This window comes from Chitinophagaceae bacterium (assembly GCA_016710165.1).
Classification (GTDB): domain Bacteria; phylum Bacteroidota; class Bacteroidia; order Chitinophagales; family Chitinophagaceae; genus Ferruginibacter.
On sequence record JADJLJ010000002.1, the window covers coordinates 1 to 57,234 of the forward strand.

The 57,234-nt window shown below is 44.3% G+C and carries 60 protein-coding genes, 1 tRNA gene and 2 pseudogenes (1 of these 63 only partly in view); 29 read left to right on the forward strand and 34 right to left on the reverse strand.

What is annotated here, in order from left to right:
* A partial coding sequence (locus IPJ02_10330; protein MBK7375931.1) for a hypothetical protein occupies positions 1-691 on the reverse strand: 691 nt, incomplete at its 3' end.
* 181 nt (positions 692-872) lie between these two features.
* Between IPJ02_10330 and IPJ02_10335 the strand changes: the two genes are divergently transcribed.
* The 4 genes from IPJ02_10335 to IPJ02_10350 all read left to right on the forward strand — a co-directional run bounded on the left by IPJ02_10335 (position 873) and on the right by IPJ02_10350 (position 4,330).
* Positions 873-1,175 (forward strand): hypothetical protein, encoded by a 303-nt coding sequence (locus tag IPJ02_10335; protein MBK7375932.1) that lies wholly within the window; start codon positions 873-875, stop codon positions 1,173-1,175.
* A gap of 54 nt (positions 1,176-1,229) precedes the next feature.
* Complete coding sequence (locus IPJ02_10340; GenBank protein ID MBK7375933.1) at positions 1,230-1,637, forward strand: hypothetical protein; 408 nt, start codon at positions 1,230-1,232, stop codon at positions 1,635-1,637.
* Positions 1,638-1,888: 251 nt separating this feature from the next.
* Entirely contained in the window at positions 1,889-3,436 is a 1,548-nt protein-coding gene (locus IPJ02_10345; GenBank protein MBK7375934.1) for a hypothetical protein, read from the forward strand.
* 153 nt (positions 3,437-3,589) lie between these two features.
* The gene (locus tag IPJ02_10350) at positions 3,590-4,330 is read left to right on the forward strand and encodes a DUF3575 domain-containing protein (GenBank protein MBK7375935.1); all 741 of its coding nucleotides are present in this window, start codon (positions 3,590-3,592) and stop codon (positions 4,328-4,330) included.
* Positions 4,331-4,375: 45 nt separating this feature from the next.
* On the opposite strand, the gene IPJ02_10355 is transcribed toward IPJ02_10350, so the two are convergent.
* Positions 4,376-5,047, reverse strand: coding sequence for a hypothetical protein (locus IPJ02_10355; protein MBK7375936.1), 672 nt, complete (start codon positions 5,045-5,047; stop codon positions 4,376-4,378).
* A 217-nt stretch (positions 5,048-5,264) separates the two neighbouring features.
* On the opposite strand from IPJ02_10355, the gene IPJ02_10360 reads away from it, so the two are divergent.
* The 7 genes from IPJ02_10360 to IPJ02_10390 all read left to right on the forward strand — a co-directional run bounded on the left by IPJ02_10360 (position 5,265) and on the right by IPJ02_10390 (position 11,225).
* Positions 5,265-5,471, forward strand: a complete 207-nt coding sequence (locus IPJ02_10360; protein MBK7375937.1) for a response regulator transcription factor — start codon at positions 5,265-5,267, stop codon at positions 5,469-5,471.
* A gap of 47 nt (positions 5,472-5,518) precedes the next feature.
* Positions 5,519-6,793 carry a T9SS type A sorting domain-containing protein gene (locus IPJ02_10365; protein MBK7375938.1) on the forward strand — a complete coding sequence of 425 codons (1,275 nt, stop codon included), beginning with the start codon at positions 5,519-5,521 and terminating at the stop codon, positions 6,791-6,793.
* A gap of 232 nt (positions 6,794-7,025) precedes the next feature.
* Entirely contained in the window at positions 7,026-8,207 is a 1,182-nt protein-coding gene (locus IPJ02_10370) for a hypothetical protein (GenBank protein MBK7375939.1), read from the forward strand.
* Positions 8,208-8,483: 276 nt separating this feature from the next.
* Positions 8,484-8,927 carry a 50S ribosomal protein L13 gene (gene rplM, locus IPJ02_10375; protein ID MBK7375940.1) on the forward strand — a complete coding sequence of 148 codons (444 nt, stop codon included), beginning with the start codon at positions 8,484-8,486 and terminating at the stop codon, positions 8,925-8,927.
* 61 nt (positions 8,928-8,988) lie between these two features.
* Positions 8,989-9,378: a 30S ribosomal protein S9 gene (gene rpsI / locus IPJ02_10380; protein MBK7375941.1), complete on the forward strand. Its 390-nt coding sequence runs from the start codon at positions 8,989-8,991 to the stop codon at positions 9,376-9,378.
* An 82-nt stretch (positions 9,379-9,460) separates the two neighbouring features.
* On the forward strand, positions 9,461-10,333 hold the full coding sequence (gene rpsB, locus IPJ02_10385) for a 30S ribosomal protein S2 (GenBank protein MBK7375942.1): 873 nt from the start codon (positions 9,461-9,463) through the stop codon (positions 10,331-10,333).
* Positions 10,334-10,400: 67 nt separating this feature from the next.
* Complete coding sequence (locus IPJ02_10390; protein MBK7375943.1) at positions 10,401-11,225, forward strand: elongation factor Ts; 825 nt, start codon at positions 10,401-10,403, stop codon at positions 11,223-11,225.
* A gap of 75 nt (positions 11,226-11,300) precedes the next feature.
* Here IPJ02_10390 and IPJ02_10395 read toward each other — a convergent pair whose 3' ends face one another.
* Positions 11,301-11,885 (reverse strand): hypothetical protein, encoded by a 585-nt coding sequence (locus IPJ02_10395; GenBank protein ID MBK7375944.1) that lies wholly within the window; start codon positions 11,883-11,885, stop codon positions 11,301-11,303.
* 172 nt (positions 11,886-12,057) lie between these two features.
* On the opposite strand from IPJ02_10395, the gene IPJ02_10400 reads away from it, so the two are divergent.
* A complete protein-coding gene (locus IPJ02_10400) occupies positions 12,058-12,864 on the forward strand; it encodes a class I SAM-dependent methyltransferase (protein MBK7375945.1) in 807 nt (268 codons plus the stop codon).
* Between the two features lie 42 nt (positions 12,865-12,906).
* Complete coding sequence (locus IPJ02_10405) at positions 12,907-13,617, forward strand: UMP kinase (protein ID MBK7375946.1); 711 nt, start codon at positions 12,907-12,909, stop codon at positions 13,615-13,617.
* Between the two features lie 74 nt (positions 13,618-13,691).
* Here the strand turns inward: IPJ02_10405 and IPJ02_10410 are convergent, their stop codons facing one another.
* The 3 genes from IPJ02_10410 to IPJ02_10420 form a co-directional block, all read right to left on the reverse strand.
* Positions 13,692-14,675, reverse strand: coding sequence for a hypothetical protein (locus IPJ02_10410; GenBank protein MBK7375947.1), 984 nt, complete (start codon positions 14,673-14,675; stop codon positions 13,692-13,694).
* A 66-nt stretch (positions 14,676-14,741) separates the two neighbouring features.
* Positions 14,742-16,151, reverse strand: coding sequence for a hypothetical protein (locus tag IPJ02_10415; GenBank protein MBK7375948.1), 1,410 nt, complete (start codon positions 16,149-16,151; stop codon positions 14,742-14,744).
* The gene (locus IPJ02_10420; protein MBK7375949.1) at positions 16,148-16,690 is read right to left on the reverse strand and encodes a sigma-70 family RNA polymerase sigma factor; all 543 of its coding nucleotides are present in this window, start codon (positions 16,688-16,690) and stop codon (positions 16,148-16,150) included. Before IPJ02_10420 ends, IPJ02_10415 begins: the two co-directional genes overlap by 4 nt.
* A gap of 207 nt (positions 16,691-16,897) precedes the next feature.
* On the opposite strand from IPJ02_10420, the gene IPJ02_10425 reads away from it, so the two are divergent.
* On the forward strand, positions 16,898-17,374 hold the full coding sequence (locus IPJ02_10425) for a hypothetical protein (GenBank protein MBK7375950.1): 477 nt from the start codon (positions 16,898-16,900) through the stop codon (positions 17,372-17,374).
* A gap of 92 nt (positions 17,375-17,466) precedes the next feature.
* Positions 17,467-18,108 (forward strand): pyridoxamine 5'-phosphate oxidase, encoded by a 642-nt coding sequence (gene pdxH, locus IPJ02_10430; protein ID MBK7375951.1) that lies wholly within the window; start codon positions 17,467-17,469, stop codon positions 18,106-18,108.
* A gap of 83 nt (positions 18,109-18,191) precedes the next feature.
* Here the strand turns inward: pdxH and IPJ02_10435 are convergent, their stop codons facing one another.
* The 5 genes from IPJ02_10435 to xth form a co-directional block, all read right to left on the reverse strand.
* On the reverse strand, positions 18,192-18,335 hold the full coding sequence (locus tag IPJ02_10435) for a 30S ribosomal protein THX (GenBank protein MBK7375952.1): 144 nt from the start codon (positions 18,333-18,335) through the stop codon (positions 18,192-18,194).
* 91 nt (positions 18,336-18,426) lie between these two features.
* On the reverse strand, positions 18,427-18,696 hold the full coding sequence (locus IPJ02_10440; GenBank protein MBK7375953.1) for an HU family DNA-binding protein: 270 nt from the start codon (positions 18,694-18,696) through the stop codon (positions 18,427-18,429).
* The gene (locus IPJ02_10445) at positions 18,683-18,988 is read right to left on the reverse strand and encodes a hypothetical protein (protein MBK7375954.1); all 306 of its coding nucleotides are present in this window, start codon (positions 18,986-18,988) and stop codon (positions 18,683-18,685) included. The genes IPJ02_10440 and IPJ02_10445 overlap by 14 nt, the downstream gene beginning before the upstream one ends.
* A 2-nt stretch (positions 18,989-18,990) precedes the next feature.
* Positions 18,991-19,296 carry a DUF4286 family protein gene (locus IPJ02_10450; GenBank protein MBK7375955.1) on the reverse strand — a complete coding sequence of 102 codons (306 nt, stop codon included), beginning with the start codon at positions 19,294-19,296 and terminating at the stop codon, positions 18,991-18,993.
* 7 nt (positions 19,297-19,303) lie between these two features.
* Positions 19,304-20,074 (reverse strand): exodeoxyribonuclease III, encoded by a 771-nt coding sequence (gene xth / locus IPJ02_10455; protein ID MBK7375956.1) that lies wholly within the window; start codon positions 20,072-20,074, stop codon positions 19,304-19,306.
* Positions 20,075-20,140: 66 nt separating this feature from the next.
* On the opposite strand from xth, the gene IPJ02_10460 reads away from it, so the two are divergent.
* Together IPJ02_10460 and IPJ02_10465 are read left to right on the forward strand one after the other, a co-directional pair.
* Positions 20,141-21,073, forward strand: a complete 933-nt coding sequence (locus IPJ02_10460; protein MBK7375957.1) for a DUF3137 domain-containing protein — start codon at positions 20,141-20,143, stop codon at positions 21,071-21,073.
* 71 nt (positions 21,074-21,144) lie between these two features.
* A complete protein-coding gene (locus IPJ02_10465; protein ID MBK7375958.1) occupies positions 21,145-21,618 on the forward strand; it encodes a hypothetical protein in 474 nt (157 codons plus the stop codon).
* Positions 21,619-21,620: 2 nt separating this feature from the next.
* Here IPJ02_10465 and metH read toward each other — a convergent pair.
* The 6 genes and pseudogenes from metH to IPJ02_10495 form a co-directional block, all read right to left on the reverse strand.
* A pseudogene (gene metH, locus IPJ02_10470) lies at positions 21,621-25,397 on the reverse strand (methionine synthase).
* A gap of 251 nt (positions 25,398-25,648) precedes the next feature.
* The gene (locus IPJ02_10475; GenBank protein MBK7375959.1) at positions 25,649-26,200 is read right to left on the reverse strand and encodes a YceI family protein; all 552 of its coding nucleotides are present in this window, start codon (positions 26,198-26,200) and stop codon (positions 25,649-25,651) included.
* 8 nt (positions 26,201-26,208) lie between these two features.
* On the reverse strand, positions 26,209-26,649 hold the full coding sequence (locus IPJ02_10480) for a hypothetical protein (GenBank protein MBK7375960.1): 441 nt from the start codon (positions 26,647-26,649) through the stop codon (positions 26,209-26,211).
* Between the two features lie 40 nt (positions 26,650-26,689).
* Positions 26,690-27,331 (reverse strand): recombination protein RecR, encoded by a 642-nt coding sequence (recR, locus tag IPJ02_10485; protein ID MBK7375961.1) that lies wholly within the window; start codon positions 27,329-27,331, stop codon positions 26,690-26,692.
* Positions 27,332-27,355: 24 nt separating this feature from the next.
* Positions 27,356-28,747 (reverse strand): Ig-like domain-containing protein, encoded by a 1,392-nt coding sequence (locus tag IPJ02_10490; GenBank protein MBK7375962.1) that lies wholly within the window; start codon positions 28,745-28,747, stop codon positions 27,356-27,358.
* A 59-nt stretch (positions 28,748-28,806) separates the two neighbouring features.
* Positions 28,807-31,992: an ATP-dependent helicase gene (locus tag IPJ02_10495; GenBank protein ID MBK7375963.1), complete on the reverse strand. Its 3,186-nt coding sequence runs from the start codon at positions 31,990-31,992 to the stop codon at positions 28,807-28,809.
* A 77-nt stretch (positions 31,993-32,069) separates the two neighbouring features.
* Here IPJ02_10495 and IPJ02_10500 point away from each other — a divergent pair, with 77 nt between their 5' ends.
* Positions 32,070-32,537: an SRPBCC family protein gene (locus tag IPJ02_10500; protein ID MBK7375964.1), complete on the forward strand. Its 468-nt coding sequence runs from the start codon at positions 32,070-32,072 to the stop codon at positions 32,535-32,537.
* Positions 32,538-32,640: 103 nt separating this feature from the next.
* On the opposite strand, the gene IPJ02_10505 is transcribed toward IPJ02_10500, so the two are convergent.
* Positions 32,641-33,297 carry a hypothetical protein gene (locus tag IPJ02_10505; GenBank protein MBK7375965.1) on the reverse strand — a complete coding sequence of 219 codons (657 nt, stop codon included), beginning with the start codon at positions 33,295-33,297 and terminating at the stop codon, positions 32,641-32,643.
* Positions 33,298-33,457: 160 nt separating this feature from the next.
* On the opposite strand from IPJ02_10505, the gene IPJ02_10510 reads away from it, so the two are divergent.
* From IPJ02_10510 to IPJ02_10520, 3 genes are all read left to right on the forward strand, one after another.
* Positions 33,458-33,532, forward strand: a tRNA-Arg gene (locus IPJ02_10510).
* 234 nt (positions 33,533-33,766) lie between these two features.
* Complete coding sequence (locus tag IPJ02_10515; GenBank protein MBK7375966.1) at positions 33,767-34,252, forward strand: sigma-70 family RNA polymerase sigma factor; 486 nt, start codon at positions 33,767-33,769, stop codon at positions 34,250-34,252.
* Between the two features lie 4 nt (positions 34,253-34,256).
* A complete protein-coding gene (locus tag IPJ02_10520; protein MBK7375967.1) occupies positions 34,257-35,624 on the forward strand; it encodes a hypothetical protein in 1,368 nt (455 codons plus the stop codon).
* A gap of 55 nt (positions 35,625-35,679) precedes the next feature.
* Here IPJ02_10520 and IPJ02_10525 read toward each other — a convergent pair whose 3' ends face one another.
* Together IPJ02_10525 and IPJ02_10530 are read right to left on the reverse strand one after the other, a co-directional pair.
* Positions 35,680-36,432 (reverse strand): hypothetical protein, encoded by a 753-nt coding sequence (locus tag IPJ02_10525; GenBank protein MBK7375968.1) that lies wholly within the window; start codon positions 36,430-36,432, stop codon positions 35,680-35,682.
* Positions 36,354-36,641 (reverse strand): hypothetical protein, encoded by a 288-nt coding sequence (locus IPJ02_10530; GenBank protein ID MBK7375969.1) that lies wholly within the window; start codon positions 36,639-36,641, stop codon positions 36,354-36,356. The genes IPJ02_10525 and IPJ02_10530 overlap by 79 nt, the downstream gene beginning before the upstream one ends.
* Before the next feature lie 250 nt (positions 36,642-36,891).
* On the opposite strand from IPJ02_10530, the gene IPJ02_10535 reads away from it, so the two are divergent.
* Positions 36,892-38,220 (forward strand): hypothetical protein, encoded by a 1,329-nt coding sequence (locus IPJ02_10535; GenBank protein ID MBK7375970.1) that lies wholly within the window; start codon positions 36,892-36,894, stop codon positions 38,218-38,220.
* A gap of 69 nt (positions 38,221-38,289) precedes the next feature.
* On the opposite strand, the gene IPJ02_10540 is transcribed toward IPJ02_10535, so the two are convergent.
* From IPJ02_10540 to IPJ02_10595, 12 genes and pseudogenes are all read right to left on the reverse strand, one after another.
* Positions 38,290-38,649 (reverse strand): nuclear transport factor 2 family protein, encoded by a 360-nt coding sequence (locus IPJ02_10540; GenBank protein MBK7375971.1) that lies wholly within the window; start codon positions 38,647-38,649, stop codon positions 38,290-38,292.
* Positions 38,650-38,721: 72 nt separating this feature from the next.
* Complete coding sequence (locus IPJ02_10545; GenBank protein ID MBK7375972.1) at positions 38,722-39,687, reverse strand: hypothetical protein; 966 nt, start codon at positions 39,685-39,687, stop codon at positions 38,722-38,724.
* A gap of 316 nt (positions 39,688-40,003) precedes the next feature.
* Entirely contained in the window at positions 40,004-40,453 is a 450-nt protein-coding gene (locus tag IPJ02_10550) for a nuclear transport factor 2 family protein (GenBank protein ID MBK7375973.1), read from the reverse strand.
* Positions 40,454-40,551: 98 nt separating this feature from the next.
* Positions 40,552-40,932 (reverse strand): hypothetical protein, encoded by a 381-nt coding sequence (locus tag IPJ02_10555; protein MBK7375974.1) that lies wholly within the window; start codon positions 40,930-40,932, stop codon positions 40,552-40,554.
* A 202-nt stretch (positions 40,933-41,134) separates the two neighbouring features.
* Positions 41,135-41,578 carry a VOC family protein gene (locus IPJ02_10560; GenBank protein MBK7375975.1) on the reverse strand — a complete coding sequence of 148 codons (444 nt, stop codon included), beginning with the start codon at positions 41,576-41,578 and terminating at the stop codon, positions 41,135-41,137.
* A gap of 70 nt (positions 41,579-41,648) precedes the next feature.
* Entirely contained in the window at positions 41,649-42,149 is a 501-nt protein-coding gene (locus IPJ02_10565; GenBank protein ID MBK7375976.1) for an SRPBCC domain-containing protein, read from the reverse strand.
* Positions 42,146-42,466 (reverse strand): winged helix-turn-helix transcriptional regulator, encoded by a 321-nt coding sequence (locus IPJ02_10570; GenBank protein MBK7375977.1) that lies wholly within the window; start codon positions 42,464-42,466, stop codon positions 42,146-42,148. The genes IPJ02_10565 and IPJ02_10570 overlap by 4 nt, the downstream gene beginning before the upstream one ends.
* A gap of 169 nt (positions 42,467-42,635) precedes the next feature.
* On the reverse strand, positions 42,636-43,154 hold the full coding sequence (locus tag IPJ02_10575) for a DinB family protein (GenBank protein ID MBK7375978.1): 519 nt from the start codon (positions 43,152-43,154) through the stop codon (positions 42,636-42,638).
* A 269-nt stretch (positions 43,155-43,423) separates the two neighbouring features.
* Positions 43,424-43,856: pseudogene (locus tag IPJ02_10580) on the reverse strand (DUF1801 domain-containing protein).
* Positions 43,857-44,209: 353 nt separating this feature from the next.
* Entirely contained in the window at positions 44,210-44,557 is a 348-nt protein-coding gene (locus IPJ02_10585; protein ID MBK7375979.1) for an alpha/beta hydrolase fold domain-containing protein, read from the reverse strand.
* Between the two features lie 64 nt (positions 44,558-44,621).
* Positions 44,622-45,218 (reverse strand): alpha/beta hydrolase fold domain-containing protein, encoded by a 597-nt coding sequence (locus tag IPJ02_10590; protein MBK7375980.1) that lies wholly within the window; start codon positions 45,216-45,218, stop codon positions 44,622-44,624.
* Between the two features lie 137 nt (positions 45,219-45,355).
* Positions 45,356-45,949 (reverse strand): dihydrofolate reductase family protein, encoded by a 594-nt coding sequence (locus IPJ02_10595; GenBank protein ID MBK7375981.1) that lies wholly within the window; start codon positions 45,947-45,949, stop codon positions 45,356-45,358.
* Positions 45,950-46,445: 496 nt separating this feature from the next.
* Here IPJ02_10595 and IPJ02_10600 point away from each other — a divergent pair, with 496 nt between their 5' ends.
* Positions 46,446-46,898 carry a hypothetical protein gene (locus IPJ02_10600; protein ID MBK7375982.1) on the forward strand — a complete coding sequence of 151 codons (453 nt, stop codon included), beginning with the start codon at positions 46,446-46,448 and terminating at the stop codon, positions 46,896-46,898.
* Positions 46,899-46,914: 16 nt separating this feature from the next.
* Here IPJ02_10600 and IPJ02_10605 read toward each other — a convergent pair whose 3' ends face one another.
* On the reverse strand, positions 46,915-49,044 hold the full coding sequence (locus IPJ02_10605; GenBank protein MBK7375983.1) for a CRTAC1 family protein: 2,130 nt from the start codon (positions 49,042-49,044) through the stop codon (positions 46,915-46,917).
* Positions 49,045-49,213: 169 nt separating this feature from the next.
* Complete coding sequence (gene acs, locus IPJ02_10610; protein ID MBK7375984.1) at positions 49,214-51,151, reverse strand: acetate--CoA ligase; 1,938 nt, start codon at positions 51,149-51,151, stop codon at positions 49,214-49,216.
* Between the two features lie 79 nt (positions 51,152-51,230).
* Here acs and IPJ02_10615 point away from each other — a divergent pair, with 79 nt between their 5' ends.
* The 6 genes from IPJ02_10615 to IPJ02_10640 all read left to right on the forward strand — a co-directional run.
* Positions 51,231-52,796, forward strand: a complete 1,566-nt coding sequence (locus IPJ02_10615; GenBank protein ID MBK7375985.1) for an MFS transporter — start codon at positions 51,231-51,233, stop codon at positions 52,794-52,796.
* A 64-nt stretch (positions 52,797-52,860) separates the two neighbouring features.
* On the forward strand, positions 52,861-53,103 hold the full coding sequence (locus IPJ02_10620) for a hypothetical protein (protein MBK7375986.1): 243 nt from the start codon (positions 52,861-52,863) through the stop codon (positions 53,101-53,103).
* 169 nt (positions 53,104-53,272) lie between these two features.
* Positions 53,273-53,461 (forward strand): hypothetical protein, encoded by a 189-nt coding sequence (locus IPJ02_10625; GenBank protein ID MBK7375987.1) that lies wholly within the window; start codon positions 53,273-53,275, stop codon positions 53,459-53,461.
* Positions 53,462-53,539: 78 nt separating this feature from the next.
* On the forward strand, positions 53,540-55,210 hold the full coding sequence (locus tag IPJ02_10630; protein ID MBK7375988.1) for an ATP-binding cassette domain-containing protein: 1,671 nt from the start codon (positions 53,540-53,542) through the stop codon (positions 55,208-55,210).
* 2 nt (positions 55,211-55,212) lie between these two features.
* Positions 55,213-56,526, forward strand: coding sequence for an HlyD family efflux transporter periplasmic adaptor subunit (locus IPJ02_10635; GenBank protein MBK7375989.1), 1,314 nt, complete (start codon positions 55,213-55,215; stop codon positions 56,524-56,526).
* A 38-nt stretch (positions 56,527-56,564) separates the two neighbouring features.
* A protein-coding gene (locus IPJ02_10640) for a TolC family protein (protein MBK7375990.1) crosses the window boundary here: on the forward strand, positions 56,565-57,234 show its 5' portion. Its footprint extends 698 nt past the window's final position; the window shows 670 of its 1,368 coding nt (coding positions 1-670); it begins with the start codon at positions 56,565-56,567; the stop codon falls past the right edge of the window.

Consider the following 57,234-nt stretch of genomic DNA (forward strand, 5'->3'; position numbering starts at 1 on the left):
CACAGGATTCAACCCATACTGATCTTGATAATGCATTTTTAACCTGAGGTGTTTGTTCTCTCCGGTATACCGATCTAAAAGCCTCTATTTTAGGACGGGCGACACTATTGTCCTGTAGAAGGGGAGAGGTACAACCTCCGGTAAGAGGGATTCTTATTCTATCATCTACATGCTCTGACTTATTTGGACCAGGGGCAACCCTATACATAGTTGGAAAAATAAAAGCAGATGATTGATTCTGATATTGCTGACCCGGGAAAGTGCCGGGGTTGGCATTAACCTCACAGGCTAAATGTATCCTGATGCCATCGTATTTTAAAGTACCATCTGGTTTTCTAGAGTTTCTGAGAAGAGTCTCAATTGCGTAAACAGCACAGGCACTCAACCAATAAGTGCTGTCCAAAGCTATTATGACCCGACCCTGATCATCCCTTCGGTAAATGGAGATGAAGTCTGCCATCATTGTTCGTCCCTCCGCCTCTTCTATAATAAAATTGTCAATTCCCTTGCTATTGGTACATATATCTATTTCGCCAATCCCCTCACAGGAATCAGGCTGAGCAGCTGCCATTGTCTGCCTGGTACCGGCCGCACTGTCTTTATGGACGTCGTTGTTCTGGTTGGCGCCGTTACAGGCAATGAAAAGAGTGCTGAACAATGCTCCTGTAAAAACAATTAGAAACTTTTTCATGTGAAAGTAGTTTTTGGTTTATGATTTTATCTGAACACTAAAATCAACAATCATTCCCACAAATGCAATAGCTTTTTCACTTTTTATTTACCGTGTTTACACCCTTTCCCGTTTTTGAGCAGTTATGTATTTTTAATTCTTCCAAATAAAAACTACATTTATTTTACCTAAACCCTGATTTATGAAGAATATACTGATTACCCTGTTAGTTTGTCTGGCTGTAACGGGATATGCCCAGGTTATTACAAAGACAGAAACTACTATGTTCGATGCCCAAGGGAAAAAGACCCAAACTGTCAAAAAGACAACTGAAGAGAACAGGACCGATAATTTAAACGGAGTTACTTTTGGTATTGGAATGGGCTGGAGTTATATGTTTAATAACCCAAAAGAATATTTTCTTACTACAGATGCAGGATATAAACTGCAGGTACAGGAATTGAGCAGGTCAAGCATTGTTTTGTCTTCTGTTATTTCTAATTAAGCTGGGGAAAATGGCAGTTCAGGAGCAAAGTGATGGCACGCATCGAAAAAGGCGTTGGTAAGTGCAAAGCGGACCAAGGTTGTAACCCGGCAGTTAAATACATTTTCCGCAACAGAAGACGGGCTTGTAAATGAACCTTTAAAGTGGTATGAACACTTTGCAGTTAACGTAAGCCTGAATCTTGCGGAGATGAATGGCGGTGATATTGCCTTTAATAAATCTATCGACGGCGGTATTGGCCTTGGGTATTATTTCAATGAGTTTACCCAGGTAGCCCTGTTTTTTGACATGCTCAGGGTAAGGCAGATGCGAAGTTATTTTGTTGACAATTTCCAGGGGCAATCCATACCAAACGGAACCGGTGTTTATAATGCGCTTGACCAGAACGACAATAACCTGTTTTATAACAAATACTATCCGGGTGTTTCTGTAAAAGTGGTTTTTTCACTGGGCAATAAATAAGTCCAAGGCCAGGTCGTACCTATAAAATTTCTGAGAGCAGCCAGCCGGCTGCTTTTTTTATTCCGTCATTTCACCGGGTCATTCTCCGTTTTAATACCCTTGCCCATGCTTCCGGGCTGTTGCACTTTTGTGTAAGCGGTTTTCTTATTACACAAATGTAAAACAGTAACAAATACCCACCAACCAATATGTACAGGGAAGCCAAATGTTCAGGGAGAAGTAAAAATTATTCAATCAATAAAACTACTGTTATGAAACAAGTTAAATCATTATTAATCGCAGCTGCATTTATTTGTTTAGCCAAAGCAGGCACCGCACAGGGCTGTAATTTTACGTGGGGCAGGTGGCAAACGGCCATGACCAGCCAATGGGGTAATGTAGAGTTCAAAGTGCAGTATTCAACCTGTAATAAAGCCGGTGGCATTTGTGGCTGGCCAAAGATTGCGCTGCTCCATACGATGGGTTATAACGCCAGCCTTGATGTGACGTTGAAAGGAGTTGATTGTGAAAACAAACCGGTAAGGGCAAGCTTTAGCACCGGGGGGAAATATATAGGAGGTAATCAGGAATATAATGAACCGGGTAACTGGCATTATTTTAAAACGGTGAATGAAGTGGCAAGGGTAGAGGTATGGATGGAGAAAGATGGTGATAAGTACAGGATGGTAATGGATAAAGAAAAGGGCATCAATAAAATTTATAAAAATGGCAGCCCCCTGCTTGCCAATGGAAAAACGGAAAACGAAGAAGAAAAGGAGGCGCAGCAAAAAAGGGAGTTAGCGGAACAGAAAAAGAAAGAAGAGGAGATCCTTAAGGAACAAAAAGAGGAGGAGGAAAAAACCAAAAAAGAAACGTCCGAAAAAGAAAAACAGGAAGCCGAAAAGGAAGAAACCGATAAAATGAATGCAGCTAAATTACGCCAAAAGCAATATGAAGACAGTGTGCGCCTGGCGGAAGAAGACAGGAGAAACAGGCTGGAGAATGCAAAGAAAAAAGACGATGTGGAAAATTTACAGGCCGCTGCTATTACCACTTCGGTAGCCGGAATAATGATGAGTGATAACCTGACCATTGAAAAAATTGAAGGTCGTAAGACCTATTTCCGGGCACAGGCTTATCTAGGCGGATATAATATTCCCCAGGTGGAAAATGTTTCTGATAAGGGTAATTTCCAATACTCTTCTCTTGGCAGCCAGTTTACCTATGGAGCCGGCGTAGCGTTAGATGGCTGGTTATATAAGACCAAGATTTTTGGTTTTTTGGTTCAGCCATACATTAATTATGGCATCGACCTGGGAAGCGGTTCTTCTGGCAGTTTTTTAAGTTATGGCGGTAATGTCAGGCTGCAGTTTGGAAAAGGGATCAAGTTGTTTGCAGAGGCAGGCTATAGTTCCCGCTCAGGCACTTATGAAAGCGATAATGATGCAGTTAACAACAGCCTGGGCATTTATACAAACAGTAACGTAACAACAATTGCAAGTTTTGATTATACCACCTACCGTTATGGAGGTGGTTTAATCGTAGATGCGATGAAGGAAGAGAACAAGAATATGGACCTGGGACTTAAACTAGGTGTTTATATAGACAATCCTAAAACAGCAGACTGGGATAAAAAATATAAAACGCCCCTGTTGTATGAAATGCAGTTCATAGCAAAAGGCGGATTTTTTATACGCGGTGAATATAGTACAGGCTACCCTTTTTCCGGTACAGCTTTGTACAAAATTGACGAACATCCCAAAGGACAATACTGGACCTTGCACCTGGGTAAAGTGTTCAATCTTACACGGTCAAAATGATACAAGGAATTAATTAAATTTCAGGCAGGAGCTGGCATCTTTTCAAAAGATGCCAGCTCTTTTAAGATTTGCGGCAACAGGGTATTTTATCGCCTTGTCACAAGGCATATATTTACTCATTCCTTTTCAGTTAACCTTTAAACCAAACTTGTCATGAGAAAATTATTTATTCTACTGGTTGCAGCCTTTAGTTGCACCACACTGCTGGCACAAAATGAAAAAAAGGAACCTGCCGCTGCAAAAAATATGGTGAAGCTGAACCTGACGGCGCTGGCATTAAAGAACTTCAGCCTGCAATACGAACGGGCTGTGGCAAAAAAAGTTACGGTGGCCGGTACCTTCCGTTATATGCCCACCGGGAGCATTCCTTTTAAAAGTTCATTTATAACGATCGCCGATGACCCGGATACAGAACGCCAGCTGAACAACCTGAAAGTGGGCAATATCGCCTTTATGCCTGAAGTGCGGTTTTACTTCAGCAAGAAAGGCGCTTACCGGGGATTTTACCTGGGCCTGTTTGGAAGCTTGGCGAGGTATAGCGCCGAAGTTCCTTTTGAATACGATGATGCCGGCCTTACCAAAACCATTCCCATGAGCGGGAACATTACCACGATCACCGGCGGACTGATGATCGGGTCACAGTTCAGGCTCGGCGGCCCGGTTTATTTAGACTGGTGGATACTGGGACCTAATTATGGTACTTCCAGCGGTAACCTGAGCGGGAAGAAATCAATGAGCCCATCTGAACAACAGTCTTTGCGGGATGAACTGACCGATGTGGATATTCCCATGACCAAATTCACCTATACCGTGGATGCAAACGGCGCTGCCATGGATATTAAAGGCCCGTGGGCAGGCATCCGGGCTGGTATAAATATCGGGTTCCGGTTCTGATCAGGCAGATATATAATTTAATTGATGACAGCTTTTAGAAAGCTGTCATTTCTTTTTTCTGTTCTCCTCATCCTTCAGGAACAAAAATTCTGCCTTGGTTATCCAGGAGATGCCGAAAGATATCAGTGCCAGCGATTCGAACCAGAAAACAAGCCGGTACTTAGTACTTAACTCATCCAGCCAGATCATGCATACAGCAATGGCTGCAATGCAGGCGATCATGATGATGCCGCAAACCAGGTAAACGATATTGCGTTCCTCTTTTTGCCGGGTAAGCTTTTTGGCGGGGTCTGTTTTCCGGAAGAGGTAAAGAGAGAAGAAGCTGAAGACCGAAAAAAGCAGTACGGCAAAAACAAAGTGCATGCTGTGTACCACCCGGTTGCAACTGGTGGTGGGGAACAGGGCCACTCCCAGGGCAAAAAGACAGCCCAGGTTTGCAGTTATGCTGTCGGTCCTGTCATAGCCTTTGTAGGTCATTAAAAAGAAACCGAGTACGAACAGTACGCCCACCAGTATATCACCGGCGGTTCCGTTATCATAATAATCGCTTACCGAGAATTCAATGTTCAGCGTGCGGTTGGCAATGAGGTTTCCAATGATCAGCAGCAGGGGCAATAATATTCCTGTGGCACCTATTAGTATGCGCAGGGCATAATAGGAAATGATCTGGTCATTTTTTTCGGGTGTTTTCACGTGGGGCATTATATCCTTTTGCATGAGAATAGTTTTTTGGGGTTGGGGATAAAGCTGCGGTACTAAAAATAAACATTATTCACAGAACCGGCATACCGTCTTTTCACTCCCCGTAATCTCCGTTAATATACCCTTGATAGGCTTTTGTGTCCGTTGCATATTTGTATGGTGATCGGGGATGGTACACAAAAGGGGTATTGATGGGGGCAGTTACTTATTTTATTTTTAATTCATAAAGCAAATGGGAAGATCAGCAAAGCCTCTCACCAGACGTGAACAGGAAGTATTGGCCGGATTGGCAAAAGGTCATTTGTACAAAGAGATCTCTCACTACCTGTCCATATCCCTCGATACGGTAAAGAAACACTGTAAGAACATTTACCAGAAACTGAACGTGCGTAACCGGACCGAAGCTGCCAATTATTTCAATTCCAGGAAAGCGGCATAACCCCCTATTATAGAAACTGTTTTATTAAATACCTAAAGCTTCTAAGCATGAAAAAAATCTTACTTACTCCGCTCATCGCCCTTTGCTGTATGTATGCTGCGGGGCAGCCCACCGCCGGGCTGGTGGCCTACTTTCCGTTGAATGGAAATTTTACATCCACAACGCCCACTACTATCACAGGTACTGTTAATGGAGCCACTGCTACCACTAATATGGCAGGTACGGCGAACAGTGCGATGAACTTTTTAAATCCAGAACCTTTGCTTGTTCCGCAGTTTGGAACCCATTCCATTAATGCTAACACAAGCTTTGGCGCCGCCCAGGACTTCTCGATTGTGTTTACTGCTTATGCCAATTCGCCTTTTGTACACACAGGTGGTTTTTATGATAACAATCTGAATAGTTCAGGTCCGGGTGTTTGGTTCTGGAATGCCAGCGGGTTTCCACAGGTTCAGTTCAACTTCAGGAATGCCTCGGTAGGAAGCACCAATGGCGCTTTTTCAGTTGGGGCATGGAAACATGTGTGTGTAGTAAGAAGCGGAGGCTCCCTGCTCTTATATATAAACGGAGTATTGAATGCTACGGGAGTTGTTGGTACAGGAACACCGGTTTATAATATACCCGCCAGGTTTGGTACGATGTCATTTTATCAATACTCACCACCTGAATACAACGGCTTTAATGGCAAACTGGATGAATTACGGATATACAACCGGGCGCTTACGCTTGCCGAAATACAGGGAATGAGCGGTGGGGCGTTGCCGGTAAAACTTACTTTATTTACTGCTTCAAAAAATAATAACAACGTTATACTAAAGTGGCAAACACAGTACGAGCAAAACAGCAGCCATTATAATATACAGCGCAGCAACGACGGACTGAACTTTACCAATGTGGCAAGAGTTAGCGCTGCAGGTAATTCGAACCTGCCGCTTAATTATTCTCATAACGATCTGCTGCCTGCCGCTGTACAATCTCAAAAAACTGTTTTTTACAGGCTGCAGTCTGTTGATGTGGATGGAAAATTTTCTTATAGCCAGGTAATCGCCCTCCAGCTGGATGCTAAAGACATGCAGTTATTTGTTTCTCCCAACCCCGCAAAAGATGTATTACAGGTGCAAACGGGCAACAGTAATGCAGGCAATGCAGTACTCATCATCTCGGATGCATCCGGAAGGCAGGTGGTCAGGAAAACTATTGAACTGCAGCAGGGGAATAACAGCATACCGGTAAATATCTCCATGCTTGGCAGGGGAACTTATTTTGTGCGGATCGTAAATGGCAAAGAATCGTTTACTAAACAATTTATAAAAGCAGATTAAGTACCCGGTAAAACCCAGTGAAACTTTAATTGTCAATAGCCTTTAACCAGGCGTCTGCCAAATGGTCAACAAACAGCCCCGCTCGGGGCTGTTTGTATTTGATCCGGTCCCCCGTATTATTCACCGTGAATAAACATAAAGTTTCCCGTCATTTCGCTCTTTCCCCGGGTTTTGTTTTTTTTAAAATTTACAGCACAATCAGAACCATTGATCACATGCTAAAAACACTATTATGAAAAAGATGATCCCGGCCGGAATAATGAACGGAAGTTTTGTACTTACTGGCCTGCTTTTTATGGCTGTTCTTTTTACCCGCTGTAAAAAGGAAGACCTGGTGCCAACCCCAAATCCAACACCTACTACGGGGCAGGGGATGTTCTGGACTGCCTCTGACCTGGGCTGCGGAAATATTACGGTTACCTTAGGTGGGGCTTCGGGAAGCATCAGCACTTATTACAATACCAGTATTCCATCCTGTGGCGCTGCTGGCTGTGCAACGTTTGACCTGGCCCCCGGCACCTATACTTATTTTGCCAGCTGTTCGGGTGGACAAACCTGGTCCGGTTCTATAACGATCGTGGCCGGAGGCTGCAGTAAAATACAGCTTACCGGCGGCGGCGGCGGTTCCACTACCGGCCAGGGAATGTTCTGGATAGCTTCGGATCTTGGCTGCGGAAATATAACCGTTATCTGCAACGGCATAAGCCGGACGATAACCGGTTTTTATGGCACGGCTCCATCTTGTGGGGCAAGCGGTTGTGCCACATTTGATCTGGGTCCGGGTACCTATTCTTTCTCGGCCAGTTGCACCGGTAAGACATGGACAGGTAATATAACCATCACTGCAGGTAATTGCAGCAAGTTTCAGCTTACCAGCAGTGGCGGCGGAGGCGGCGGTTCCACTACCGGCCAGGGTATGTTCTGGATAAATACCGACCAGGGTTGTGGAAATATCACGGTTGTCTGCAACGGCATCACCCGTACCATCAGTAGTTTTTATGCTTCTGCTCCCTCCTGCGGAGCAAGTGGCTGCGCTACTTTTGATCTGAGCCCCGGCACCTATTCTTATTCGGCAAGCTGCACCGGTAAAACCTGGAATGGAAATATAACCATTACAGCAGGCGGTTGCAGTAAAGTACAGCTCACCAGCAGCGGGGGTGGCTCTACCACCGGCCAGGGCATGTTTTGGACAGCAACGAATCATGGATGTGGCCCCATTAATGTGGTTTGCAACGGCATCACCCGTACCATCAGCAGTTATTATGCTTCCATGCCGGCATGTGGTGCAAGCGGCTGTGCCAATTTCAATCTCAGCCCCGGCACCTATTCTTATTCGGCCAGTTGTTCAGGCTATACCTGGAATGGTAATATAACGATCACGGCCGGCGGCTGCAGCAGGATACAGTTCCTGTAAAGTCCCATTACCGGTAACCTTTTATAGTGAACATGCCGGGCTGTTTTAAAACAGCCCGGCTTTGCATAAATAATCACAGATAAACCGGAATTACTCATCCTTTTTTACCAGTATTAAAAAATATGGGCAAAAATTTTACTGAAAATCAGCTGTTTATAAAAGTTCAATTAAAAATACTTCCTCTTTTCTTTGGATGGTAACCTTGGTTAGGCTTACCTTCGCCGTCCAAAATTTAAAGCCACGGGGATAGCCGTGGTAAAACCTAAAACAGAAAAGATGAGCAAATTACATTTCACTACCAAACATGCGAACGAGGCTACCGTTACACACAACTGGTACGTTGTGGATGGTACTAATCAAACCGTAGGCCGCATGTGTTCAAAGATCGCTGCAATACTTCGTGGTAAGAACAAAGCCTACTACACGCCACACGTTGATTGCGGCGACTACATCATTGTTACCAATTGCGAAAAGGTAAAACTTACGGGTAATAAGATGGATAATAAAGTATATGACACGTTCAGCGGTTACCCGGGCGGTCGTAAGGAAGAGGTTGCAAAAACGCTGCTGAAGCGCAGGCCGGAAGTGATCATTGAGCGGGCTGTTAAAGGCATGCTTCCAAAAAACCGGTTGGGCCGCAAAATGTACAAAAAACTTTTTGTGTACCAGGGTGATGTGCATCCGCATGGAGCACAACAACCAAAAGAACTGAAATTCTAACCCTTCGGCTTCGCCCAGGGTTATTAAAAACAAATAATTTTCATTCGAAACAAAACAATAAATGGAAAAGCAAAAAAATGCAGTCGGCCGGAGAAAAGAAGCGGTAACCCGTATCTTCCTTTCAAAAGGAGATGGGAAAATAACCGTTAACGGCAAAGATTATAAAACGTATTTTCCGCTGGTGTATTTACAGAACCAGGTGGAAGCGCCTTTAAAAACAGTTGAGTCTGCCGATAAATTTGATGTAGTGGTCAACGCTACAGGCGGCGGGGTAAAAGGACAGGCAGAAGCAGCCAAGCTGGGCATTGCCCGGGCGTTGATCGAGGTGAATGCTGAATACCGTCCGGCTTTAAAAGCTGCCGGTTTGCTGAAGCGTGACCCACGTTCTGTTGAGCGTAAAAAACCAGGTCGCAAAAAAGCAAGAAGGAGCTTCCAGTTCTCTAAACGTTAATCGTTATTGGTTAATCGTAATCCGGTTGGCCAGCTACCATTAACAGATAACATTTAACAAATAACAGTTAACATAACATACAATGGAAAATAATACTTCCTTACAACAGCAACTTTTAGAAGCCGGTGTTCATTTCGGTCACCTGAAGAAGAAATGGAACCCCAAAATGCTGCCTTATATCTTTGCAGAAAAGAAAGGCATTCACATCATCGACCTGAACAAGACCGTGGAAGGTTTGCAGGAATCTGCGGCAGCGCTTAAAGCGATCGCACGCAGCGGTAAAAAAGTAATGTTTGTGGCCACCAAAAAGCAGGCTAAAGAAATTACCAGCGATTGTGCAAAGCGGGTGAACATGCCATTTGTTACCGAGCGCTGGCTGGGTGGTATGCTGACCAACTTCAACACCGTTCGCAAGAGCGTTAAGAAGATGCAGAGCATTGAAAAGATGCTGGCAGACGGAAGCGCTGAAAGCCTGACCAAGAAAGAACGCCTCACCCTGAGCCGGGATAAGGAAAAAATGGAAAAAGTGCTTGGCGGTATCTCCCAGATAAGCCGTGTACCTGCTGCCCTGTTCCTGGTGGATATCGGTCATGAGCACATTGCCCTTGCCGAAGCAAAGAAATTAGGCATCACCACGTTTGGTATGGTGGATACGAACTGTGATCCGAACAGGGTTGATTTTGCCATTCCGGCCAATGACGATGCTACCAAATCAATTGCCATTGTTGTTAATTACCTGACCGCTGCCATTGCCGAAGGTTTACAGGAGCGCCAGGCTGATAAAGACGAAGAAGACAGCCACGATGTGGAGGAAAGCGCCGAAGCCAAAGCAGCCCGTTTTGAAGAAAAAGTGGAGGGAAGTGAAGAAAGAGCGAAACGTGGAAGGGGTACTTCTGCTCCAAAACGCCGCATACCGGGTCCGGGTGCAGGCGGCAGAAAGCCGGCAACTAAATAATTGCCGGTACCAAAACAGCACTGCGGGGAGGAGCATTTAATTTTTTAATTTTTAATTTTTAATTCAAATGAGTGTTACAATAACAGCAGCAGATATAAATAAATTACGCCAGACAACCGGCGCCGGTATGATGGATTGCCGCAAAGCATTGACAGAAAGCAACGGCGATTTTGAAGCAGCCATTGACTGGTTACGCAAACAGGGCCAGAAAGTAGCCGCCAAGCGCAGCGACCGGGAGGCCAAAGAAGGGGTGGTGATCGCTCAAACAACAGCCGACCATAAAAGCGGTATCGTTCTTTGCATCAGCTGCGAAACAGACTTCGTAAGCAAGAATGCTGAATTTGTGGCCTTTGCACAAAGCATTGCCGATGCAGCCATCGCCAACAATGTTAAAACAGCAGAAGAATTAAATGCTGTTTCTGTAAATGGTTCAACGGTTACAGAACTGATCAATGATAAACTGGCAGCCATCGGGGAAAAAATTGCCCTCACAAAATTTGAAAGGATCGATGCTCCTTACGTGGCTTCTTATATACACGGTGCCAACCGCATGGGTGTATTGGTGGCCATGACCAAAGAAGCAGCCGAAGCAGGTAAAGACGTGGCCATGCAGATCGCAGCCATGAACCCGCTGGCTGTTGATGAAACTTCCATCGCCCCGGAAACGGTTGCGCGGGAAAAGGAGATCGCTATTGAGCAGATCAAGGCCGAAGGCAAACCGGCTGAAATGGCTGAAAAGATCGCCATGGGTAAAGTGAACAAGTTCTTTAAAGAAAATACCTTGCTGGCCCAGGCTTTTGTAAAAGATAACAGCAAATCCGTAGCGGATTATTTGAAGAGTGTGGATGGGGATTTGAAAGTTACAGATTTTAAGCGGGTGGCATTGGGATGATTTCAAAATACAGAAATAGTAAAAAGAGCGAAACATTTTGTTTCGCTCTTTTTTGTTCCGGCAAGATGCGGGTAATTAATTTTCTTCATTCGCCGGGTAAATATTGTCTGCCATTTTCCACTTCCCGTTTTCTTTAACGAAAGGTACAATGCTCCAGGTACGGTCTTTTTCCTGTGCACCTTCCATAAGTTCGCTGCCGATCCTTAAAAGAGCGGTATTGCCGGTAATGGTAACCACGTATTTATTTTTTGGTGACGTATACCATTTGTACGTATACTGAATGGATTCCTGTCCGCCTGCCCAGCGGTCATAATCAAAACCTGCTGCAATTTCTTCAACCGGATCGGCTTTAAAGCAGCTATCCGAATATTTAAAATGTGCTCTTTCGGCTTCTATATAGGCTTCACCCACGTAAGGCACATTACTGCGCAGGTATGAAAAATACTTTTCCGCTTCCTTCCATTGAACACGATAAGGTGGTGCATTATCTTTTCCCTTGCCTTTATACAAAATAAATGAATTGAATTTCACCTCATGCTTCCGGTAAAAATCCAGGAAGTTGAAAAAGGTTTGCCTGATCTGTTTTTGCTCCGTGGTCAACTGGGCAAAAGAATGAATGGCAATGCATGCTGTTACCAGCAGGAGGATTACTTTTTTCATGATCAGTATTTTACAAAAATATAGAAACCTGCAATGATTTGATTGCTAAAAATAGGATGTGGGTATCTTCTGCACATACCCTTCAATGGGTATTTTTTTAATGGTTGAAACCGGTTGATCATTAAAAATACCCGGGTTTTACTACGTACCAAATAACCTGTAATTTTAATGAATGGAAACCTATCAATCTTATTTTGAAGAAAACAGACAGTCATGGAACAAGCGCACCGGCGTTCATAAGGACTCTGCTTTTTATGACCTGGCAGGATTTAAAAAAGGAGCCTCCTCCCTTAGCCCCATTGAACTGGGCGAACTGGGCGATGTGAAAGGGAAAACCCTGCTGCACCTGCAATGCCATTTTGGGATGGATACCATGAGCTGGGAAAGGGAAGGGGCAACCGTTACGGGTGTTGACCTGAGTGATGAAGCGATAAAACTGGCCAATGAAACAAGAACGGAACTTAACCTGGGTGCCGAATTCATTTGCTGCAACGTGTATGACCTGAAAGATCATCTGGATAAAAAGTTCGATATTGTTTTCACTTCCTATGGCACCATTGGCTGGTTGCCTGACCTTGACAGGTGGGCGGAGATCGTTTCTTATTTCTTAAAACCCGGGGGCACATTTTACATCGCCGATTTTCACCCGGCCTTGTGGATGATGGATGATAATTTTGAATACATTAAATACAGTTACTTCAATACCCAGGTGATCACGGAAGAGATATCCGGTTCTTATTCCGACCGGAATGCCCCGATAAGATCCACGGAGCATGGCTGGAACCATCCGTTTACCGAGATCTTTAATTCGCTGCTGAAGTATGATCTGCAGATCATACAGTTCAATGAATTTCCGTATTCAACCTACAATTGTTTTAATAACCTGGAACAGGGTGAAGATGGCATGTGGCGCATAAAGGGAATGAATGAAAAACTACCTATGATGTATTCCATAAAAGCAAGGAAAGAAACCCGTTAGCTATCGGGATAAAAATATATCTTCGCAAAAATTAACATGCCGATGCTTCCTAAGTACAAAAGAATCCTGCTTAAACTTTCCGGCGAATCCTTAATGGGGGATAAGAATTTCGGTATCGACAGCGAAGTGATCGCCCGGTATGCGCAGGACATAAAATCGATCATTGAACTGGGTGTGCAGGTGGCCATTGTGATCGGGGGAGGGAATATCTACCGGGGTACCAATGAGGCGGAAAGCGGTATTGAAAGGGCCCAGGGAGATTATATGGGTATGCTGGCAACGGTCATCAATGGTATGGCCGTGCAGAGTGGCCTGGAGAAGGCCGGCATTTATACCCGTTTGCAAAGTGCCATAAAAATGGAGCAGATCGCAGAACCATACATACGCAGAAGGGCCATGCGTCACCTGGAAAAAGGAAGGGTGGTGATCTTTGGAGCCGGTACCGGTAACCCTTATTTTACGACCGATACAGCCGGTTCATTACGGGCCATTGAGATCAAAGCCGATGTCATCTTAAAGGGTACCCGGGTGAATGGCATTTATACGGCCGATCCTGAAAAAGATCCGACCGCAACAAAATATGAGACCATCTCTTTTGCCGATTGCATACAAAAGAACCTGAAGGTGATGGATATGACGGCTTTCACTTTATGCATGGAAAATAATTTACCCATCGTGGTATTCGATATGAATACAGAGGGCAATCTTCTGAAAGTGGTGACCGGCGAAAAAGTGGGCACGCTTGTGACTTAAAAACCGAAAAGGCTATAAAGCAAAAGGGCTGCATGATTTCATGCAGCCCTTTTCATTCTTGTTTGGTTTGAGGGTTAAAGGGTACTTAGATAGGCTAATATTTCGGGTAAAGATCTTTTAACGGGCCTGACAGAAACAACCTGGGTATTTGTACCATTTGTTGGGGTCATGGTAACGGCACTCTCGTAACCTAAATAATAATCGTTCGCCTGTTTGGAAATGACCACAACCGTGATCACTTTACCAACGGGCAGTTTCGGGCTGATGAATTTTTTTGCGCTCAGTTCCGGATGCATACCGGCTACCGAACGGAAATCTTTCAGTACGGTAAACGCCATCGTGTTGGTATTGGTAAAATAATTTGCAATTTCTGCCGATACCGATACCGTAGCAGAACTTGCCACATTGTAATTATAAGCCACGTTTATCCAGCGCAGGTGATTGGTATAAATTTCATAGACCTGGGAGCCGGCATTAATAAAGTTATTTGCCAGGTCATTGTTCGGAAGCCAGTTGAAATGCTGCGGATTTGATTCGTCACCAAAGAACAACTTCATCTGCTGGTTGACGGGAAGATCGGTATACCGGATATTTATTTTTGCATTGGGCGCCAGCAAGACCGGAACACCATCCTTTTTCAACCGTACAAAAAGTTCACCGGCACTGACCTGCAAACTGTCGTTGCTGGTGGTAGGCCTGTTCATGCGGATCATATCTCCTTTCTTTCTCAATACAAGGATCTCTACCTGTACCTTGCCGGTAAGGGGCTGGCCGGTGGTGCTTACGCAGCAGTTGGGAGGGAAGTTGACCTGCACACCAAACGGAGTGGATACCGTGGCAATATTAGCGTTGACTTCAATGCTGTCGTTATACGGAGCAAGGAGTAAACTGTTCTTCAGTATTGAAACCGGCATGGACGCAGTAACAGCAGGTTGCCAGGTGGTATCGGGACCATTCACCTGTCCCGGGTCAGGTACAAAAATATCCGTATTCTTCTGGCAGGAATTCAACAGGAATATTCCCGCTGCTAAAAATGATCTGATTATTTTTTTGTTCATTGATCTTATAGTTTTAATAGGCCCGCATTATTCAGATACTTCATTTTCATTTTGTGCTGCCTGGTATTATTTCAGGTCAAGCCGTACGCCTAAGCGAAGGCCCGCTGTTTGGTATTTTTGTTTTAATGTGGTATTGTCTTTATTCATCGGTGAAAAATTATACCTGAAATAAGGCTCTGCCAGCAGGTGAAGCTTCTCATTCAGTTTATAATAAACAGCCACCCCGCCGGTAAAGCCAAGGCCTGCATTTGTTTTGAACTGGTATGGCGAGGAACTTTTCCCGGTGGTGATGCTGACCGGCTGGTAGGATGCATCAAGCACGTCTCCCTTTTGCCAGCTGTAGATATTCACGATCACCCCCGCATTGATGTTTGCATGCCATTTGCCATTTCCTAATTCATACCCCACTACCAGCGGAACGTCAATGCTCCGGTATTTATTAATGGTTGTTTTATAGCGGGTGCCGGTAGTGGTATAGGTTCCCAGTGTATCACCGTTGGCATCAATGATATACGTTACATGCACAATATTGCCCTGGCTGAACGTGAACTTTTCATTTATCTGGCTGTAATTAACTCCGGCACGTACACTCATGGAGTTATTAAAGACCCTTGTGTAGCGGATGCCGGCGCTGTATGCCGAACTGAATTTTGTACTTTCTTTTCTCTTCTTCAGGTATTCGGAATTTCCGGTATCACTTAAACTACGGAAAGCGTAATCGGGGCCGGCATATATTTCCAGGTATTTTTTATTCCCGGAGGCATTCTTTTCAATACCGGGACAATCAGGAAGAAAGGATACCTGGTTAAAAGAAAGAAGTAATTGTCTTTTATTTTTTTGCCCCGCAGCCATTTTTTCAGCATCAAACGTCAGGCGTCCCAGTAAACTACCCCCGGTTAAATATTCATCTTTCTCCTCTTCAGGACCGGGAGCGGTCATATTCATGTTCAATAAGCTGCCGGTGCCCTTTTGTTTTTTCCTCGCAGTTCCGGAATTCTCCGTTACTGAAATCTCATCATCATTCTGTGATGAAGGGGCGCTTATAAGAATATTGTTTTTCCCGGTGGTTGAAAGAGAAGAATTGTTGCCTGCTGATGTGTTGCCTGGATCGGCTCCCCCTTTTTCTGTATTTAAGCCGGTGGAAGGATTTTCCTGTGCGGCGGAATTGTTATTGCCCGGTATCTGATCCTTGCCAGTTGTTATTTGCGGGTTGCCCGGAACACTGTTTTTTCCGGAAGCAGTTTCTGTATTGACAGGCACAGCCGTTTTATTGAAATACCACCAGGCCGTTCCGGTACTTATTGCCAGGAACAGGCCAGCCAGCAGCAGCCTGGTTTTATTGCTGTTCCAGAAACCAACCGGTTTTCTCCGTTCGTTCCGGGCGGCAATATTCTCCCAGATGCGTGGGTGCACATCGGGAGCGTAACTGCTGAACTGCTCTTTTATATAGTTATCAAATTGCTGGCTGTTGTTCATACTGCCACTTTTTGTAATTGTAAAATTTGTTTTTGCAGCATATTACGGGCTTTTACCAGTTGGCTTCGGCTGGTGCCCGGCTGTATGCCCAGCATTTCGGCTATCTCATCATGTTGAAATCCTTCTACCACGTATAAATTAAAAATGATCCGGTAACCGTCGGGCAGGCTGTTGATCAGGTCCAGTAATTCCTTCTCGGTCAGGTGGCTGTAGGCCGATGGTTCCATACCACTTTCATCCCGGTCCTTCACCTCGTATCCCACCACTTCTTTTTCATATCTCCGTAAGGAGTATTTTTTCAAAGCCGTATTAACTACGATCCTTCTTATCCATCCTTCAAAAGAACCTTCAAATTTAAACTGCTGCAACTTGTCAAAAACCTTGATAAATGCATCCTGTAAAATGTCCTCCGCATCGGCCCCGTTGCGGGCATAACGATGACAAACGCCAAGCATACGGCTGGCGAAGCGGTGAAAAATTTCCTTTTGGCAGGAAGGTTCCCCCCTTAAACATCCTCGTATGAGTTGGTCTTCCGTCAATTATTGTTAAGTTTACACCGGGCATTTACTGTTGAAGATACCCGGACACTTCAATACGCTGCCCCAAAGGGGTTTATTGCTTAAAAGGTACAAAAAAGGGCTGATTTCCTTGTTTTTAGGGGGTAAACCGGCTAATTTGAAAAAGAACCGTATTTAAAATAAAAAAATACCATGTTTTCAGAATAACAGGTAAAACAACTGGTTTCCATGAACGACAGTCTGCAGGTGCAGATTGCTGATATAAATACGGTGCTTTCTGAACGGGAAAAGGAACTGGAGATACTCCGGGCCGAACTCTTTGAGGCGACAACCTTACGTAGTAAACTGGAAGGCCAGTCGGCCGAAATTGAAAGCATACAGGATAAACTTGGAATAAAGCAGCAGCAGGCAGAGGGTGCCGAAGAAAGGGCGTTGGAACTGAAACAGGAACTGGGTGAAGCAAAAAGACTGCAGGTAAAATACGATGACCTGGCGCAACAATATGCCTACCTGCAAACTCAATATGAAGACATTAAGCTGCAACTGGCAGAGGTAACTGAAAGAAATTTTCAGCTGCAGCAGGTTGCCGGACGGATAGGTGAACTGGAAAGCAGGCTGGAAAACATGGCCATCGAACGGGATGATCTGAAAGAAAGAATAAAAACGATGGAATCACTGAAACACCTGCGGGAATTCAACGTATAATATTTGCGTGTTGACCTTTAAAAAGGACTGTTGTAAAGCAGCCCTTTTTTATTTGTACCAATTAGATGAACTTTACCGTATAATAGTTATCCATGCAAAATATAGCCGACCTGCGAACAGAATATAAAATGCAAACCCTGCTGGAGGCCGATGTGGATGCCGATCCTGTTAAGCAGTTTGAAAAATGGTGGGATGATGCGCTGAAAAGTGAGATATATGAGGCAAATGCCATGACCCTGGCAACCGTTGATGCCGATATGGTTCCTTCGGCCCGGATCGTATTGCTGAAGGGATTTGATGAAAAGGGCTTTGTCTTTTTTACCAATTACAACAGCCAGAAGGGGAGTGAACTGGCCAGGAACGACCGGGCCTGCCTGGTCTTTTTCTGGAAAGAACTGGAGCGCCAGGTACGGATAACCGGTATTGCAGAAAAAATAAGTGCAGAAGAGAGCATTGCTTATTTCAACAGCCGGCCGGATGGCAGTAAAATAGGAGCGTGGGCCTCCCCCCAAAGCCTGGTAGTGGCCGGAAAGGCCTGGCTTAAAGAAACATTTGATTATTATATGGAACGTTTCAAACACGGCGAGATCCCCAGGCCGCCGCATTGGGGCGGGTACCGGGTAAAGCCGTTCCGGGTCGAATTCTGGCAGGGCCGCCCAAACCGCCTGCACGACCGCATATTATATACATCAGCAGAAGATAATTCCTGGAAGATCGAGCGCCTGGCTCCTTAGTGGGGGAACAGGAATTGGGAATTTGTAATTGGGCTTCAGGACAGAACATCCCATGTATTGATTACAAATTCCCAATCACACATTTATGCCTTCTTTTTGGCAGCCGCTTTCTTTTTTGGGGCAGTCGCAGCAGTGGCTGCTTTTTTTACCCGCTTTGACGGCCTTGATTTACCAAAAGATCCTTTGGTAATCTTACCTTTTTTGGTTTTGATATCACCACGTCCCATAAAAATGAATTTAGTTTAAATGAAAGATAAACATTGTACAAAAAAAGCAAGGTGCCATGGCGCCTTGCTTTTTAATGTGGTAGATACACCATTACAGTTTAGCTGATAATTCCTTACCGGCTTTAAACTTGGCAACTTTCTTTGCTTTGATTTTGATAACAGCACCCGTTTGTGGGTTGCGGCCGTTACGGGCAGCTCTTTTTGATACAGAGAATGTACCAAATCCAACCAACGTTACTTTACCGCCACCTTTTAAAGTTTTAGTAACTGCTTCTACAAAAGAATCTAAAGCATCGTTTGCCTGAGTTTTTGTAATACCTGCATCATCAGCAAGTTTTGAAATCAATTCAGCTTTGTTCATGATAATTTTTTTTGAATTTTAATGTGCAACAAATATATACGGTTTTTGATTGCAACAAAATTTTTTTTGTGATTTTTCTTTTTGTAAATAACTGCTGAAATCCAGATTTGACAAGGATTTTACCCCATCGCATATTTTTAAAATCCAGGGCAGGGAGGCGAAGGAAACCGTAAAACGCTTTGCTGTAAAGGGTTTTAGCGTATTGCCCCCTGAAATCCTTTGCCCATGCGGTTTTTAGGCGATTAAAAAAAGCAGCGGGAATTAAAAAAAACGGGAAATAATTGTTTTGCACATTTAGTTAACAACCTGCATTACGGAGCGGAAGGCAATGAATTTATCGCCCCATTTATCAAAACTTTTCCGGCGCATAAGGGCTGCATGGTTCTCAATATAATTGTTGTACAGGCCCTTGCTTTCTGCATGGTATTGTATGGCATAGGTAGGTCCTTCTGAAGTATCCACTTCCAGCAACTGTAAAATAACAGCATGGGTGAAACAGCCGGTGTTTATCACTTCCGGAATGTGTTCTTCCTTGAGCCAGGTAAGCCATTGTTCTTTGATCGCTTCCTGCACTTTGATGGTAACGTTGTAGATGATCATCCGGAAATCATTTTTCTTTTATTTCAACATACACCGGGCAATGGTCGCTGTGCTTTACATCCGGGAAGATATCGGCATCCTTCAATTGCTTTTTAAGCGCTTCGGTAACAGTGATGTAATCAATGCGCCAGCCTTTATTATTCAATCTTACCGAAGGGAAACGCTGGCTCCACCAGCTGTACCGGTGCGGCTCCGGGTGAAACTCCCGGAATGTATCGATCCAGCCGCTGTCTAAGAATTTCGTAAGCCATTCCCGCTCCTGCGGTAAAAAACCGCTGCTGTTCTTATTGCCCCTGGGGTCGTGTATGTCAATTTCATGATGCGCTATGTTGTAATCTCCCACCAGGATTATTTTCGGGTATTTCTTTTTCAGTTTGTTCAGGTAGGAATGAAATTCATCCAGCCAGCCATATTTGAACTGCTGTCTTTCATCACCACTGGTGCCGCTGGGGAAATAAGCATTGATGAGGCGGATGTCGCCAAAGTCCAGTTGTATCACCCGCCCTTCATCATCGCTGGGGGCATGGCCATTGCCATACTCAACATGATCCGGCTTCTTTTTGGAGAAAACCGCCACACCGCTGTATCCTTTTTTTTGTGCGCTGTACCAGTAATGATGAAAACCCAGCGCTTCCAGTTGTTTGATGTCCACATCGTCTTTGGTGGCCTTGGTTTCCTGCAAACAGATGATATCTGCCGGGTTGGTCTTAAGCCAGTCTATGAATCCTTTCTTCAGGGCGGCACGTATGCCGTTTACATTGTACGAGATGATACGCATAAGCGGAGTGGTTGTGAATATTAACAATGCATAGTTACAAAAAAGAAATAAATTCAGTGTACGATTATGGAAGACATAAAGAATTTCGAGGATTTCTATAAACGGAAGATCCAGCCAAGCCTGGATGAACTGGACAATGACAAATCTGCCGCGGCTAACTGGAAAAGGTTCACCTGGTTCACCGGGGCCGGCACCTTCACCAGTTTCCTGCTGTATTATAACAGGTTGCTGCCCATCGGACACATACTGGCCATTGCCATGCTCATCATGTGCATCATCGGCGTTTATTTTTCAGCCAGATACTCCGACCGGTATATCGACGATTTTAAAGAAAAGATCATTGGCCCCATCATCACGTATATCTATCCTTCGGCAGTGTATAAACCCATGGGTTTTATTTCAAAGAAGGAATATAAGGCAAGCGGTCTGTACCGCCGCCGCTTTACGCATTTTGACGGCGATGATTACTGGGAGACCGTTTACAACGGGCTGGCATTTCATTGCTCGGAGATCAAATCATGGATCGATGATTCAACCAGCAAAACATACATCTTTAAAGGATTGTTCTTTTGTGCCCGGATAAACAGGTCATTCTCCGGGGGAACGTATCTATGGACGAAAGGTAATTCCCAGTTGCCTGCAAGCATGGCAGATGAGCACTACCGGATGTATCCCTTGCCGCATGTACAGAAAGTGAATACGGGCCATGAAGCATTCAGCAAACACTATACGGTTTACACCAGCAATGCAGATGAGGCCTCGCTGATCCTTTCCTATAATATGATGGACCACATATTGCTCATCAAAGAGAGACTGGGAAAAGACATTGTCCTTTCTTTTGTGGCGGGAAAATGTTACATCGCTGTGCCATTCGAGGAGAATCTCCTGGAACCACCCAAAAATGGCCTGCGGGATAAAGAGGAAATAAAAAACTATTTCCTGACGATCCTGCTCGTCTTCAATATCATAAACAGGCTGGAACTGAATCGCCTTGCCTGAACCTTAATAAATCATTGCGGAAAGGAGTTTAGAAATAAAATATTTTAAATTATCATTGTTAAAAATAAATTATGGAAAACAGCAACGAACTTTCTCCTAAAGGCAACCAGCAAGACCCCGCATCTGCGAATCCTGCAGAAACAATTTTTTCAAAAGAAGAATTTTCAATAGAGGGGTACGACAAGCATATCCGCCAGGCAAGAAATATGCTTTTTATTGCTGCAGGCATTTTGTTATTAAATGCCCTGGTGTTGTTTTCTAAATACCCTTTTGATATAGAGATCATGTGGCTGGACTATATGCTCTGGACGGGTTACATCGGTGGCTTTATTGCGCTGGGGTTCTGGACAAAGAAAAAACCTTATTATGCAATCATCGGCGGATTGATATTGTTTGGTGTTTTTATCCTGGTGAATGCCATTAATGCACCCACCACCATCTTTGGCGGCCTGATCTTTAAAATAGCGGTGATCGTGTTTTTAATAAAAGGACTAAACGATGCCAAAAATGCACAGGAAATGAAAGAGCAGTTTGAAAAAGAATAGCGCTACTCTAAGACCGGCTTCAGCCACCTGGAAGCTTCATCCAGGCCCATTCCTTTTCTTCCGGCATAATCTTTCAGCTGGTCGTTATTTATTTTGCCCACACCAAAATATTTGCTTTCGGGATGAGCAAAATACCATCCGCATACAGAGGATGCCGGGTACATGGCCAGCGATCCGGTAAGATGAATGCCGGTGGCTTCTTCGCCGCCCAGTAATTCAAAAAGCTTGTACTTTTCTGTATGGTCCGGGCAGGCAGGATAACCCGGTGCAGGCCGTATGCCGGAATATTCTTCTTTGATCAGTTGTTCATTGGTCAGGGCTTCATTCTTCTCATAGCCCCATAATTCTTTCCTTGTTTTTTGATGCAGGCACTCCGCAAATGCTTCTGCCAGCCGGTCGGCCAATGCCTGCAGTATTATTTTATTATAATCGTCATGCTGTGATTCAAAGCGCCTGATGTGTTCTTCAATTCCTTTAATGGTCACCGAAAAGGCACCGATATGGTCCTGCTGCTTTTCTTCTGCCGGGGCAATAAAATCTGCCAGGGATAAATTGGGCTGGCCATCTGCCTTTTTGATCTGCTGGCGCAGGAATTCCAGCTTCACCACACCACCCGGCGATAACACATCCACCGTATCGGGCGCTGTTTTGGATGCAGGCCAGAAGCCCGTAACGCCTTTTGCCGTCAGCCATTTTTCTGCAATGATCTTGTCCAGCAATGCATTGGCATCATTATACAGTTTTGTTGCTTCCGTTCCTACCTTATCATCACTCAGTATCTGCGGAAACTTTCCGTGCAATTCCCAGGCGATGAAGAAGGGCTGCCAGTCGATGTATTTCCTTAATTCATTCAGATCGTGGTTGTCAAATTGCTTTGTCCCGGTAAAGGCAGGGGTAACCGGCTGGTAAGACGCCCAGTTGATCTTTGTTGCATTCTTTTGTGCATCCGCAAAGGATAAGAACTGTTTGATCGGTTTCTTATTTTCAAAATCCGTTTTCAGCTTTTGATACTCGGTCCTGATATCACCCAGGAAATCCTCTTTCTGTTCATTATTCAATAAGCTGCCTGCCACGGTCACGCTCCGGGAAGCATCCAGTACATGCACCACGCCTTTGTCATATTGCGGAGCAATTTTAACTGCTGTATGCATACGGCTTGTGGTGGCCCCGCCAATGAGCAATGGCTGCTTCATGTTCCTTCTTTTCATTTCATGCGCTACATGCACCATTTCGTCGAGCGACGGCGTGATCAATCCGGACAGGCCGATGATATCAGCACCAAACCTTTCTGCTTCATCCAGTATTTTATCGGCAGGTACCATCACACCCAGGTCTTTTATTTCATACCCGTTACAACCCAGTACCACGCCCACAATATTCTTCCCGATATCATGTACATCGCCTTTTACAGTGGCCAGTAAGATCTTTGCTGCCCCGGCAGATTCCTCATTCACCGTTCCTGCAGCAAGGTGTGCCTGCTTGCGGTCTTCTTTTTCCTGTTCAATGAAGGGGGTTAAAACCGCCACCGATTTTTTCATGACCCGTGCACTTTTTACCACCTGGGGCAGGAACATCTTACCACTGCCGAACAGGTCACCCACCACATCCATACCTGCCATCAGCGGGCCTTCGATCACATCAAGCGGCCGGGGATATTTTTTCCTTGCTTCTTCGGTATCTGCATCAATAAAATCGGTGATGCCGTTCACCAATGCATGTTTTAAACGTTCTTCAACCGGAGTATTCCGCCAGGCATCCGTTTTTTTCTCTTCTTTGTCGCCTGCTTTTACCGTTTCTGCAAAAGCGATCAGTTTTTCTGTGGCTTCGTTGTTATCATTATTGCGGTTCAGGATCACGTCTTCACATAGTTCCCGCAATGCCGGTTCGATCTCATCATACACGACCAATTGGCCGGCATTAACAATGCCCATATCCATGCCGGCTTTGATGGCATGGTATAAGAATACGCTGTGCATGGCCTCCCGCACGGGTTCGTTCCCCCGGAAAGAAAAGGAAAGGTTGCTCACCCCGCCGCTCACTTTCGTCAGCGGCATCAATTCTTTTATTTCCCGGGTGGCCTCAATAAAGTCAACGCCGTAATTATTGTGTTCTTCCAGTCCCGTGGCTATTGCAAAGATGTTGGGGTCGAAAATAATATCCTGCGGATCAAAGCCAACGGTTCCTGTAAGAATCTTATAAGCCCGGTGACATATCTCCACTTTCCGGTCTTTGGTATCTGCCTGTCCTTTTTCATCAAAGGCCATTACAATAACGGCTGCCCCGTACATTTTACAGGTAATGGCCTGTTCAATGAACTTCTTTTCCCCCTCTTTCATGGAGATGGAGTTTACGATGCACTTGCCCTGCACACATTTCAACCCTGCTTCGATGATCTCGAATTTGGATGAGTCCAGCATCACCGGGATCCTGGCGATATCCGGTTCGCTTTGTAATAAATTGATGAATGTGGTCATGGCCTGCACACCATCCAGCAGGGCGTCATCCATGTTCACATCAATGACCTGTGCGCCGTTCTCCACCTGTTGCCTGGCAACACCCAGCGCTTCTTCATATTTGTTTTCCCTGATGAGGCGTGCAAATTTCTTGCTGCCGGTCACATTGGTGCGTTCACCAACATTCAGAAAGTTTGTTTCCGGCCGGACGATCAGTGGCTCCAGTCCGCTGAATCTGCTGTATGGTTTAATGGTTGACATTTTTTATTTTTTACCGCAAAGGCGCCAACGCTAAGCAATCAGTTTTGCGCCTCTGCGTCTTAGCGGTTATAATACTTCTTCTAAAACCGGTAATGCTCTTGGTTTTATTTTTCTTACATGATCTGCAATGTGCTTGATATGCTCCGGGGTGGTACCGCAGCAGCCACCCACAATATTCACCCAGCCTTCCCGTGCCCATTCTTCCAGGTAATGCCCGGTGTCTTCCGGTTGCTCATCATATTCTCCCATGGCATTGGGGAGGCCGGCATTGGGATATGCAGAAACATAGCAATTGGCCAGCTGCGACAGTTCTTCAATATGCGGCCTCATTTCTTTTGCACCCAATGCACAGTTCAATCCAACACTTAAGGGCCTGGCATGCATTACGGAAATGTAAAAGGCTTCTAAGGTCTGCCCGCTTAATGTTCTTCCGCTGGCATCGGTGATGGTACCAGAAATAGAGATGGGCAATTCCGGCTTCCCGGTATCCTGGAAATATTTTTTAATGGCAAAGATGGCAGCCTTTGCATTCAGGGTATCAAAGATGGTTTCGATCAGCAGCAGGTCAACGCCGCCTTCCACCAGTCCTTTTACCTGTTCGTAATAGGCGTTTACCACCTGGTCAAAGGTAACGGCACGGAAACCCGGGTTGTTTACATCCGGGGAAAGGGATAATGTTTTGCTCATTGGACCGATGGCGCCTGCCACCCACGCAGTCTTGCCGCTTTCTGCCACAGCTTCTTTTGCACATCTGGCGGCGGCCAGATTTAATTCATAGGCAAGGCTTTCCATTTCATAATCGGCCAATGAAATGGCCTGGCTGTTGAAGGTATTGGTTTCAATGATATCCGCCCCGGCATCCAGGTATTGTTTATGAATGCCTTTAATGATGTGCGGCTGTGTGATACAAAGCAGATCATTGTTTCCTTTTACATCAATATGCCAGTTCTTAAAACGTTCGCCGCGGTAATCGGCTTCTGTAAGTTTGTGCCGCTGGATCATGGTGCCCATGGCCCCATCAATGATGAGGATGCGTTCTTTTAAACTGTCTTGCAGTGTTTTCATCAATAAATAATTTACTTCCGGTAATGAAACCGGGTCAAGTGATCACCACAAACTTTTAAACGAGAATCAATCCGGGAAAGGTATTGCAGAATTGCTTTCGTTTATTAGTTCAGTTGGTGGAACGATCAACAGGCCGAACAATAAACAAATCTGCCTGTTTGCAGTGGCAAAAATATGACATGTGGATGATACAGCAAAAACTGATATATCACCGGCAGGGGTAAGCCAGGGGCGGGTGTGCCGGGAATCGCTTAGTTCTTTTTTTCGTAATTACAGGTCACGGTCAGTTCAACCGTCTCGGCAATATTGTTCTTTACAGTTGCCGGGATCTTTATGTTATAATCTTTCGGCTTTATTTTAAATACGGAACCGGCACGGATGCTCCCCGACCGTATGGTCAGCTTGCCGGGGGCTGAGATCGTTTTTGTTACCCCATGGATATTCAGGCTGCCGGAGACGGTCACGTTGTAAATGCCGTCATTGTCCAGGTTAATATCCTTCAGGTTGTCGATAGTTCCCTTGAACGTTGATTTGGGATACCGGGTACTTTCAATATAGTCTTCATTGAAATGTTCTTCCATGAGCGCTTTTTTAAAATGAAAGGCATTGTTCAGCACGGAAAACTGTATCTCACCGGTAGAGGTATTGATGATGCTTATCACCTGGTTGTTATCTGCCTTTATATCTTCCAGCAGGGTTGAAGAGAAAAAGGATATGTGACCGTTCTTTGTAAAATACAACTGGGCCGTGCAATCCAGGTAAACCGAAACCAGCAGTAAGGCAATTGCTGTAATTTTTTTCATGGAGCGTTTTATTTTATGATCGGGTAAGCCCTGGTTAAAAAAACATCCCCGGGCAGTCCCATGTCTGCATCACCCCCGATATACCCGCTGCATATTCCTTTCACGGTAACAGCGCCACCCTCTTTAAGGATTTCAGAACTTTTCTCCATGCTGCAATTGATAAATGCCCCTGGTACCGGGGTCTTAATAAGAATTATCTGCTGCTCCTGCTGGTTAAGGGCCAGTTTTGAGATCTCGCCGGAAACTTCCAGCACTTGATCGGTGTATCTTTTCCGGGCTGCTGCTGAATCGGTGATGTAGCTGTTGTACAACGCTGCTGCGGTTACTTTTACAGCATCGGTATCCATCACATCTTTATGCGGCTTGTTCCAAAACAGGTAACCGGCGGTGGCAGCCGCCAGCAAAACAAGGATGGTCGCCAAAAGGATGGTTCGCTTTCTTTTATTCATACAGGGTATGAATCGGAAACAGGGAGAAAAAGGTTGCTAATTAATTACCGGAAAGGATAAAATTCTCAACGGGGATGCGGTTGCTGATACTTTTGGCAAGGGTCATTTCGTCGGCATACTCCAGTTCTCCGCCAAAGGAAACGCCCCGGGCGATCGTGGTGACCTTTACGGCCCGGGGCTGTGTGCCGGGCATGGCAGCCAGTTTTTTACTGATGTAGTAGATGGTGGTATCGCCCTGGATGGTTGGGCTGAGTGCAAATATGATCTCGGTTGTTTCTTCCGTTTCGATGCGTCCGATCAATGCATCAATGGTAAGTTCAGCAGGACCGATGCCGTCAAGCGGGGAGATGATTCCACCCAGCACATGGTAAATGCCATTGAACTGCTGGGTGCTTTCTATCGCGATCACATCCCGGATATTTTCCACCACGCAAAGCATATCCTGCCTGCGCATTGTATTGCTGCAGATATTGCAAAGTGCTTTATCGGAAATATTCTGACAACGGCGGCAGAATTTTATCTCGTTCCGCATTTTTGCGATCACCGCACTGAACTGGTTCACCTCACCGGTATCCTGTTTAATAAGATGAAGCACCAGCCGTAATGCCGTCTTTTTGCCTATGCCGGGTAATTTGGCAAATTCATTCACTGCATTTTCTAAAAGGGAAGACGAGAAAATCATTCAGCAAAAATACGTGTTACAGGATTACTCCTGAAGTTTTATATCCCGTTCATTATCCCAATTGGCCCGGATGCCTAATTTTTGAGGAAGGGTGATCACTTTTTCGGGCTGTAGTTTTTTTGGGTAATTGCCGGGATCCCATTTGCCGTTCTGGTTTGCATCGAATAATATCCGTAGCTCATATTCTCCCGGTACCATCATTTTATTGCTCCATTCCATAGCGGTTACCGGGTAACTTAGTTTCACTTCCTCCCCGGATACAAATTGCAATACCGGGTGCCTGTCCAGATCTAAATTCGTAAAACGGAGCACTACGTTGCCGTATTCCGATTGGCTTTTTGTGGTAAAGCGCAGGGTATCCAGCCGGGTAAGGCGGTTATCGGCCGAATCGGAAAAAGCCGTGGTATCCATGATCAGCCGGTACGGCATCTCCTCCTGCCATTTAACCGCCATGCTGAGCTTTGTCCGGCTGCTGTCAATGCTCCAGGCTACCGGAACGGGTTTGTGATTGGTGTCGGTCAGGACCAGTTTTGCAGTATCAAATTTTTTCAAGGGTTTATTAAAACTGATCTCAAAGGAGTTCAGCAGGTCCTGCGACTGGTAGGCGGGGGCCAGGGTGTACCTTAATCTTTTTTCTGCCGCAGGTTTGGGCGCTGTTGCCTGGCGGCTTTCTTTTTCAATGGCTGATGCATATAACAATACCGGCGTGGTATTTTGATCAACATTAACCTCTGCATCCGCAAAGGCAAAAAGTTCCTTCTTCGAGTTATAGGTCTTTCCACCATCCCCGTCTTTGAGGGCATATACTTTGAAATTACCCGCCGGCAGGTTTACAAAACGGAAACTGCCGTCTCCGGTAAGGGTTGCCATGTAATCCGGCTTTCTTTTTTGTACGGAAGAATCATCGGCATTGCGGTAAAGCAGGGCAATCAATGTGCTGTCGGCCTTGCCGGTTTCCCCGATCAGCACTTTTCCTTTCAGTGTCAGTGAATCAATGACAGCGCCGGTTGAAAAGACATACACAAAATCATCCAGGGGGTTCCCCTCATTATTATCAACAATGGCCTTGCCGAAATTGATGCTGTATGTGGTGTTGGGCAAAAGCGTGTCCTTCAGTTTTACTGTTACCGTCTTTAGTTTATAGTCAACCTGGGGTTGTCTTTTAGGAAAGGGGGATATCAGTACATTGGTTTGTGGTTCTTTCAGGTTCACGTATTCATTAAAGGTCAGCGTGATCTTATTGCCGGTAACGTTTATGCTGTTTGGTTTGGGAGATGCGTTCACAAGCCTTGGCGGAATGGTATCCCTGGGCCCGCCGGTGGGGGCGCCTATCTGTGCGCAACCCCCGCTGCCAACTGCAATAACATAAATTAAAGAAACTGCTGAAAGAAAATAAAGTAACCTGTTTAATTTCATCCACTGAATTTGAACTGCAAACTTAACCTGTTTGATCTGTTTAAAAGTCATAAAAATCCTTAAATCTGTTCATTGACCGGGTTTGCAGGTTCTTCTTCTTCATGAAGTACCACTGCCAGTTTATTGTCTTTTATGAAATTGCACCATTCACAGTCAGGTTTGCCACAGCCGGTATAAAAATCATGCTGTTTTATTTTTTGCCAGGCAGAAGTTATTTGTTGTTTTACTATGTCAATAGCTTCACTGTCAACATCCACTCTCAATAGGTCAAATTCATTTTTGCTGTTTGGCTCCACAAAGTCAAACTGGGTATATTGTACTTTCCAGTTTTTACCCGGCAGGTTATCTGCCAGGAGTTTATAAAATACTGCCTGTCTCCAGTAATTGCCACCCTGCGGTTTTTTTTCTGTGCCGGGCAGATCAAAATCCCCGCGGGCTTTTGCTTTTACCAGGTTACCTGTTTTAAAATCGGTGATAACTATGTCATTGCCCCAGAACTGTATCTTGTCTGTAAAGCCTTTCAGCGGTACTTCATTTATCACCACTTTTGTCAATGGGTATTCAGTTAAGATGAATTCACCTTTTGGAGCCGGGTTATAATATTTATCAAAATATTTATCTAAAATTTCTTCTCCGTATTCCGAAAAGCGTTGCAGGGTTTCTTTTGTAAACACTTCTCTTCCCGAATTGATATGAACGTGATAACGGTCTAATAAAAACTCTTTGCCTGGATAAATTTTTCCATTGTTCATCATATGATTGATGAAATCATTTAATGCGGCGTGAACAGCCGTGCCAAATTCTGCTGCTTCGCTTTTTGCCATGGGAACCCGAACGAGGCTGCTGTAATAAAACCGGATTGGACAGTCCAGGTAATTGTTGAGTGCAGTTACATTCATTACAAATTTTTCAAGAAGGCGGTCAATATATTCTTTCTCTGCTTTCTCAAGTTCAGGTTTTTGTATCAATCCAAAACGCAGCGATGCAAACAATGTTCTATCTTCTTCACTCAATCTTATCTTCTTCGGTTCCAGTTGCAGAGGTTGCCTGGTCTCTTCCACAAACTGAGATGGCTCCAGCAGTTTGCCATCATTCTTCATCTGCGGATAAGAAATGTAGAGGTATTTTTCTGCCCTTGTGATTGCCACAAAAAATAATCGTCGTAGTTCCTCGGTTGTTTCTGCTTCGCTTTCCTGCTCCAGTACATTATGTGGTAGTCGGAAACCCCGGTTGGTTTTTCTTTTACCTTCCCATACATCGTTTCTGGCTGCCAGTAAAAAAACATATTCATATTCCAGACCTTTGCTGCCGTGGGCTGTGAGAAGGTTAACTCCAGTTTCGGTTCCGGTGGTCTGTATCAATGGTAGGGATAAGCCATTGTCCTTCAGTAGATCGAGTTGAGCTACCAGTTGCTTTAAACTGAGATCCGGTTTACGGTGAGTACTTTCTTTAATATAATCAAACAGGCAGGTGAGTTTACTCATAAGCCACGCTTTGTCATCATGCTTCATGATATACGAGAGGATACCGCTTTCATTGATTAAATATTCAAACCATTGCTGAATGTTCTTATTATATAATTCCTTTTGTAGGTTTTCAATAAGGGTACCCACACGAATCAGTTCTGTAGTTTGTTCATCGGCTGCAAAAAGGGTTCCGTTTGTTTCAGTTCTTAGCCTGTCGAGATAGCCACGAAAGGTTGTTTCCGGATGCGGTTTGCCCCTTAATGAAGCCAGTTCATTGCTTATGGCAGCTATTTTAAAAGGCTTAATCCTGAAAAAGGAATAATGTAATATTTCAAATAATAAAGGATCTCCGCTCCAGGGAGTATCTGATTCCGAAACAGTGTAACGGAAGAAGTTGAGTACCTGGTTGATGAAAACGTCATTCAGCAGATTAATGGAACGCTTTATAAAGAAGGGTATTTGCTGCAGGTGAAGAAATTTCATCAGCTCATCACCAAATTTATGCTCCCGGTAAATGATAGCAATATTACCTGGTTCCACACCTGAATCAATCAATTGCCTTATTGATTTAGTGACATGAATATTTTCCGCAAATTCATTTTCATAAACCCGTATTTCCGGTACTATATTCAATAATGCAATGGTCTGGTTTGAGGCAATGAGTTCTTTGCTTAGGTCACTGTATTGTTTCACCAGCCTTTGCTGGTTGTTTTCAATCAATCCTTTAGCGCCATCCAGTATGGGTTGAACGCTGCGGTAGTTTTGAGTAAGCACCACTTTCACAAGGTCTTTTTCAAACTTATCAGCCAGGTTCATCATATTTTTCAGGTTTGCCCCTTGGAACCGGTAGATACTCTGATCATCATCACCAACAACAAATATGTTTGGCTTCTCAAATTCCCAATAACTGATCAGCAGTTCAACGATTTTATTCTGTGATCCGCTGGTATCTTGGTATTCATCCACCAGTATGTATTGGTATTGTTCCTGGTAATTGCGTAATACTTCTTCGTGGGTCTCAAAAATATTGATCACCCAGTTTATCATATCGTCAAAATCATATCGATGATTTTTATGCAGTATTTGCTGATAATTATCAAATGCACTGATTGCAGCTTTCAATTTTTCCATCCGCTCTACTTCATCTTTTCCTTTTTGTGTCAGAGCAAAATTTCCTTTTGCTTTTTCCCGCTTACTGTAAAATCCATCTGTTTGAGGGATGATATTATTTATGTATTCTCCGATCTGCTGTATCAGCCATTCTTCTTTCCATCCTTCCCGTTTGATCGCTGAGAACAGTGCAGCAAGATTTGGCAGGTCGTAATATATCTCTCCCTTGTATCGTTTCAAAGGATTGTCTTTGGTAAAACCGTCAATCAATTCTTTTAAAAACTGCACCCTTTCCAAGTCGCTTAATGATTCGAGCTCTTTCTTGTTGAAGTGGCGGATGTTTTCCTGGATGACCGTATTACAGAATGAATGGAAAGTGTGGATGTTCACTTTATATGCGTCACTGCCAATAAAATTAAGCAGGCGCTTGCGCATGGCCACTACCCCAGCATCTGTATAGGTAAGGCAAAGGATATTCTGCGAAAGGGCATCCGTTTCAAGCAGGATCTTACCGATACGGGCTGCCAGTATCTGTGTCTTGCCCGTTCCCGGTCCGGCGATCACCATTACGGGGCCTTCAATGGTATCCACGGCTTTGCGTTGCTCGGGGTTGAGTTTCTGGTATTCCTCATCAAATTTTTTCTGTAATATTTCCCGGTAATGCGGCATGTATCAAAGATACTGGATAGCGGATACTTGGTACAGGATTTACCGAACAAAATAGTGTTGTATTTGTTAGGAAGGCGATGAGCAAGGTATATTCGTTTAAAACAGTACAAAAGATCCCCATTGGTCTTGACAAAGCCTGGGATTTTTTCAGCAGTCCTGCCAATTTACAGGAGATCACACCGGGTAACCTCGGGTTTAAGATCATTTCCAAATATCATGGTGATAAAATGTACGCCGGGCAGGTCATCGAATACCAGGTAAGCCCTGTTTTGGGCATTCCTTTATACTGGATGACAGAGATAACCCATGTAGAAGACAGGAAATATTTTGTGGACGAGCAGCGCTATGGGCCTTACAGTATGTGGCATCACCAGCATCATTTTAAGATGATTGAAGGGGGAGTGGAGATGACAGACATTGTTCACTACAAACTGCCGCTTTGGTTTTTGGGAGATATGGCAAACAGCCTCTTTGTGAAAAAACAACTTCAGCAGATTTTTGATCACCGGTTTAAGAAGGTGGAAGAGTTGTTTGGAAATGTTTGAGTCGTTGCAAATCGTTTCAATCGTTTAACACGTTTAAGCCGTTTTAAAACAGCAACCCCTAACGGGTGAAACGACTGAAACCCTGTAACGGCTTCAACGATTACTACCCCGGCATCCGGGTGATGTACTTCTCGATCTGCTTTATCTGGTCAACGATCTGCGGAGTGGTTGGCTTAAAGCTTTTTGCTTTGCGGAAATATTCCTTTGCCGCCCTGAATTCCCGCTTGTTCATCATGATGGAACAAAGTTGCAGGTAAGCGGCTGCATTGTTTTCATTATCGGGTAAACCAGCCCTGATGGCCTGGCGTATATAGCTTTCTGCCTGTTTGATATCGCCCTTCTGCATACTCAGCATGCCCAGTTGGAGTTTGTTAGGTCCTTCGGCCTGCTTGGTTAAAGATCCGCCACCCAGGGCCAGGCTTTTCTTCATGTTCTTTTCAGCGCTGTCAAAATTCTGGTCCACCATATCCAGGTTGCCCTTGATGGTATAATACACCGAGCGGACGGGTTTTATAAGCAATGCCGGGAACCAGATGGAATTCACCACTTTTTTGGCGCCATCCATGTCCCCTTCTTCCATATAGGTCTGTATCAGCCGCATGGGGCCAAATAGAAAATGCCCTACGATGGCCACCGCAGCGATCAGGTACAGTACAAAAGATGGCCAGAAACTGGTTTGTATATGGGTAAAAATTGCCAGGCCCAGAAAAGCGATGCCCAGCCACAAACGGTATTTTATAAGCAGGTTCAGCCACTTCATGATCTTTAAATTTAGGATGGCAAAGATAAGGTTTGATCTATGATTTAAGAATGATGGTAAAAGATTGGCATAATAGCTTTATTTTTGCCGTCCTGAAAATCAATATGCAACATTCCTTGCCTGCCTGCCGGTAGGCAGGTTCCTTGTTCGATATTCAGATGGCCCTGTAGTTCAATGGATAGAATAGAAGTTTCCTAAACTTTAGATACAGGTTCGATTCCTGTCGGGGCTACCACATTACTTCTTTTACAGATATTTCATATCTAACCCATCTATCTGTAGTTATTGCATAATACTGCGAAAAGCCGTAACTTTTATAAAAGCAACCTTACAACCGATTTTTACGATTGAGATAACAAAATACGAACCTTTGCTTTCGGCAGATGAACTTAACCAGTCTATCAGGGGCTGCGCCCTGAACGAAAGGGAGAGCCAAAAAAAGATATATAACTCTTTCTATGGCTATGCCATGGCTATCTGTGACTGTTATGCCAATAATGAAGATGATGCGGTGGAGATACTGAACGATGGGTTTCTTAAAATATTCAGGGAGGTACACCGTTATAAACCTGCTTATGCCAATGAGATAAATTCCTTTAAGGGATGGCTGCGTAAGATCATGGTTTGTACGGCGATCGACCATTTCAGGAAGAACAAAAAGCACCGGCTGGTGGGCGAACTGGATATTTCGGTTTTACAAACATCGGTTCATGAAGCGGATGGGCTTGATAAGATCTCTTACGATGAGATCATCCGGTTCATACAAAAGCTGTCACCGGCATACCGTACCGTCCTCTGCCTGTTCATAATTGAAGGGTACAGCCATGAAGAGATCGCCGACCAGTTAGGAATTTCGGTAGGTACGTCCAAATCGAACCTGGCAAAAGCAAGAAAACAGTTACAGAAAATATTATTCAGTCAAAATCAAACAGCCCCGATAAAAAATGTTGGATGAGGAAATGGACCATATGATCAGGGATGCAGCAGAAAATCATCACCCGGCTTACAACGATAAGGCCTGGGACAAGATGGAAAAATTGCTGGATAAACACCTGCCGGAGGAAAAGGACAGGAAAAGACCGCTTTTCTTCCTGCTGCTGTTCTTATTGCTGGGTGGCGCAGCATTCTTTGCTGTTTACCAGTTCACCGGTAATAACCGTATGGAGGGGATCGCTGAAAAAAAGGTCGGCGAACAGCCTGCCTATGCGCCGGTTGATAAACAATCCGATCTGCAAAGGCCCGGTGTGAAAAATAACCCGGATGATCCGGGAAATACGGCGGCTGTTCAGGATGCTAATTTAACCGGGGAACCGGAAGAAGAAACCTTGAATACATCCGGCGAACAAGGGTCACGGCCAGGCAGCGACAGCAATAAAAACATTGATGTAAATGTTGTAAAAAATAAAAAGCAGGGGCCAGGCACTAAGTCAAGATCAAAGATGAAGATAACAGGCGCTGAACCTTCATTAGCAATAGCAGGTAATGAGGAAGAAGAGCCGGGTAATGCTGTTAATATGAAACAGGGTAACAGGAAGAAAAGCGATGGCAAAAGGAATGTGGTTATTACAGCAGCAGCGCCCGAACAGGAAGAAAACAAGGAACCGGTAACTGGAGCAGTTCCCCCAGCAGCGATCAATAAAGAGACTTCGGTAAAAGAGGAGCAGAATAAACCGGAGCCACAGAAAGAGGAGGTAAAGAAAACCGGAGAGGAAAAAGATAAGAAACTGGTTGCATCAAAAGAAAAGCCTTCCGCAACTCCCGAAAAAAAGAAGTCAAAAAAGAACCCGGCCGGTAATTTCGGGATAACGGTTTCTGCCGGGCCCGACCTGAGCTTTATTTCATTAAGTGAACCGGGTACGGTTACCATGATGTACGGGGCCGGGCTCAGTTACAGTTTTGCCAAACAAAGGGTCACTGTTCGTACCGGTTTTTATACTTCCAGGAAAATATACAGCGCTACGCCCGAACAGTACCATACCCCGGGCGGGAACTATCCGTACCTGTATGAAGTGGCGGCAAACTGCAACGTGTATGAGATACCGGTGAGCGTGAGTTATCATTTTGGCAACCGGAAAAATCATAACTGGTTTGGCAGTGCAGGCCTTTCCTCTTACCTGATGAAGACTGAGTATTATGATTACCGGTATAAGAGACCAACCGGGCAGACCTATAACTACGAAAGGACCATCAAGGATGAGAACAGGCATTATTTTTCTGTACTTACTCTTTCCGGGGGTTACCAGCATAAGTTTAACGGCTGGCTTTCCCTGCAGGCAGAACCATTTGTAAAACTGCCGTTGGGTGGCGTTGGATTCGGAATACCATGAAAGATAAATAAAGGCTTCCCCGGGGAAGCCTTTATGATTAGTTCTCAATAGAGTATTATTTTTTCCTTTTGTTTTTAAAAAGAATAAAATCCCTTGATACGGTAAATCCCCAGCGGTACTCACCCTTGCCCCACGAAGTGGTAGTGCGTGGAATAAAACGGTTTTCCAGGATGCTGGTGGTATTGGTAAAGTTCACATGAAATACATGCCCGGGAGTCACCAACTCCAGGCCCACACCCAATGCGTCGTATAAACGGATGCCCTGCGATCTTAAAGCATCTGTACTGTTTTGCGAACGGAATGAATGAAAATAATCGGCAATGAATACGAATTTCTTATAGATCGGTACACGAAGGGCAAGCCCAAGCGCCAGAATATTTTTCACATCCCCGGGTACAACATGATTGGTGTGAACATACGTTGGACTTAGTTGAAAACTAAACAGGTTGCCGAATTTACGGGCAACCATTAATTGTATTACGTGGCTTTGGCGGTCTGAAAAAGCAGTGTAAAAATTTTCCCGGACCGGGTCGGTACTTGCTTTCTGTGATGAGACAACAGCATTTGCAAATACAGCAAGCGACAAAGGATGAGCCGGGTCGTTTTCCATTTGCTGAAGGATCTTATACTTGAATCCCAGTTCCCACAATTGAAGCACGCTGCCGTTGCCTTTATTTCGGGATACGATCAGGTTAAGGTTTTTTGTAAGCCCCAGCAGGAAGGCGATCTTTATATCAGTGGAATTATCCAGTCCAAAGGCATTTTTGATTCCGCCAAAGTCCCCGGCCACATCCCCAAATAGATGCACCACTTTAAATTCAGGCGCCCCGTTGGTAATACTTCTACGGTATTTGCATTGATCAGCCGCTGGGCGTAAAAAACGGGTGAAGACTTTTTCACTTCCGGCACAATGACTTTCTTGTCCAGCTCATTCATCAGTATAGTTGACGTGCTGTCAACCTGTGAAACAGCTTTCAACCCCACCAGGATAAAAAAAAAGAATAACGTTTTTCTCATAAAAGACAATTGTGTATAAAAACAGGATATATATCGCAGGAGAACAATAAAAGGTTGCCGGGCTGTTTTAAAAAATTTATCTGCTGATACAACTTGTCTGCTCCGGATCAATAATATTTAACATGAAGCAACCTACACCTAAATGTTTCCGATAGAAGTAAAGCAGGTTGGTATGCCATACCTGTACCCCGTTCCATGAACCTCCACTGATTAATCAGGGGGTTATTTAAAAAATATAAAATCAGCTTTTATGAACCTGTTTAAACACATCCGGTTTTTGCCATCCGCCATTTTGCTTTTTGCTTTTTTACTCATTAACAGTTGCAGTAAAGACAAAAGTGATCCGCCTCCGCCACCCAATCCCTGTTCGGGTGTTACCATCACCGTTACTGCTTCGGTCACCAATACTACAACCGGGCAATCGACGGGAGCGATCAATGCAACGGCATCCGGCAGTACAGGTTTTACGTATAGTCTGAATGGCGGTGCTTTCCAGGCTTCCGGAAATTTTACCGGCTTGCCTGTGGGAACGTATACAATTACAGCCAAAAATGCAGATGGCTGTACCGGGTCAAACACATTCACTGTGAATGATCCCTGTACCATAAAAAATATAACCATCACCGGAACGGTTGTGAATACCACGGTGGGAGGATCAACCGGGTCTATAACGGCTACCGCTTCCGGCAGTACTGGTTTTACCTATAGCCTGAATGGCGGCGCTTTCCAGGCTTCCGGCATATTTGCCGGTTTGGCGATCGGTGCATATACAGTTGCTGCAAGGGATTTTGAAGGATGCCTGAAAACCCAGACCTTTAATGTTGCTGATATTTGTGCCGTAAAAACAATTACTGTTACCGGTACGGTCATTCACGCAGGCCCTGCTGCCGGTTCATCAAACGGATCAATAACTGCTACCGCATCCGGCAGTACAGGTTTTACGTATAGCCTGAATGGCGGCGCATTCCAGGCTTCCGGAATATTTACCGGCCTGGCTGCTGCTGCATATACCATAACCGCCAAAGACCTGGATGGTTGTACAAAATCTCAAGGTTTTACCGTAAACCTGGATCCGTGTATAGGTAAAACACTCACCATCAATGCAGCCACCACCGGGCATGATATATGCTCTGTTTCGGGTACAGGCACCATTACCATTACGGCAACAGGAGGTGTTGGTTTTACCTATAGTTTGAATGCTGGTGCATACCAGGCATCCAATATATTCACCGGGCTTACATCAAATACGTATTCCATTTCTGCGCGGGATGCTGATGGTTGTGTTAAAACGGGTTCAGCCACTGTTTCCAATGCACTGCCCGGCTCTACTTTCTCTGCCGTGAAGGCCGTATTACAGGCTAATTGTGCTTTAAGCGGCTGTCACAGCGGATCCAGCCCTACGGGTGGATTAAACTTTACCCAGGATTGCACCATTGTTGGCAGTTGGGACCGCATTAAGGCAAGAGCGGTTGATGGAAACCCGTCTTTTATGCCGCCGCCGCCCAATCCGCAGTTATCAGCAGGAGATAAACAAAAAATACTGGACTGGATCAGTGCAGGACATAGATATACTGACTAAATTCCTGTATACCCCATGTAAAAGCTGCTGCAGATCTGCAGCAGCTTTTCTTTTATACCGAACCGGCTTTTATTCTGCAGGTAATGGCAGGTGCTGCTGCCGTAAAAAGGTCAGCAGGTCCCAATAACCCCGCTGAAAGATGATCTGATCGTTTTGTATGTGAAAGAAACCACAGCCCCTTAGCCCTTTCGGATCTTTCCATTCCAGCATGGCCCATTCGCCGTCTTCAAAGATATTTTCAATGAGGCAGACCATCTCCGCCCGGGCAAATTCACCGGCAAACATTTTACGAATGGCTTCTTTTCCAACAAGGGGTTCATTGTTCACCTGGTGATTGGTGGCATCGGGGGCATAAAATTCAGCAAGGGCATTGGCATCTGCCGTATTAAAGACGGCTACCCAGTTTTTTACAATTTCTTTTGGCCGCATAAAATAGATCGTTGAATGAATTAAAGTATGGAATATTTATTTTGATGGCAAAGCCGGATGCACTACCGTATTCTATTGTTTTTTTGATCTCCCGGCATTCGGTAATACGTATTCGATCCCGAAATGCTTTGCATACTCTTCTAATGGGTCAAGTCCTGCGGATGCCCTTCTTTTGTTTACATTTTCTTCGTCACGGATGGGATAGAACTCATTTTTACCTGCCTGTTCATTCCATCGTACCTGGCTGCCATAGATCTGTTCCTTTCCCTGGTTGATGAGTATCCTGTCTTCCAGCAGAGCGAGGCTTTCAGGCCTTGCCTTTCCTTGTTTTACCGCCTCCCGCATTTTAGGGGCGTAGGTCACCTGTGTTAAAGAGTCGGCATGCTGGATCACCAGGAATATGGTTTGAGCGCCTGCCTCGCCCACCACATCGGGGCCTAACCAGCCATAACTGTCAATGATGTTCTTTACTTTGATCAGGTTCACTGAATCCAGGTAGCTTATCTTTTTCCATAAAGAATCCATCTGTTTCGACTGCCATCCAAACGCTTTCTGAACAGATTCAATTTTCCTTCTGTCAGCCTGGTCTTCGTTGAAAATGCTGTCGAGCAATGTTACCAGGGGTTTATTAAAGTTTACTTCTGCCTTTTCTTTGTTCGCCCGGACCGTGTCGATGAGTGCTTTCCAGCGTTTGTCGGCATGAAGGGCATCCAGGTCTGCATCGGAAAGTATATGGGAGAGGTTGGTCCATCTGCCCGTGACAATTGCCTGGTTTAAATAGAAAAAGGCTTTTTCGGTATTTCCTGCCAATGCCCAGGAACAGGCTGCGTTGTACCGGTCGCCTCTTGAGCCCTTTCCTTTGTACTGTTTGAACAACGTGTCATAAGATAAAGCAGACCGCATGTATTGCTTTTCCTCGTAAAGACCGTAGGCCCTTGCGGAATGCCTTGTATATTTCTCATCCGGGATGAATTTATTTTGTCCATACACGGCAGCAGTGAACAGTGTAAGTGAAAATAAAGAAATGAGTTTTAGCATGTATTAAAGTTAAGAACTGTTTTGTAGAAATTGCTACAAATACATACACGTCGCAGCCCGCTCAGTGTTATCCTCCGGATACACGCAGGATAAAATAACCGCAAAGCGCAATGATTTTCGCAAAAGCGCAAAGGAGCTGGAGGCTTCCAATACCGGGTTTCAGGTCAAACAACCGGGGCGATTAAGATATCAGCATCTCTTTGATTTCTTTGCATGCATTTCCTTTGCGCCCTTAGCGGTTACCCTTCAAATACACCAGGGCCTGTGAATAACTAAGCAGGGAAGATGGCGGGTGACGTTTTTGTAAGTTCGTGCGTCAACTACGTTTTAAAAGTGTGGAATGCAATACTTTGATCTTCCATCTTTTGTTCTCTTTTACTGTTATAACTGTTTCCATCCATTGTACGGTTGCCTGTTTTCCGTTTGTTGTTATTTCCGAATGGAGATAATACGTTGTCCAGGCTGTATTTTCAGTAACGGTTGTCCGGATGAAATCAAACCGGTTAAGTCGCTTGAAATCAGCAGCCGTATTTGACCGTATTGCTTTGCGGATAAGGGTATCTGCATTCCAGGTACCCCCGTATTCAAATAATACAATATCAGGAGTACAGTGATTTTTTAAGCTGACAGAATCCCTGTTTGATAATGCCTCAAAAAAATTAATGACCGTTTGCTGCACTTCCTGCTGGTCTTTTGTAGATGGCTGTTGTGCATGCAGCAATACTGAAACAGCTATTGCAATGGAAAAAAGGGCTGTTTTCTTCATGGTATAGAACTTTTCCCGGGTATGTAAGATTTTGAAGTGACCGGATTGCAGTCTGCGATAAGTTGCTTTTCGAAAAATGCTGCTGATATGCTCAACTATTATTTTCTCTTGTTTATTACAAATAGCAATGCAGAAGAAATGCTGCACATCACTAAAGCGCCAATAATAAGGGAATTGTCTTTTTGTGAAATTCCAATAAAGAGGTCGCCAACCATCATTACTAAAAAGAAAATATATGCGATTGTCAGCATAGGGATTGATTTTTTAAATGTCGCAAAGCCAAAGATAAAACCAAGGGCAAATTGCCGGGCAGCCCACATATAAATCAAGTAATCCACGCCTTTTGCACTAAGGTCAACAGTCTCCAGAACCGATTGCGGTGAAAAGCATAATGCTAAACTCACCATAAGTTCAAGTAGTGCAAAAACTCCTGATACTATAAGTATCCATTTTGATAATGATTTTTGTCCTTCTTTCATAAGTTAAGTTTTCATTTTATTTTTTTTTTGCCGGCTGTTTGATGTTTGCACTGATGGCCGGTACAATGATTGCTAACGGCCATGTAGAGGCAAGAAACTTCGTATAAAATGATCAACCCGATTACTGTTCAGCAAGATCGTAAAAAAGACCGGATTTTGTCTGGGTTTTTACCAGTTCGTGTTAGGCGTTCGTTGTTTTTCTTCAGTTACTTTTGCCCGTTATATCCTGGGTAAAGTCCACCATCCACTGCACACCAAATTTGTCGGCAAACATTCCAAAGTATGAACCCCATGGGCCGTCGGCAATTGGCATTTCAATTTTACCACCTGCTGAAAGTCCGTTGAATAACTTATCCGCTTCTTCACGACTTTCTGCACTGATTGATATAGTATTTCTGTTGTCATTTTCCGTTACTTGTCCCATACTTTCCATCGTGTCACTAGCCATTAACACATTACTTTTGCCGACAGGCAAAGCAATGTGCATGATTCTGTTTGCATCATTTTCTGGTATTTGGTATTCAGGGCTTGATATGTCTTTGTAACGGGCAATCTTTGCAAACGCTCCGCCAAATACTGATTTGTAAAATGTAAATGCTTCTTCGGCATTTCCGTTGAAGTGAATGTAAGGATTGATAAGTGCCATAATTTATATTTTTAGATTATTAAATTGTTTACTTTTTTAAAATTTTGGCAAACGTTTTTGAAAACGCAAATCATTTTTTCGATAAAGTTGTTAGTAATTTTTCTAAGTTATCAATAGCCATTTTAAAGCCTTCTGTAAAGCCCATTTCAATCATCTTCTCCATACGGGCAAGCGATTCATTTTTAATAATAATACTCACTTTTGTAATGCCGTTTTGTTCACTGAAATTATACTCCCATTCAGAACCCGGCAATTCGGGATTTTCATCTTTGTCTGCAAAAGTATTATACATTTTAAAATTGATTTTGGGCGTAATGGAAGTATATTCCTGAATTGACCAACGCTCTTGTCCTTCGGGGCTGACCATAGCATAAAATCTTCTTCCACCAACTTTGAAATTCATATATTTTGTTTTGGATAGCCAGGGTTTAGGTGCGACCCATTGGTCCAGTATTTCCGGTTTAGTAAAAGCATCCCATACCAGCGGAAGTTCGGCTGCAAATTCTCTGTTAATAAATACCGTTCTTGTTATTTTGTCAACGGTAAAATCAAATAGCAAATTGTTATTCATTTTTTATTTTTTTTAATTGTTGATAAAACACTGTCGAGTTGATTAAACCGGGTTTCCCAAATATTTCGGTATTGGTCTAACCATTTGTCTATTTCTTTCATTTTGTCAATTTCAAGGGAGTAGTAAATCTCTCTGCCTTGATGTTCTTGTTTTACAAGTTCACATTCCGTGAGAATGCGTAAATGTTTTGACACTGCTTGCCGGGTCGTGTTGAAGTTGTCGGCAATGGCGTTCGGTGTCATTGCCTGCAATGCAATTAAGGCAATAATAGCCCGCCTTGTCGGGTCTGCGATTGCTTGAAAAATGTCTCTTCTCATTTGTTTGAAATAGAAGTTGTGAAACTAATCGGTTGCAAATATATGTGCAACTTTTCGGTTTCGCAAATCTTTTTTAATCTTTTTTTTTCTGTCTGCCTGAAGTTTGCAGGGTGTCGGTTACAATGACCGCTAACGGGCTGGGTATTGCTGATGATGGGGGCAACTTTTTTTACTCATTCAAATATTTTGTCCTGATAAAATTGCAATGATGAAAGTTATGTCCAACAGTCATAAAACCAAGTGTCCTTGCTGTAAAATATACATTGTTAGCAATTCCTTTGTTATCCAACATTTCATCATTCATTGTCTTAAATAATGCGATTGTTGAATTTCTTACTATTGAGTATTCATTCAATAAATCAGTTAATGGTTGTTCTGTATTCTTAATTTGTTCTATGTATTTATTTTCGTCAAAACCTGCAAGTTCTGTGTTGTCAAACCTTGAAAAACGAAATGCTCTGTATGTGTAAACTCTTTCGCAGTCAATAATGTGTCGAAGAACTTCTTTGGCTGTCCACTTGTTTGGTTGATAAGAGTAGTTTTCTTTTTCTGTTGTTATTAAGTCAAATGTGTCTTGCGTGAATTTTTTACTTTTTTCAAGTTCATTGAGCAGGTTACCAGTCTCCACCAGCTCAAAAAAGTAATGGCAATAATCAGGTGCATCTTTATAAATAGTTTTGTCTGTCATTTTGTAAATATTTAAATAGTAGAGTGCCTCTGAAAAGTTGCCACCAACATCGGGCATTGCCGCTGTTTGGGAATTTGATGCTGTGTCTGCACGGTACTGTTGCTTATTAAAGGAACCTTTTTTTGTAATCTAAGACTTTTTATGAAATTTTATTTGTGATTGCAAAGCGAATCAATAAACGGTCAGGCCGATGACTGAAGATTGGTAGTGATTGGCTGAACTTAGTTCGTCAGCCCCAAGTTGCATAAAACCCCATTTTGGCTGTAGTGTTACTCTCGGAGCGAGGTCTCAACCCCATATCGCATTGCCGCTTCAAGTATTTCAAGGTTTATATCTTTTAGAGTTTTGAACTTAATGCAATACCCGGTCACGCTGGCCTTGCCTATTTTTTTTCCATACGTTTTTAGCTAAGTATGTCTTTTCAGTGATACCAAGGATATAGACAGAGATCCCGGTTTTGTTTGCACTGATACCAATTTGATAAAACTCTCTGGTTTTTCCATCAGCATATTTTATGCTGTGAAATCCATACCCTATATTAGGATTGGAAACAGTTTTATTTTCACTGTTTTTGCCATCCAGGAACCATAATTTACATGCCGGCATTACTTCCAGAATGATGCGGTGCAACGCTTGCATGTCACTACGTTTTGGTTCAGGCTGGCTGGAAATATATTTTTTGATTTGTTCTTGTACGTTCATATAAAATATAAAATTAAGGGTTGCTTATTTTCCATTTTAAAATCCTGCTTTATTTTTATCCATCAGTTTAATGTTAGCACTGTTGCCATAGGGTTGCGGCTAACGACCGGGTATTTGGAAGGCAGGGAATTCATTGATTGTCCGCCCCGGTACAAATGCAATTTAAAAATATGTCTCGTTATGAACTAAAGCTGAAAGATGAATATCGAGCCCGAACCGCTGCTGATGCTTGCATAGCTGATGTTACATTGTCAAGCCCTGCTTTTGCAAATACTTTTATTGGCTGCCGTATTTTGTCGGCCTTTAATAAAAAATATTAGTTTGCTTGTTTTGACATTATAAAATTCAGATTGTTACTTGTAAAAACTTTCTTTCATTGCAGTTTTTACAATTGTTTCAAGTTCTTTTATCTCTTCAGCATTTGATGGCAATCCCAGTAACATATGAATTTGCCCTGCGAAGCATTTGTCCCAAACCTTTACACCAGATTTTCTCAATTTAGCGGCGTACAAAAAACCATCATCTCTCAGCGGGTCAAACTCAGCATTAATAATGACAGCAGATGGTAAGCCTTTCAAATCTTCTGTGAGCATAGGGGACACTTCCGGATCTTTGTATTGTCCGGGGGCATACAATTCTATTGCAAAATAACAAGCTGCCTTTGTTTGCCAATAACCTTTGGCATTTTCCTGATAAGACACGGACGTTTCCATATTATTCGGGCTGCAATCCCCGGGAAGCCCGTTCATTATTTGAAGCTTTATCTTATTGGAGATGCCGTTTTTTTGCTTTTTGCGTCACCACAGCTACTAAGTTTGCACCTGCACTATTCCCTATCAATGCAATACGACTTGTATCACCACCAAATTCATTGCCATGTTCGGTAATCCATTTAAAGGCATTGTAACTGTCGTTTACAGCAGCAGGAAATTTGTTTTCAGGTGCAACCCGGTAATCAATGGCAAAAACAACTGCTCCGTAAGTTTTTGCATTCTGCCAAAGTGAATGCTCTAATCCTGGTAATAAAGGCGAAATAAAACCACCTCCATGATAATTGATTAAGATGGGAAGATTTTGTGCATGAGAAGGATTAAATAGTAATACAGGAATGCTATCCGGAGTTATTTTGATACGCTTAACATCTTCTTTTGGATATGGGATTAGTGGTGGTCCTGCAAACTTAAGTTGTTCAATAGGTATATTACGAAGTTGTTCAATTGTCATGTCCTGGTATCCAATCATTTTTAAGAATGAAGCTACTCTTGGGTCTAATTGTCTTATACCGCATGTTTGAGCAAAAAGATCTTGACGGTTAAATACAAGTACGATGCTTAGGAAAAGAATGAATATTGATTTCTGCATAAGGAAATTAATTGAGTACAAGTTGAATTAGTTAGAGTCTATCCACTATGGCAGCCAACGGGCAGGGCTTGGCGTAGTTGGGGGAATTAGTATTCCGTCCGCACAAATTGCGGCCATGCTTGGTTAGCGGTTCGTTGTTATTGTCTGTCCACTGTGTAATTCAGTTCAGTTACCCCGCAAGTAAATTGTCGAGTAGTCAATAGATTTAGTTTTATTTTGTCTTTGATGTCTGCAAACAATGGAATGCCTCGTCCAAGAATAATTGGATTAACAAATAGCCAGTAGCCGTCAATTAAGTTCAGTTGAATAAGTGAATGTGTTGCTGTCGGGCTACCAAAAAGCAAGATGTCTTTACCTGCCTGTTGTTTTATTTCATTTATTCTGTCCAAAAGGTTGTCGCTAATAATTTTTGGGTTTGTCAAACCTGCCTGTCCGGGAGGCAGGTCCGTGTCTTTCATTGTTTTTGATAAAACAACTTTGTGAACTTTGCTATACCACTTTGAATGTTCAATGTCGTGTTTGGTTGCTGTCGGCTTGTCTCCTGCGGTAGGCCAGTAATTTTCCATCATCAGATAAGTTACTCGTCCATATAATGCAGTGTCCCCTTCGCTTATCCGCTTACCGGCATAATCAAAAATTTCTTCATCAACTTTAATCCAGTCCATTTCTCCGTTCAGTCCTGCTACAAAACCGTCAAGCGATATGTGCATAAATGAAATTATTTTTCTCATAGGGTTCTATTTTTATTGTTGTCTATGGTTTGTTACTGTTTTTTTACAATGACCGCTTACATCTGGGCTTGGCGATGTGGCGATATTCCGTGTTACTTCAACCCGGTACAAATGCCCATTTGAAAATATGTTGTTGAAGTTATGAACTATAGCTGAACATTGAACATCAAGCCCGAACTACTGCTGATGCTTGCATGTCTCGTCCTGCTTTTGCAAATACTTTTGTTGTTCGTTCGTGCTATTCTTATTCTCAGCAACGTCTCTCCAGTGATTTGTGTGGAGGCTGAGGACGTTGCTGGGAAGGAGGCCAGGGCGGAAAGTCTGTACAATTCATCGGGGTTTCACGCAAGAGTCTTATTATTCAGGGGTATGCAGTGAAAACCCCGCTGAGACAAAATTCCGTTTCGTGGGCCACGAGCCGGGGCGGAGAATTGATTTATGTAAAATCTGGACAAGGCGCATCCTGAGAACATACGCAAAACTAAAAATTTCAGTTATGAGAACATTTATCCTGGCTGCAGCCGTCATGGCAGCTGCAAGCACCACAGCGCAGAACAACATCACATCGAATATTATCGAAGGAGGTAAAACACTTGTGGAACTGGTACGTGTCATCAAAACGCCGAAAACGTCCATGGGACAGCAAAATGCGGTGGAGAAAAAAGATAGTTGCGCCATTAAAAACGTGTCGGATATGTGTATCAGGAACCTGACTGCAAATCCGTTGATTGTAAGCCTGTACAGGCGGAACGGGAACGGGTATGAAACAAATGCTTTATCAGTGAAAGTATTGCCCAAAAACCAGGAATTCCTGTATGAACTGAGATCCGGTATTTATAAAATGAAAATAGAAATGGAAACCGCTGACACAAAAAAAATATTCAGGGAAGGAGAATTGAAGATCGAAGCATGCAGTAATGTGTTTAAGGAAATAAAGAATGACCAATGATCACTCGGCCTTTCCTTTACTGCTTTTCTTTGATCTTCACCAGCGTATCCATTGAAACATTCGTAATGACCTCAACGCTCTGCTTTGTATTCGGCCACCTGATCTCTATCTCTTCAATGGCTGTTGCTTTACCCAGGCCGGCTTCAATGCGCAATGGACTGGAGCCGAAACTTCCACCTGTACAAACGGTATGATAAAAGTTCTGTGAACCCCCGTCCAGCATTTTTACTTTGATCCTCACCCTTGCACCAATAGCTGCTTTGTTTGAATTGGTCCCTTCGAGTTTTAACTGTACCCAGTGATTGCCGGTTGCCGAACTGTTCTCAAACAGTACATTCCGGAAACGGTCACCTTCCACGGCGCCACCCATTACTTCATAAATATCCCGGTCGCCGTCGTTATCAATATCAGCAAATGCCACGGCATGCCCTTTTTGGATATGGCCGGTATTGGTGGCATAGGTAATGTCTTCAAATTTCTTACCACCAATGTTGCGATAAAGTTTATTGGGAACGATGCTGGTATATTCCGGGGCGCCGGTGCCTAAATAATAATCAAGCCAGCCGTCGTTGTCAATATCACCAAAATTACAACCCATGGCATAGTTCACGTGATTGACACCATAAGCGGCGCTCACATCGGTAAATGTATTGTTGCCATTGTTATGATATAATCTTGGTAATTCCCCCAGCGGTGGCATACCGAGCATATCACAGGCAGCATCTCCGCCCACTTGTGAAAAACGACGGGTATCATAGCCGGAAACAAAAAGATCAAGCCAGCCGTCATTATCAAAATCAAAGAACCAGGTGGGGAAACTGTATAATGGTTCTTCCACCCCGGCTGACCTGGAAATGTCTTCAAATATTCTTTCGCCGGGATTTGCACCCGGTTTGTTCAGCCATAATTTATTGGGGGCGCCCAACGCAGAAAGATAAAGGTCGGGAAAGCCATCATTGTTGATATCGCCCCATACACAGCCTTTTGCAAACGTGGTGATGTTTAAACCCAGTTTTGGCGCTATGTCTTTGAACTTCCCTTTATTGTTGATGAATAACTGGCAGGGATAATTCTCATGTGCGACAAAAAGATCGATCCATCCGTCGTTATTAAAATCTCCCCAGGCAGCAGTTTGGGTAGGATAAGGCGAATAAAGCCCCGATTCAATGGTCACATCTTCGAAACTATTGTTACCGTTATTTTTAATGAGCGACAAAGGGAATTTTGCATTCTTCCCCCACCAGCCACCTCTCAGTATTGCAAAATCAGCAAAACCATCATTGTTAAAATCTGCATGAACAAGATTAAGTCCGCCGGTTATACCAACGAGACCCGATGAAAGTGTTTCAGTTTTGAAACTGCCATCCTTTTGCTGGCGCATATACCGTACCTGGTCGCTGAGGCCATAGGAAGAAGCCATGATATCCAGTAAACCATCGTTGTCCAGGTCTTCCACTACACAGCCACCGGATATACCATTCATATCAACTCCTTTTTTCCCACCTACGTCTTTAAAAACGATATTACCGGTGACATTCTGTTTAAATATTTCCGATTCGATCAGCCATTGCCTGGGAACTGAATCAGGATATTTTCCCAGTGTCATGTAGGCGATGTTCAATAAATATCTCGATTGCAGGTCATCGGGAAATTTAGTGAGTATCATCTTGTAAATTTCGATGGCATTTTGCGAACCATACGGGAGTTTATGAATTCCATTACCCTGTATGGGGATGATACAGCTATGCGCATTGTGGTTGGCTGCACAGTTTTCCAGTTCGCCCTTGCGCATGTAGGAGATGGCGAGCAGGTCTAACAATGACTTGTTATCCGTGTTCAGTGTTTCCCAGGTCAGTTTCAGCGCATTGATCACCTGGCTCATTACGCCGATCGCCTCATCGGTATTACCGGCATTCAGGCATTCGTTGCTGTATTGAAAATAGTAATTGAGCCGTTTAGCAGGATCCTGTTCTGCAATCAGTTTTTGCCGGAAAATCTCAGCCCGCTGGGTATTCATCACGTAAAAATCCTCGGGGTTGGCGTGTTTGTTGATGCTGTCCAGGATCCGAACCATCTTCAAAGTGCCTTCTGTTTGCCTGACCGTTGAAATGAGGATGGTACTGTCGGGTTCACAACAGCTTTTCATTTGTGCGGATGCATGATGGATTCCCGCAACAAAAGTTAACATGACAAGCACGGCATTTCTGTAACAATTCCTCCTCATAATTTTCCGTTTTTAATTTCATCTACTACAGCCGGATCAAGACCTCACCCCTAACCCCTCTCCTCAGGAGAGGGGCATAACTGCAGTAATGCTATAACCTGTTGTTTTTAATTTCGTCTACTACAGCCGGATCAAGCAGTGTTGTAGTATCTCCTAAATTCTGTATTTCGCCTTCAGCGATCTTCCTTAAAATACGCCGCATGATCTTGCCGCTTCTTGTCTTAGGCAGCCCGCTTACGAATTGTATCTTATCGGGCTTTGCAATCGGGCCGATGACACGGGTTACTGTTTGAAGTATATCCTGTTTACGGGAAGCTTCATCTCCATGATGCCCGTTGAAGATGACATAGGCATAAATACCCTGTCCCTTTACATCATGCGGGTAACCTACTACGGCACTTTCTACCACGCCGGCGTGCATGTTGATCGCATTCTCCACTTCGGCAGTGCCGATGCGGTGGCCGCTTACATTCAGTACATCATCCACCCGGCCGGTGATCCGGTAATTACCATCGCCATCTTTCAAAGCGCCATCGCCGGTAAAATATAACCCCGGGTAGGTTGCAAAATAATTGGTGCGGCAACGTTCATGATCACCGTAGGTGGTTCTCAAAATAGCAGGCCAGGGCGCTTTGATACAGAGATTGCCTTTCCAAAGCCCGTTCTCATCTTTTTCTGTTATCTCGTTTCCGTTCTCATCCACCAATATGGGTTGAATGCCCGGCATGGGCAAGGTTGCCCAGGAAGGTTTTGCAGGGGTGATACCTGCAAAGTTGGAGATCAGGCAGCCACCGGTCTCTGTCTGCCACCAGGTATCCACGATCGGGCATTTTTTCCTGCCGATGTTCTCATCATACCAATGCCATGCTTCTTCATTGATGGGTTCGCCCACGGTGCCCAGTATTCTTAAAGAAGAAAGGTCCTTGCCTTTCAATGGATCCAGGCCATAACTCATCAGGCTCCTGATGGCTGTTGGCGCCGTGTATAAAATATTCACTTTGTGCCTGTCAACAATATCCCAGAACCTTCCGGCATCCGGCCAGGTAGGGATCCCTTCAAACATCAGGCTGGTGGCACCCGCACTCAACGGGCCATAAACAATATAGCTGTGACCGGTTATCCAGCCTATGTCAGCCGTGCAGAAATGTATATCACCCGGCTTGTACTGGAAAACATTTACAAACGTGTAGGTCGTCCAAACCATATAACCGGCGCAACTATGCACCACGCCTTTTGGTTTGCCCGTGCTGCCGGAGGTATATAATATGAACAACGGGTCTTCCGCATCCATCTCTTCGGCAGGAAAAGAGACCACCCCGTCCTTTTCGATCTGTGTTTCGGCATACTCCATCTCGTCTTCCCACCACACGTCACGTCCTTTGATCATACTCACCGGCGTTCTTGTTCTTGTATAAACGATCACCCGTTTCACTGTTTTGTTGCCGATCAATGCATCATCGATCACGGCCTTTAATGGAATATCTTTTCCGCCCCGGTAAGCGCCGTCGCAGGTAATGATGAATCCCGCCTGTGCATCATCCAGCCGGTCGGCAATGCTCTGTGCGCTGAAGCCCCCGAAGATCACACTGTGTATGGCGCCGATCCGTGCACAACCCAACACCGCATAGGCCAGTTCAGGAACCATGCCCATGTAAATACAAACACGGTCGCCTTTTTTTACGCCGTTATTGACAAGCATTTGTGCCACCTGGCAAACCCGCTTGTGCAACCTGGCATAGGTAACCACCCGCACCCTGTCTTCCGGGTTATTGGGTTCCCAGATGATGGCGGGTTTATCGGCCATTGTCTTTAAATGGCGGTCAATACAGTTTTCAGTGATGTTGAGCCTGGCGCCGCGGAACCATTCTACTTTGGGTTCGGTAAAGTTCCAGTCCAGTACACGGTCCCACTTCTTTCTCCAGTGGAAATTTTCTGCAACAGAAGCCCAGAATCCTTCCGGGTCTTCCACACTTTTTTTATAGTGTTCATGGTATTCCTCGAATGATCGTATCTGGAAAGGGTATGACATGGCAATCGCTTGTTTTACTTTGAGGCCAAATTAATATATTTATATCTGGGACCTCTCAAATTTCGTATAAAAGACAGACATGACTACTGTACCGGTTAAAGGAATTGGTAAAATAATTTTTTCGTCCTCCCTGGGCACGTTGATCGAGTGGTACGACTTTTACATTTTTGGTATGCTGGCCAGGACCATCTCGGTGCAGTTCTTCCCTGAAGGGAATGAAACAGCAGCCCTGTTAAGTACCCTGGCCATTTTCGCAGCCGGCTTCCTGGTGCGTCCTTTTGGGGCATTGGTGTTTGGAAGACTGGGCGACCTGGTTGGAAGAAAATATACTTTCCTGCTCACCCTTGTACTGATGGGGGGCTCTACTTTCCTGATCGGGCTGGTGCCTTCGTATAAAGCCATTGGCATGGCCGCCCCATTATTGGTCTTGCTGCTTCGTTTGATACAGGGCCTGGCCCTCGGCGGCGAATACGGAGGCGCAGCAACCTATGTGGCCGAACATTCGCCTGAGAGCAAACGGGGTTATTATACCAGCTGGATACAGACCACGGCCACGCTGGGTTTATTTGTGGCGCTTGGGATCATCATGCTGGTGAAATCGAATATGAGTGATGCGGCGTTCACGGCAGAGTGGGGCGGATGGCGTTATCCTTTCTGGATATCCATTTTACTGGTAGGTGTCTCCATCTATATCCGTTTAAAGATGAAGGAGTCGCCGATGTATGCGGCACTCAAAGAAGAAGGAACCACATCGGTGAACCCCATCAGGGAAAGTTTTGGCCACAAAGCAAATTTTAAGATGGTATTACTGGCCCTGTTTGGTGCGGTAATGGGACAGGGGGTTATCTGGTACACCGGACAATTCTATGCACAGTCTTTTTTAGAGAATACCGTGAAACTGGAGTTCATGCAGAACCGGGAGATACTATTGTGGGCGATCGGGCTGGCAACTCCTTTCTTTTTATTCTTTGGCTGGCTGAGTGATAAGCTGGGAAGGAAGTGGATCATGCTCACAGGCATGTTGCTGGGGGTTATCTTTTACCGGCCGATATTCAATGGTTTTTTAAAAGACACCAATATAAATACCCGTTTATCAACTATCCAACCCGGGTTTGATAAGATTAAAACGGCACAAACGCCTGCAGTAACAGATACGGTAAGTAAAAATGGCTTCACAACATATGTCACACACAGCAATACCAGTTATGCTTTGCCGGATGGGACCGGGTATACAGAGAAAAGAGCCGATACGCTGCTTAGTGCTTCCGGCGGACTGGAAAATAAGCTGAAGCAGGATCTAAAGCCATCTTATTCCGATATTATACTTCCTGCACCTCTTAAATGGAAATTCATTCTTCTCGTATGGGTGATGATCATTTTTGTTACCATGGCCTATGGCCCCATTGCGGCATTTTTGGTGGAGATGTTCCCAACAAAGATCCGTTACACGTCCATGAGCCTGCCCTATCATATCGGTAACGGGGTGTTTGGCGGTTTGGTACCGTTCATTGCTACGTTGTTATCCACCACCTTTGTTAATGATCCCCTGGTGGGGCTATGGTACCCGATCGGTGTAGCGGCACTGTGTTTTATTATCGGCGCCTTGTATCTTTCTAATAAGATCGATGAAGACGTAAACGATTAAAAAAATTGCCGGTAAGACGGGAAGACGCCTTTCCGGCTTACCGGCAAAAAATAAAAATATATTTATGAATACGGTAAAAAAAATAATGGGTTTTTTGTGGATGGTCATTGCCCCAGGGATCATTTACTTCCTGGTAGTGGGAGCCGTGCATAATATCGGGGAGGGAACAAAAGATATCAATAAACCCATTCCCTGGATAATCATCATTTCCATATTCACCCCCATTGCCATCGGGTTGATGATCTTTGGCTGGTATGCATTAAAAGGTGAATATGATCATCTTCCGGAGAGCTCAGAAGAATTATAATTCAACAAAATTTTACAAATTTTAAACAATCGGCACTTGCAGATGTTATTGGCTGTATTAATTTTGCATATTAATGAAAAAAGGGGCAGCCATATTACTTTTGATATTCACCCTGGTTCAGGCCGGGCCTGCCATTTGCTCAATTTTTTCTCCGGCCGTCACTGTTTTCATGGCAGACGAAGAGAAAGGGCCTGAAAAAACAGAACTGGAAAAGAAAAATACAAAAAAAGACTACCTGGTTTGCTTTTTCGGTGTTTCTGAAAATAGCGAAGTACTCAAAACGGGGTATCGTATTTCAGAAGATATTCACCGTTCACCCACTCTCGAAAAGTTGACCCCTCCTCCCAATTTCTGTTGATCATTTCATTTTATTTTTTTAGCTCTGGTATGCATGCATACATGCCATACCTGTAAACGATTGACAAAAACCCAAATTATGCCAACAATACAAAATCCTGTTACCAGGATATTGAACCTGGTTAAGCTGGAGAAGGAAGAAATAACCAGTGTTTATTTCTATGCCATCCTGAAAGGATTGATACAACTCTCATTGCCCCTGGGTGTACAGACCATTATCGGCTTTGTGCTGGGAGCATCCATGCGGGCTTCACTGGTTGTGCTGATCATATTGGTGGTGGCCGGCGTACTGGCTGCCGGCCTGATGAAAGTGAACCAGATGAAGATCATTGAAAAGATCCAGCAAAAATTATTTGTCCGGTATTCCTTTGCCTTTGCTGAACATATTCCAAAACTTGACCTGAAACAGACCGACAGCTATTACCTGCCCGAACTGGTAAACCGTTTTTTTGACATCCCGGTATTACAGAAAAGCCTGTCCAAGATTTTGCTGGACGTGCCTACGGCAAGTATCCAGATATTATTCGGCCTGATCCTGTTGTCGTTTTACCATCCTGCCTTTATCCTTTTTGGTTTTATCCTCGTTGTTTTATTGTGGCTGATCCTGCGTTATACCGGTAACCAGGGGTTGCAAACCAGTATTGAAGAAAGCAACTATAAATACCGGGTGGCTGCCTGGCTTGAAGAAATGGCCCGGGTCATTAAATCGATCAAGCTGGCAAAGACAAACGATCTGCACCTGCAGAAGACGGACGACCAGGTGACCGGCTACCTGGAGGCCCGTAACAGTCACTTCAGGATACTGCTGCTGCAATACAATGTACTCGTTATATTCAAAACAATTATTACTGCTGCTATGCTGGTAGTGGGTACGCTGTTACTGGTAAACCAGCAACTGAATATCGGCCAGTTCATTGCAGCAGAGATCATCATATTGCTGGTGTTGAATTCCGTGGAAAAACTGATCATGACCCTGGGCAGTGTGTACGACACGCTCACATCGGTGGAAAAGATAGCAAGCCTTACTGAAAAACCTGTAGAACAGAACGGTAACGTAGTGTTGCATGAAACCAATAATGGACTCGGCCTGGAAATGAAAAACCTCAGTTTCAGTTATGATGACGAAACAGAGGTCCTGCATAATATTTCCTTGAAGGTAAATCCCGGTGAAAAGGTTTGCATAAAGGGGAAAGGCAGTTCAGGCAAATCGACACTGCTGCGGGTAATGGCAGGCGCGTATACCGGCTTTACCGGAAATTTTTTACTGAATGGTTTGTCAGTTGGTAATTATGATCTGTCTTCTCTCCGTTCACAGACGGGGGTGCTTTTGAATCAACAGGATATTTTTTACGGCACATTGTGGGAAAACATTGCACTGGGTAACCCGGCGATCCGCATGGAATCCGTAACGGATTTTGCAGCCAGGACCGGGCTCAATGAATTTATCAATACGCTGAAGAACGGCTACGATACCATACTTGATCCTACAGGAAAGCGACTGCCACGGAGCGTGATCCATAAGATATTATTGATAAGGGCCCTGGTTGGTAAACCCGGCCTTTTATTGCTGGAGGAACCCTGGCTGAATTCTGAGAACGAACATCGCAGCCAGATCATTCAGCTGCTGACGGAAATAAAAAACACGACGATGGTAGTGGTAACCAATGATGAAGAGTTTGCAAACCTGTGTGATACGATCATTACACTGGAAGAAGGGACAGCCCGGATCACTTACACTAAAATAAAATAATCATGGACTACAATAAATTAAGATCAAGCAGGCATATTTACCTGCACGATACCAGGAGCCGTATCAAGCTGTGGTTCTTCATTTGCATACTGGTATTCTTTATTTTCCTGTTTCTTCCGTGGACACAGAATATCCGGGCTAAAGGTGTTGTAACCACCCTTTACCAGGACCAACGGCCACAACAGGTGAATACGATCATCGGTGGCCGGGTAATGAAATGGTATATCAAGGAAGGAGATTATGTGAAAGCGGGGGATACACTCGTACAATTATCCGAGGTGAAGGTCGATTACCTTGATCCAAACCTGTTGCAGCGAACGAAAGAACAACTGGCTGGTAAACAATTATCGGTTGAGTATTATAAGAACAAGGTAGGAGTTACCAGGCAGCAGATCGGGGCCATGAACTCCGGTCTGGAATTGAAACTAGACCAGATGCAGAATAAGATCAGCCAGATCCGGTTGAAAGTTCAGGCCGACAGTGCCGAACTTGTTGCGGCCAATAATGATTACCTGATCACTGCAAAACAATACAACCGCCAGAAAGCCATGTACGACAGCGGGCTTGTGTCGCTGACACAACTGGAGATACGTAACCAGCAGTACCAGAATGCCCTGGCGAAAAAGATCAGTTCCGAAAATAAACTGGCCAACAGCAAACAGGATCTTACCATCGCAAGCATTGAAATGAGTTCCCTGCAGCAGGAGAATATTGAAAAGGTTTCCAAGGCACAGGGAGAGCAATACCAGTCACTCACCCAGATCGCTACCGGACAGGCGGATATTGCAAAGCTGGAAAATCAGTTTGCCAGTTATAGCATACGAAACGGAATGTATTATTTAATGGCATCACAAAGCGGCCAGGTGGTAAAGGCACAAAAGGCCGGGATAGGTGAGTTTGTAAAAGACGGAGACATGATCGCAGAGATCGTACCGGATAAGATCCAATATGCAGTGGAAATGTTCGTGCAGCCACTCGACCTGCCCCTGGTGGCACCCGGGCAGAAAGTACGGTTTTTCTTTGATGGTTTTCCTGCCATTGTTTTCAGTGGCTGGCCCAAAGCATCCTCGGGCACATTTGGAGGCGAAGTGGTGGCCGTGGAAAGCAATGTAAGTGTGAATGGGAAATTCAGGGTACTGGTCAAGGAAGATCCAGACGACAGGCCATGGCCCAAAGAACTAAAGATAGGGGTAGGTACCCAGGGCATTGCCTTATTAAAGGATGTACCGGTGTGGTATGAACTGTGGCGGAATATCAATGGCTTTCCGCCGGACTATTACAAACAAAATGAATCAAGAAAAAAAGATCTAAAATGAACCCGCTAAAATATTTCTTTTCTCTGGCCTCCTTCGTGATGCCTGTGGCTGCTGTTGCACAGGATCCGCCAAAGAAATTGTCAGCACAACAGGTAATGGAAATTGTAAAACAATTTCACCCGGTGGCAAAGCAGGCAGATATTTTTGTTGAAAAAGCAAAAGCCGATGTAATTACCGCCCGGGGTATGTTTGATCCCGTTTTAAAAAATGAAACTGCTCAAAAGACCTTTGACGGCACCGGTTATTACTATTACAACCGCCCGGAACTGAATATACCCACCTGGTTTGGAATAGAAGTGTCTGCCGGGATTGAATATTTATCCGGTGACCGTACCGACCCCGTGGAAACAAAGGGAGAGTCCAGTTACATAGGTATAAGTGTGCCCCTGGCAAAGAACCTGTTGATGGATAAAAGGAGGGCCGCCCTGCAAACAGCGAAAATTTTCCGTTCAGCATCCGAAGCAGAGAAAAGGATCATGTTGAATGATCTTCTGCTGGACGCAATGAACAGTTACTGGAACTGGGTAAAGCAATACCAGGTATATAAAATAATGACGGATGCTGTATCCGTGAATGAAAAGAGAATGGCATTGGTCCGCACGGCTTATTTACTTGGTGACCGTCCGGCCATAGATACCACGGAAGCATTGGCACAATTACAGCATTTTGAATTATTAAAAAACCAGGCCTGGTTAGAATTTCAGAATG

Excerpts from the sequence above, each read along its gene's own strand:
- IPJ02_10335 (MBK7375932.1), top strand. The coding sequence starts at position 873 with ATGAAGAATATACTGATTACCCTGTTAGTTTGTCTGGCTGTAACGGGA.
- IPJ02_10345 (MBK7375934.1), top strand. The coding sequence starts at position 1,889 with ATGAAACAAGTTAAATCATTATTAATCGCAGCTGCATTTATTTGTTTA.
- IPJ02_10350 (MBK7375935.1), top strand. The coding sequence starts at position 3,590 with ATGAGAAAATTATTTATTCTACTGGTTGCAGCCTTTAGTTGCACCACA.
- IPJ02_10355 (MBK7375936.1), bottom strand. The coding sequence starts at position 5,047 with ATGCAAAAGGATATAATGCCCCACGTGAAAACACCCGAAAAAAATGAC.
- IPJ02_10360 (MBK7375937.1), top strand. The coding sequence starts at position 5,265 with ATGGGAAGATCAGCAAAGCCTCTCACCAGACGTGAACAGGAAGTATTG.
- IPJ02_10365 (MBK7375938.1), top strand. The coding sequence starts at position 5,519 with ATGAAAAAAATCTTACTTACTCCGCTCATCGCCCTTTGCTGTATGTAT.
- IPJ02_10370 (MBK7375939.1), top strand. The coding sequence starts at position 7,026 with ATGAAAAAGATGATCCCGGCCGGAATAATGAACGGAAGTTTTGTACTT.
- rplM (MBK7375940.1), top strand. The coding sequence starts at position 8,484 with ATGAGCAAATTACATTTCACTACCAAACATGCGAACGAGGCTACCGTT.
- rpsI (MBK7375941.1), top strand. The coding sequence starts at position 8,989 with ATGGAAAAGCAAAAAAATGCAGTCGGCCGGAGAAAAGAAGCGGTAACC.
- rpsB (MBK7375942.1), top strand. The coding sequence starts at position 9,461 with ATGGAAAATAATACTTCCTTACAACAGCAACTTTTAGAAGCCGGTGTT.
- IPJ02_10390 (MBK7375943.1), top strand. The coding sequence starts at position 10,401 with ATGAGTGTTACAATAACAGCAGCAGATATAAATAAATTACGCCAGACA.
- IPJ02_10395 (MBK7375944.1), bottom strand. The coding sequence starts at position 11,885 with ATGAAAAAAGTAATCCTCCTGCTGGTAACAGCATGCATTGCCATTCAT.
- IPJ02_10400 (MBK7375945.1), top strand. The coding sequence starts at position 12,058 with ATGGAAACCTATCAATCTTATTTTGAAGAAAACAGACAGTCATGGAAC.
- IPJ02_10405 (MBK7375946.1), top strand. The coding sequence starts at position 12,907 with ATGCTTCCTAAGTACAAAAGAATCCTGCTTAAACTTTCCGGCGAATCC.
- IPJ02_10410 (MBK7375947.1), bottom strand. The coding sequence starts at position 14,675 with ATGAACAAAAAAATAATCAGATCATTTTTAGCAGCGGGAATATTCCTG.
- IPJ02_10415 (MBK7375948.1), bottom strand. The coding sequence starts at position 16,151 with ATGAACAACAGCCAGCAATTTGATAACTATATAAAAGAGCAGTTCAGC.
- IPJ02_10425 (MBK7375950.1), top strand. The coding sequence starts at position 16,898 with ATGAACGACAGTCTGCAGGTGCAGATTGCTGATATAAATACGGTGCTT.
- pdxH (MBK7375951.1), top strand. The coding sequence starts at position 17,467 with ATGCAAAATATAGCCGACCTGCGAACAGAATATAAAATGCAAACCCTG.
- IPJ02_10435 (MBK7375952.1), bottom strand. The coding sequence starts at position 18,335 with ATGGGACGTGGTGATATCAAAACCAAAAAAGGTAAGATTACCAAAGGA.
- IPJ02_10440 (MBK7375953.1), bottom strand. The coding sequence starts at position 18,696 with ATGAACAAAGCTGAATTGATTTCAAAACTTGCTGATGATGCAGGTATT.
- IPJ02_10450 (MBK7375955.1), bottom strand. The coding sequence starts at position 19,296 with ATGATCATCTACAACGTTACCATCAAAGTGCAGGAAGCGATCAAAGAA.
- xth (MBK7375956.1), bottom strand. The coding sequence starts at position 20,074 with ATGCGTATCATCTCGTACAATGTAAACGGCATACGTGCCGCCCTGAAG.
- IPJ02_10460 (MBK7375957.1), top strand. The coding sequence starts at position 20,141 with ATGGAAGACATAAAGAATTTCGAGGATTTCTATAAACGGAAGATCCAG.
- IPJ02_10465 (MBK7375958.1), top strand. The coding sequence starts at position 21,145 with ATGGAAAACAGCAACGAACTTTCTCCTAAAGGCAACCAGCAAGACCCC.
- IPJ02_10475 (MBK7375959.1), bottom strand. The coding sequence starts at position 26,200 with ATGAAAAAAATTACAGCAATTGCCTTACTGCTGGTTTCGGTTTACCTG.
- IPJ02_10480 (MBK7375960.1), bottom strand. The coding sequence starts at position 26,649 with ATGAATAAAAGAAAGCGAACCATCCTTTTGGCGACCATCCTTGTTTTG.
- recR (MBK7375961.1), bottom strand. The coding sequence starts at position 27,331 with ATGATTTTCTCGTCTTCCCTTTTAGAAAATGCAGTGAATGAATTTGCC.
- IPJ02_10490 (MBK7375962.1), bottom strand. The coding sequence starts at position 28,747 with ATGAAATTAAACAGGTTACTTTATTTTCTTTCAGCAGTTTCTTTAATT.
- IPJ02_10495 (MBK7375963.1), bottom strand. The coding sequence starts at position 31,992 with ATGCCGCATTACCGGGAAATATTACAGAAAAAATTTGATGAGGAATAC.
- IPJ02_10500 (MBK7375964.1), top strand. The coding sequence starts at position 32,070 with ATGAGCAAGGTATATTCGTTTAAAACAGTACAAAAGATCCCCATTGGT.
- IPJ02_10505 (MBK7375965.1), bottom strand. The coding sequence starts at position 33,297 with ATGAAGTGGCTGAACCTGCTTATAAAATACCGTTTGTGGCTGGGCATC.
- IPJ02_10515 (MBK7375966.1), top strand. The coding sequence starts at position 33,767 with ATGGCTATCTGTGACTGTTATGCCAATAATGAAGATGATGCGGTGGAG.
- IPJ02_10520 (MBK7375967.1), top strand. The coding sequence starts at position 34,257 with ATGGACCATATGATCAGGGATGCAGCAGAAAATCATCACCCGGCTTAC.
- IPJ02_10530 (MBK7375969.1), bottom strand. The coding sequence starts at position 36,641 with ATGAGAAAAACGTTATTCTTTTTTTTTATCCTGGTGGGGTTGAAAGCT.
- IPJ02_10535 (MBK7375970.1), top strand. The coding sequence starts at position 36,892 with ATGAACCTGTTTAAACACATCCGGTTTTTGCCATCCGCCATTTTGCTT.
- IPJ02_10540 (MBK7375971.1), bottom strand. The coding sequence starts at position 38,649 with ATGCGGCCAAAAGAAATTGTAAAAAACTGGGTAGCCGTCTTTAATACG.
- IPJ02_10545 (MBK7375972.1), bottom strand. The coding sequence starts at position 39,687 with ATGCTAAAACTCATTTCTTTATTTTCACTTACACTGTTCACTGCTGCC.
- IPJ02_10550 (MBK7375973.1), bottom strand. The coding sequence starts at position 40,453 with ATGAAGAAAACAGCCCTTTTTTCCATTGCAATAGCTGTTTCAGTATTG.
- IPJ02_10555 (MBK7375974.1), bottom strand. The coding sequence starts at position 40,932 with ATGAAAGAAGGACAAAAATCATTATCAAAATGGATACTTATAGTATCA.
- IPJ02_10560 (MBK7375975.1), bottom strand. The coding sequence starts at position 41,578 with ATGGCACTTATCAATCCTTACATTCACTTCAACGGAAATGCCGAAGAA.
- IPJ02_10565 (MBK7375976.1), bottom strand. The coding sequence starts at position 42,149 with ATGAATAACAATTTGCTATTTGATTTTACCGTTGACAAAATAACAAGA.
- IPJ02_10570 (MBK7375977.1), bottom strand. The coding sequence starts at position 42,466 with ATGAGAAGAGACATTTTTCAAGCAATCGCAGACCCGACAAGGCGGGCT.
- IPJ02_10575 (MBK7375978.1), bottom strand. The coding sequence starts at position 43,154 with ATGACAGACAAAACTATTTATAAAGATGCACCTGATTATTGCCATTAC.
- IPJ02_10590 (MBK7375980.1), bottom strand. The coding sequence starts at position 45,218 with ATGCAGAAATCAATATTCATTCTTTTCCTAAGCATCGTACTTGTATTT.
- IPJ02_10595 (MBK7375981.1), bottom strand. The coding sequence starts at position 45,949 with ATGAGAAAAATAATTTCATTTATGCACATATCGCTTGACGGTTTTGTA.
- IPJ02_10600 (MBK7375982.1), top strand. The coding sequence starts at position 46,446 with ATGAGAACATTTATCCTGGCTGCAGCCGTCATGGCAGCTGCAAGCACC.
- IPJ02_10605 (MBK7375983.1), bottom strand. The coding sequence starts at position 49,044 with ATGAAAAGCTGTTGTGAACCCGACAGTACCATCCTCATTTCAACGGTC.
- acs (MBK7375984.1), bottom strand. The coding sequence starts at position 51,151 with ATGTCATACCCTTTCCAGATACGATCATTCGAGGAATACCATGAACAC.
- IPJ02_10615 (MBK7375985.1), top strand. The coding sequence starts at position 51,231 with ATGACTACTGTACCGGTTAAAGGAATTGGTAAAATAATTTTTTCGTCC.
- IPJ02_10620 (MBK7375986.1), top strand. The coding sequence starts at position 52,861 with ATGAATACGGTAAAAAAAATAATGGGTTTTTTGTGGATGGTCATTGCC.
- IPJ02_10625 (MBK7375987.1), top strand. The coding sequence starts at position 53,273 with ATGGCAGACGAAGAGAAAGGGCCTGAAAAAACAGAACTGGAAAAGAAA.
- IPJ02_10630 (MBK7375988.1), top strand. The coding sequence starts at position 53,540 with ATGCCAACAATACAAAATCCTGTTACCAGGATATTGAACCTGGTTAAG.
- IPJ02_10635 (MBK7375989.1), top strand. The coding sequence starts at position 55,213 with ATGGACTACAATAAATTAAGATCAAGCAGGCATATTTACCTGCACGAT.